General features: G+C 67.6%; 42 protein-coding genes and 1 pseudogene. 11 read left to right on the top strand and 32 right to left on the bottom strand.

What is annotated here, in order from left to right; all coding sequences use genetic code 11:
• Window positions 1-87: 87 nt before the first annotated feature.
• From ACVOME_RS07140 to ACVOME_RS07150, 3 genes and pseudogenes are all read right to left on the bottom strand, one after another.
• Window positions 88-1,026: pseudogene (locus tag ACVOME_RS07140) on the bottom strand (efflux RND transporter permease subunit); the annotation flags it as partial.
• Window positions 1,023-2,129, bottom strand: a complete 1,107-nt coding sequence (locus tag ACVOME_RS07145; RefSeq protein ID WP_053517087.1) for an efflux RND transporter periplasmic adaptor subunit — start codon at window positions 2,127-2,129, stop codon at window positions 1,023-1,025. The pseudogene ACVOME_RS07140 and the gene ACVOME_RS07145, both read right to left, overlap by 4 nt.
• Before the next feature lie 351 nt (window positions 2,130-2,480).
• Window positions 2,481-3,464: a LysR family transcriptional regulator gene (locus ACVOME_RS07150; protein WP_053517088.1), complete on the bottom strand. Its 984-nt coding sequence runs from the start codon at window positions 3,462-3,464 to the stop codon at window positions 2,481-2,483.
• Between the two features lie 206 nt (window positions 3,465-3,670).
• On the opposite strand from ACVOME_RS07150, the gene cysK reads away from it, so the two are divergent.
• Entirely contained in the window at window positions 3,671-4,630 is a 960-nt protein-coding gene (gene cysK / locus ACVOME_RS07155; RefSeq protein WP_065175759.1) for a cysteine synthase A, read from the top strand.
• 273 nt (window positions 4,631-4,903) lie between these two features.
• The gene (locus ACVOME_RS07160; RefSeq protein WP_053517092.1) at window positions 4,904-5,503 is read left to right on the top strand and encodes an O-acetyl-ADP-ribose deacetylase; all 600 of its coding nucleotides are present in this window, start codon (window positions 4,904-4,906) and stop codon (window positions 5,501-5,503) included.
• A 74-nt stretch (window positions 5,504-5,577) separates the two neighbouring features.
• Here the strand turns inward: ACVOME_RS07160 and ACVOME_RS07165 are convergent, their stop codons facing one another.
• From ACVOME_RS07165 to gap, 8 genes are all read right to left on the bottom strand, one after another.
• Window positions 5,578-6,717: an ABC transporter substrate-binding protein gene (locus ACVOME_RS07165; protein ID WP_065175758.1), complete on the bottom strand. Its 1,140-nt coding sequence runs from the start codon at window positions 6,715-6,717 to the stop codon at window positions 5,578-5,580.
• A gap of 130 nt (window positions 6,718-6,847) precedes the next feature.
• Complete coding sequence (locus tag ACVOME_RS07170) at window positions 6,848-7,852, bottom strand: class I fructose-bisphosphate aldolase (protein WP_053518502.1); 1,005 nt, start codon at window positions 7,850-7,852, stop codon at window positions 6,848-6,850.
• 166 nt (window positions 7,853-8,018) lie between these two features.
• Entirely contained in the window at window positions 8,019-9,485 is a 1,467-nt protein-coding gene (gene pyk / locus ACVOME_RS07175; RefSeq protein WP_065175757.1) for a pyruvate kinase, read from the bottom strand.
• A 143-nt stretch (window positions 9,486-9,628) separates the two neighbouring features.
• Window positions 9,629-10,315: an HAD hydrolase-like protein gene (locus tag ACVOME_RS07180; protein WP_053518497.1), complete on the bottom strand. Its 687-nt coding sequence runs from the start codon at window positions 10,313-10,315 to the stop codon at window positions 9,629-9,631.
• The gene (locus tag ACVOME_RS07185) at window positions 10,312-11,487 is read right to left on the bottom strand and encodes a phosphoglycerate kinase (protein ID WP_053518495.1); all 1,176 of its coding nucleotides are present in this window, start codon (window positions 11,485-11,487) and stop codon (window positions 10,312-10,314) included. Before ACVOME_RS07185 ends, ACVOME_RS07180 begins: the two co-directional genes overlap by 4 nt.
• Window positions 11,488-11,610: 123 nt before the next feature.
• The gene (locus tag ACVOME_RS07190) at window positions 11,611-12,984 is read right to left on the bottom strand and encodes a DUF3999 domain-containing protein (RefSeq protein ID WP_481504896.1); all 1,374 of its coding nucleotides are present in this window, start codon (window positions 12,982-12,984) and stop codon (window positions 11,611-11,613) included.
• A complete protein-coding gene (locus ACVOME_RS07195; RefSeq protein WP_481504897.1) occupies window positions 12,981-15,638 on the bottom strand; it encodes a DUF2339 domain-containing protein in 2,658 nt (885 codons plus the stop codon). Before ACVOME_RS07195 ends, ACVOME_RS07190 begins: the two co-directional genes overlap by 4 nt.
• Before the next feature lie 127 nt (window positions 15,639-15,765).
• A complete protein-coding gene (gene gap / locus ACVOME_RS07200; RefSeq protein ID WP_053518489.1) occupies window positions 15,766-16,770 on the bottom strand; it encodes a type I glyceraldehyde-3-phosphate dehydrogenase in 1,005 nt (334 codons plus the stop codon).
• Window positions 16,771-16,962: 192 nt separating this feature from the next.
• Between gap and ACVOME_RS07205 the strand changes: the two genes are divergently transcribed.
• From ACVOME_RS07205 to ACVOME_RS07225, 5 genes are all read left to right on the top strand, one after another.
• Window positions 16,963-17,592 carry an OmpW/AlkL family protein gene (locus ACVOME_RS07205; RefSeq protein ID WP_053518487.1) on the top strand — a complete coding sequence of 210 codons (630 nt, stop codon included), beginning with the start codon at window positions 16,963-16,965 and terminating at the stop codon, window positions 17,590-17,592.
• Between the two features lie 193 nt (window positions 17,593-17,785).
• Window positions 17,786-19,195 carry a hypothetical protein gene (locus ACVOME_RS07210; RefSeq protein ID WP_197600551.1) on the top strand — a complete coding sequence of 470 codons (1,410 nt, stop codon included), beginning with the start codon at window positions 17,786-17,788 and terminating at the stop codon, window positions 19,193-19,195.
• Between the two features lie 197 nt (window positions 19,196-19,392).
• Window positions 19,393-20,517, top strand: a complete 1,125-nt coding sequence (locus tag ACVOME_RS07215) for a GGDEF domain-containing protein (protein ID WP_481504898.1) — start codon at window positions 19,393-19,395, stop codon at window positions 20,515-20,517.
• 45 nt (window positions 20,518-20,562) lie between these two features.
• Window positions 20,563-21,381 (top strand): S1/P1 nuclease, encoded by an 819-nt coding sequence (locus ACVOME_RS07220; protein ID WP_065175752.1) that lies wholly within the window; start codon window positions 20,563-20,565, stop codon window positions 21,379-21,381.
• A gap of 11 nt (window positions 21,382-21,392) precedes the next feature.
• Window positions 21,393-22,193: an MBL fold metallo-hydrolase gene (locus tag ACVOME_RS07225; protein ID WP_481504899.1), complete on the top strand. Its 801-nt coding sequence runs from the start codon at window positions 21,393-21,395 to the stop codon at window positions 22,191-22,193.
• Window positions 22,194-22,248: 55 nt separating this feature from the next.
• On the opposite strand, the gene ACVOME_RS07230 is transcribed toward ACVOME_RS07225, so the two are convergent.
• From ACVOME_RS07230 to ACVOME_RS07240, 3 genes are read right to left on the bottom strand one after another with little or no spacing between them, the layout of a single operon-like run.
• Entirely contained in the window at window positions 22,249-22,809 is a 561-nt protein-coding gene (locus ACVOME_RS07230) for a hypothetical protein (RefSeq protein ID WP_481504900.1), read from the bottom strand.
• Window positions 22,806-24,059, bottom strand: a complete 1,254-nt coding sequence (locus tag ACVOME_RS07235) for a M56 family metallopeptidase (protein WP_197600555.1) — start codon at window positions 24,057-24,059, stop codon at window positions 22,806-22,808. Before ACVOME_RS07235 ends, ACVOME_RS07230 begins: the two co-directional genes overlap by 4 nt.
• Window positions 24,052-24,417, bottom strand: coding sequence for a BlaI/MecI/CopY family transcriptional regulator (locus tag ACVOME_RS07240; protein ID WP_065181668.1), 366 nt, complete (start codon window positions 24,415-24,417; stop codon window positions 24,052-24,054). The genes ACVOME_RS07235 and ACVOME_RS07240 overlap by 8 nt, the downstream gene beginning before the upstream one ends.
• Window positions 24,418-24,538: 121 nt before the next feature.
• Between ACVOME_RS07240 and ACVOME_RS07245 the strand changes: the two genes are divergently transcribed.
• Together ACVOME_RS07245 and ACVOME_RS07250 are read left to right on the top strand one after the other, a co-directional pair.
• Window positions 24,539-25,096, top strand: coding sequence for a flavin reductase family protein (locus ACVOME_RS07245; protein ID WP_481504901.1), 558 nt, complete (start codon window positions 24,539-24,541; stop codon window positions 25,094-25,096).
• A gap of 32 nt (window positions 25,097-25,128) precedes the next feature.
• Entirely contained in the window at window positions 25,129-27,081 is a 1,953-nt protein-coding gene (locus tag ACVOME_RS07250; protein ID WP_193396521.1) for an acetyl-CoA hydrolase/transferase C-terminal domain-containing protein, read from the top strand.
• Window positions 27,082-27,199: 118 nt separating this feature from the next.
• Here ACVOME_RS07250 and tkt read toward each other — a convergent pair whose 3' ends face one another.
• The 13 genes from tkt to ACVOME_RS07315 all read right to left on the bottom strand — a co-directional run bounded on the left by tkt (window position 27,200) and on the right by ACVOME_RS07315 (window position 42,937).
• Window positions 27,200-29,197 (bottom strand): transketolase, encoded by a 1,998-nt coding sequence (gene tkt / locus ACVOME_RS07255; RefSeq protein WP_053518470.1) that lies wholly within the window; start codon window positions 29,195-29,197, stop codon window positions 27,200-27,202.
• Window positions 29,198-29,399: 202 nt separating this feature from the next.
• Window positions 29,400-30,719 carry a dicarboxylate/amino acid:cation symporter gene (locus ACVOME_RS07260; protein WP_053518469.1) on the bottom strand — a complete coding sequence of 440 codons (1,320 nt, stop codon included), beginning with the start codon at window positions 30,717-30,719 and terminating at the stop codon, window positions 29,400-29,402.
• A gap of 57 nt (window positions 30,720-30,776) precedes the next feature.
• Window positions 30,777-32,471 (bottom strand): BatD family protein, encoded by a 1,695-nt coding sequence (locus ACVOME_RS07265; RefSeq protein ID WP_481504902.1) that lies wholly within the window; start codon window positions 32,469-32,471, stop codon window positions 30,777-30,779.
• A complete protein-coding gene (locus ACVOME_RS07270) occupies window positions 32,468-34,267 on the bottom strand; it encodes a tetratricopeptide repeat protein (protein WP_481504903.1) in 1,800 nt (599 codons plus the stop codon). Before ACVOME_RS07270 ends, ACVOME_RS07265 begins: the two co-directional genes overlap by 4 nt.
• A complete protein-coding gene (locus ACVOME_RS07275) occupies window positions 34,264-35,268 on the bottom strand; it encodes a vWA domain-containing protein (protein WP_253118327.1) in 1,005 nt (334 codons plus the stop codon). The genes ACVOME_RS07270 and ACVOME_RS07275 overlap by 4 nt, the downstream gene beginning before the upstream one ends.
• The gene (locus ACVOME_RS07280; protein WP_481504904.1) at window positions 35,265-35,714 is read right to left on the bottom strand and encodes a DUF4381 family protein; all 450 of its coding nucleotides are present in this window, start codon (window positions 35,712-35,714) and stop codon (window positions 35,265-35,267) included. The genes ACVOME_RS07275 and ACVOME_RS07280 overlap by 4 nt, the downstream gene beginning before the upstream one ends.
• On the bottom strand, window positions 35,711-36,640 hold the full coding sequence (locus ACVOME_RS07285; RefSeq protein ID WP_322523371.1) for a DUF58 domain-containing protein: 930 nt from the start codon (window positions 36,638-36,640) through the stop codon (window positions 35,711-35,713). Before ACVOME_RS07285 ends, ACVOME_RS07280 begins: the two co-directional genes overlap by 4 nt.
• A gap of 8 nt (window positions 36,641-36,648) precedes the next feature.
• Complete coding sequence (locus ACVOME_RS07290) at window positions 36,649-37,674, bottom strand: AAA family ATPase (protein WP_180875905.1); 1,026 nt, start codon at window positions 37,672-37,674, stop codon at window positions 36,649-36,651.
• Between the two features lie 172 nt (window positions 37,675-37,846).
• A complete protein-coding gene (locus tag ACVOME_RS07295) occupies window positions 37,847-39,817 on the bottom strand; it encodes a type IV pilus secretin PilQ (RefSeq protein ID WP_053518459.1) in 1,971 nt (656 codons plus the stop codon).
• A 21-nt stretch (window positions 39,818-39,838) separates the two neighbouring features.
• Window positions 39,839-40,372, bottom strand: a complete 534-nt coding sequence (locus tag ACVOME_RS07300; RefSeq protein ID WP_053518457.1) for a pilus assembly protein PilP — start codon at window positions 40,370-40,372, stop codon at window positions 39,839-39,841.
• Window positions 40,372-41,028 carry a type IV pilus inner membrane component PilO gene (locus tag ACVOME_RS07305; protein WP_053518455.1) on the bottom strand — a complete coding sequence of 219 codons (657 nt, stop codon included), beginning with the start codon at window positions 41,026-41,028 and terminating at the stop codon, window positions 40,372-40,374. Before ACVOME_RS07305 ends, ACVOME_RS07300 begins: the two co-directional genes overlap by 1 nt.
• Window positions 41,025-41,879: a PilN domain-containing protein gene (locus tag ACVOME_RS07310; RefSeq protein WP_481504905.1), complete on the bottom strand. Its 855-nt coding sequence runs from the start codon at window positions 41,877-41,879 to the stop codon at window positions 41,025-41,027. Before ACVOME_RS07310 ends, ACVOME_RS07305 begins: the two co-directional genes overlap by 4 nt.
• The gene (locus ACVOME_RS07315) at window positions 41,879-42,937 is read right to left on the bottom strand and encodes a pilus assembly protein PilM (protein ID WP_053518451.1); all 1,059 of its coding nucleotides are present in this window, start codon (window positions 42,935-42,937) and stop codon (window positions 41,879-41,881) included. Before ACVOME_RS07315 ends, ACVOME_RS07310 begins: the two co-directional genes overlap by 1 nt.
• Before the next feature lie 219 nt (window positions 42,938-43,156).
• Here ACVOME_RS07315 and ACVOME_RS07320 point away from each other — a divergent pair, with 219 nt between their 5' ends.
• Together ACVOME_RS07320 and ACVOME_RS07325 are read left to right on the top strand one after the other, a co-directional pair.
• Window positions 43,157-45,577 carry a penicillin-binding protein 1A gene (locus ACVOME_RS07320; RefSeq protein ID WP_481504906.1) on the top strand — a complete coding sequence of 807 codons (2,421 nt, stop codon included), beginning with the start codon at window positions 43,157-43,159 and terminating at the stop codon, window positions 45,575-45,577.
• Between the two features lie 154 nt (window positions 45,578-45,731).
• A complete protein-coding gene (locus ACVOME_RS07325; protein ID WP_065175739.1) occupies window positions 45,732-46,379 on the top strand; it encodes a hypothetical protein in 648 nt (215 codons plus the stop codon).
• Window positions 46,380-46,463: 84 nt separating this feature from the next.
• Here the strand turns inward: ACVOME_RS07325 and ACVOME_RS07330 are convergent, their stop codons facing one another.
• The 5 genes from ACVOME_RS07330 to ACVOME_RS07350 are packed head-to-tail and all read right to left on the bottom strand — an operon-like array spanning window position 46,464 to window position 57,399.
• Window positions 46,464-52,163 carry an ESPR-type extended signal peptide-containing protein gene (locus tag ACVOME_RS07330; protein WP_481504907.1) on the bottom strand — a complete coding sequence of 1,900 codons (5,700 nt, stop codon included), beginning with the start codon at window positions 52,161-52,163 and terminating at the stop codon, window positions 46,464-46,466.
• A 51-nt stretch (window positions 52,164-52,214) separates the two neighbouring features.
• Entirely contained in the window at window positions 52,215-52,922 is a 708-nt protein-coding gene (locus ACVOME_RS07335) for a pilus assembly protein (RefSeq protein WP_197600564.1), read from the bottom strand.
• Between the two features lie 22 nt (window positions 52,923-52,944).
• Window positions 52,945-54,072: a CfaE/CblD family pilus tip adhesin gene (locus ACVOME_RS07340; RefSeq protein ID WP_283220008.1), complete on the bottom strand. Its 1,128-nt coding sequence runs from the start codon at window positions 54,070-54,072 to the stop codon at window positions 52,945-52,947.
• A complete protein-coding gene (locus tag ACVOME_RS07345; RefSeq protein ID WP_481504908.1) occupies window positions 54,069-56,828 on the bottom strand; it encodes a TcfC E-set like domain-containing protein in 2,760 nt (919 codons plus the stop codon). The genes ACVOME_RS07340 and ACVOME_RS07345 overlap by 4 nt, the downstream gene beginning before the upstream one ends.
• A 52-nt stretch (window positions 56,829-56,880) precedes the next feature.
• Window positions 56,881-57,399 carry a CS1 type fimbrial major subunit gene (locus ACVOME_RS07350; protein WP_053520042.1) on the bottom strand — a complete coding sequence of 173 codons (519 nt, stop codon included), beginning with the start codon at window positions 57,397-57,399 and terminating at the stop codon, window positions 56,881-56,883.
• Between the last annotated feature and the right edge of the window lie 272 nt (window positions 57,400-57,671).

Raw genomic sequence — 57,671 nt, forward strand, 5'->3', positions numbered from 1 at the left:
CACCCCCCCAAATTTTGTTCATTCTCGCCTTCGCCGGCCTTTTTATTTTTTGGGGGTTTTTCCTAACTAATTTTTTTGGTGTGGCCGTTGGGGCTGGTTCCCCGGGCCCGGGGGGGCTGGGGGGGGGGGGGGGCGCGCCACGTCCAGCGAGTTCGCGGTGGAGGTCTTGACGATGCCCAGGCCGATGCCCGGCTCGCCATTGCTGCGGTAATAGGCGCGGCGCTCGGCCGACGCCAGCTCGATCTTCGCCACGTCGCCCATGCGCACGACGTAACCGTCGCTGCCCTTGCCCAGCGGGATGGTCGCGAAGTCTTCGGGCTTGATGTAATTGCGTTCCACGCGCAGGGTGAAATCGCGGTCGGTGGATTCGATGCGCCCGGCGGGCAGTTCCACGTTCTCGTTGCGCAGCGCGGTTTCCACATCACCGGTGGTCAGTCCACGCGCGGCCAGCTGATCGCGGTCCAGCCAGATGCGCATCGCATAGCGCTGGCGACCACCGATGCGGACCTGGGCGACGCCATCGAGGCTGGAAAAGCGGTCGACCACATAGCGGTCGGCGTAGTCGCTCAGCTCCAGCGTATCCATGGTCGAGGAGACCATGTTGAACCAGATGATCGGATCGGCATCGCTCTCGACCTTGGCGATCTCCGGCGGGCGCGCCTCTTCCGGCATGCGGTCGGCAACCCGGCTGACGGCATCGCGCACGTCATTGGCCGCGGCCTCAATATCACGGTTGGAGGTGAACTCGATGCTGACCTGCGAGCGGCCGTTGGTGCTGCGCGCGTTGATGGTATCGATGCCTTCGATGCCGGCGAGCGCATCTTCCAGCACCTGGGTGATCCGGCTTTCGATGACCGCTGCCGAGGCACCGGTGTAGTCGACCGACACCGACACGATGGGCGGATCGATGGCCGGCAGTTCGCGCAGCGTGAGGCGGGTGAAGGACATGATGCCCAGCACCACCAGCAGCAGGCTCATCACCACGGCGAACACCGGCCGCTGGATGGAAACGTCGGACAGCTTCATCCGCCCTGTTCCTCGGTCGCGACCGGCGCAGGCGCATCGGCAGGCTTGGCACCGCTGGCCGGCGCCGCATCACGGGCGGCCACCTTCAGACCCGGGCGCAGCTTGCCGGTGCCGTCGACCACGATGCGCTGACCGGCGGCCAGCCCCTGCTTGATCTCGACCACGCCGGCACGGCGCGCGCCGGTGACCACGTCCACGCGCTCGACGCTGTCGTCCGCGCCGATGCGGTACACGAAACTGTCACGGCCCACCTGCACCACCGCGATCTCCGGGATCACCAGCGCCGGGCGCTCGGGGCGGAACAGGCGCACATCGAGCAGCATGCCCGGGCGCAGCGCATGGTCGGCGTTGGCGAAGTCGGCCCGCACGGTCACCGCGCGGGTGGCCGGGTCGATACGTGCATCGATGGTGGTGACCTCTCCTTCGAACGTGCGCCCGGGCCACGCGACGCTGGTCGCGCTGACCTTGTCGCCCGCCGAAAGCGCGGCCAGTTCCACTTCCGGCACCTGGAAATCGACGTGCATGCGCTCGATGTCATCCAGGGTGGCAATCACCGTGGTCGGCGTCAGCAGCGTGCCAGGGCTGACCTGGCGGATACCCAGCACGCCTGCGAACGGCGCACGCACACGACGGTCGCCGATGTCGGCCTGCATCTGCGCGACACGGGCCTCGGCGGCATCGCGGATCGACTTCTGCGTATCCAGCGTGGCGCTGGACACCAGCCGCTGCGTGGCCAGTTCGCGCTGCCGGCGGTACAGCTGGTCGGCCTCGTGGAAGGTGGCCTGCGCCTGCACCAGCGCCGCTTCCTGGGCCTGGCCACGCAGAGTCACGATCGGCGCACCCGCAGCGATCTGCTGGCCGCTTTCGAAGTGCACCTTCTCCACGATCTCACTGACCTTGGCGGTGACGCTGATCGACTCCCGCGCCTTGGCCGTACCCAGCGCCTGCAGGGTGTCGTTCCATTGCGTGGGCTGCACGATCTGCGCGGTGACCGGCACCGCTTCCCCCTGCCGTCGCGCGGCGGCCTCCTGTTTGCCTGCGCACCCGGCCAGGACGGCCAGGCTGAGGCCAAGGGCCAGGGTCGAAGCGATACGAGCCAACATGAACGGTCCTGATTGATCCACGGCCGCCGAGTGTAGGCATCCCCCCGCGAAGGCGGTATATGCCAAGCGTTTACCGGCGTGGAACCGGCGTCGCGATAGCGGCCTGAACCCGTTCCATGCAAGGGTCTGTGCGGCGGTGTCGGCGTATGTCGGGATGTATCCGGGCGACCGCTGGGCGTGCTGCTGCCGTAGAGTCGGACAGGTCCGGCGGAGGGCGTCGGACCGGGTCGGATCCTGGCGGGGATCCGATCCGGTTGTTCCTCTCCGCGGCCGATCCATCGGGGCCTGGCCGCGTTGTTGCTGTTGCGCCAGTTCTTCGCAGGTGCAGGGCGCAGCCCTGCCCGAGCACCCTCACACCGTGATGGTCTGGGTCAGCGATTCCCAGGTCGGCGGCAGCGGCCACGCGGCCACCTGGTTGCCGTCCAGCACCCGGCGCAGGTCCCGCGGATCGATCTGTGGCGCCAACACATGCACCAGCTCCAGCGCGTAATCGCGCAGCACGCGGTCACGCGGCAGCACCGCCCAGGCGATGCACTCGGCGATCGGAGCGGGTGCCGGCCATGCCTTGAGGTCTTCGTCGAGGGAACTGACCGCCATTTCGGCCAGCAGGCCCACACCCAGGCCGGTACGGACATAGGTCTTGATCAGATCGGCGTCCAGCGCAGTCAGCGCCAGATCCGGAACCAGCCCGTTGGCAGCAAAGGCACGCTGCAGCGACGAGTTCGGGCGCGTGGACGATTCATAGCTGATCAGCGGCTGGCGGGCGAGCGCCGCCAGGTCCGGTGCGCGGCCCGCGCGATCCAGCGGATGGCCCTTGGGCACCACCACCAGCCGCCGCCAGCGGAACAACGGTACGGCGATGCCATCGCCAGGCTCCCCACCGGCCGTACTGATGATGGCGATGTCCGCATCACCCTGGTTCAACCGATCCAGCGCATCGGCTTCGGCGGCCTGCTGCAGGTGCACGCTGACCTGCGGATACGCCTGCTTGATCGCCGCCACCGCCGGCGGCAGCACGAAGCGCGCCTGGGTATGAGTGGTGGTCAGAATCAGCTGACCCTGGCTTTCGCGGCGCTGGTTGGCCGCGTAGGTGCGGATGTTGTTGGCCTCGGCCAGCACGGCGCGCGCGCGGGAGATCACCTCGGTACCGGCCGGGGTAACGGACTCCAGGCTGCGACCCTTGCGTACGAACAACAGGAAGCCCAGCTCGTCCTCCAGCTGCTTGAGCTGCTTGGACAGGCCGGGTTGGGTGGCGTGCACGCGCGAGGCAGCCAGCGTGATGTTCAGCTCGGCGTCGGCGATGGCGACCAGATAGCGCAGCTGGGTCAGCGTCATGGGCGGGCAGGCAGCAGGGGCGGAGGTCCACTCTAGGGTCAGTTACCGTCACCAGCTTATAACCAAAGGTTGTTTAAGAAAGGCATCTGGTCATTTCCGGGCGTCATATGCCGGCGCTACGGTCAGCCGGCAGCCGCTGGCGTGAACAGCCAGCCCTCCCTCTTCCGCCCGCCGTCCTGGCGCGGCCCCGCCTCCGGAGCGCTTCCATGGCCCTGTACGACTCCATCCTCGACACCGTCGGCAACACCCCCATCGTCAAGCTGCAGCGCCTGGCGCCGCCGCAGGTCAGCCTCTACGCCAAGGTCGAGTCGTTCAATCCCGGCGGCTCGGTCAAGGACCGCCTGGCGCTGGCGATCATCCTCGACGCCGAGGCCCGTGGCCTGCTCAAGCCGGGTGACACCATCGTCGAAGCCACCTCGGGCAACACCGGCGTGGCGCTGGCGATGGTGGCCGCCGCCCGTGGCTACAAGTTCGTGGCGACCATGGTCGAGACGTTCTCGGTGGAACGCCGCAAGCTGATGCGTGCCTACGGCGCCAAGGTGATCCTGACCCCGGCGGCGGAACGTGGCAGCGGCATGGTGCGCAAGGCGCGCGAACTGGCCGAACAGCATGGCTGGTTCCTCGCCAGCCAGTTCGCCAATCCGGCCAACCCGGCCTACCACCGCAACACGACGGCGGCGGAGATCCTGCGCGACTTCGCCGGCAGGCGCCTGGACTATTTCGTCAGCGGCTGGGGAACCGGCGGAACCCTCACCGGTGTCGGCGAGGTGCTGAAGGTCGCACGGCCGCAGACCCGCATCATTGCCACCGAGCCAGCCGGCGCCGCGCTGCTCAAGGGCGATGACTGGAAGCCGCACAAGATCCAGGGCTGGACGCCGGACTTCGTGCCGGACGTGCTCAACCGCGACGTGGTGGACGAGCTGCTGAGCGTGGACGACGAACGCGCCATCGCCACCGCGCGCCGGCTGGCCGCCGAGGAAGGCATCTTCGTCGGCATCTCCGCCGGCGCCACGGTCGCCAGCGCGCTGGATGTGGCCAGCCGCGCCGAGCCGGGTTCGGTGATCCTGGCGATGCTTCCGGATACCGGCGAGCGCTACTTCTCCACGCCCCTGTTCGCCGACGTGAACGAAGGTTCCGACGACGACTGGCTGGCCGGCCTGCCGTGATGCACAGGGTCGGATCCCTTTCCCGTCCGGGAGAGGGCTCTGACCCTGCCGGCGCACCTCGGAAACATGGGGTCAGAGCCTTTTCCATACGGAAAAGGATCTGACCCCTTTCTGCTTCAGCCTGCGTGAAGGTGGCGACCGCCATCGTGCGTGAAGACCGTCGGATCGCAGCGCGTGAGACGGTCATGACGCAGCATCGATGGCCTGTCCCCTACGCTGGGTACAGCCGCCGCAGGTACTGCGCGGAACATCCGACAGGCAGGAGACGGACGCATGAAGATCGAAGTGTGGCAGGGCGACATCACGACCCTGGCGGTGGATGCGATCGTCAACGCGGCCAATGAATCGCTGCTGGGCGGCGGCGGAGTGGACGGTGCGATCCACCGTGCCGCCGGCCCCGGCCTGCTGGCCGAATGCCGGCAACTGCCGGAACTGCGCCCAGGCGTGCGCTGCCCGACCGGTGAAGTGCGCGCCACCGGCGCCCATGCATTGCCGGCGCGGCACGTGCTGCACACGGTGGGCCCGGTCTGGCACGACGGCCTGCGCGATGAACCCGCGCTGCTGGCCAACTGCTACTGGAAGTCGCTGCAGCTGGCCGAATCGCTCGGGGTGCAGTCGATCGCGTTCCCGGCCATCAGTTGTGGCGTGTACGGCTATCCGCTGTACCAGGCCGCGCAGATCGCCGTGACGGAAACCCTGGCGTGGCAACGCAGCCATGCACAGCCGATGCGGATCGTGCTGGTTGCTTTCAATACCGCCACGGCCAAGGCGTATCAGCAGGCCCTGGCCAGTGCCGGGCAGAACGCGGACAACGAAGTGCGCGGCACGCTGCTGCCGCCACTGGGCGATACCGGCTTCGCTGCCGCGCATTGAACACGGGGCGGCAGCACTGAAGAAAAGGCCGGGCAATGCCCGGCCTTTTCATTGCGGCAGTGCCCCTGGACGCGTCAGCGGCTGGCCGCGTCGACTGCGGCGTCATCCGGCACGGCCGCCGCATCCGCCGCTGCGCGGGCCGCCGACGCCGCGGCGCCGGCAGCGCTGGCGCCATCGATCTGCACGCGCACCTCGACCAGGCCCTGCTCGTCGCTGAGGCTGGAAACATCGACGGTGTAATGACCGGCCGGCAACGATTCCTGCAGACGCGCGTTGGTGCCGTTGCCGCCGTCGTCGTCGACCAGCTCGACGTCACCGCCGACCACACGCAGCACGGTGTCCACCTGACCGGAGATCGCATCCAGGCGAACGTCGCCCGGACGCTCCAGTGTCAGCAGGAAGCGACGGCGACCTTCGCTGTCGAGCATGGTGAACACGCTGCCCGACTGCGGCAGTTGGGTACCATCGCGCTCGACGATGTTGCCCGGCAGCTCGGTGCGGGCAACGGTCAGCTTGAAGGTGCCGGACGCATCGTCGTCCAGCCCGCGCACGCCCAGCGTGTACTTGCCGGGCTGCAACGGCAGCGACAGGCGCGAATTGGTGCTGTCACCGCCATCGTCGTTCTCCGCGTCGATCTCGCCGCCCTTCAGCTTCAGCACGGTATCGAACGCATCGGACGACAGGTTGACCTCATAGAGGCCGGCCTTGTCCACCTGCAGGGTGTAGTCCTGCGATCCGGAAACCAGCATGTCCACGACTTCGCCGCTGCCTGCGATGGGCTTGCCGTCGTAGGGCACCAGCTTCTCTACCCGCAGGCGGTAAGGGCCGTAGGCGGTCGGGCTGTCGGCGTTGACCGCCACCTGGTAGGTGCCGGCACCGTTGGCGCGGAACGCCAGCGATACATCCCCGCTGCGCTCATAGCCGGTGCGGCTGCTGGCGACCAGGCTGCCATTGTTGAACACGGCAATCGAGCCACTGAGGGCACCGGTCAGCTTCATGCCCACCAGCTGCTTGTCCTCCAGCGTGATCTGGTACAGCTGGTGGTGGCTGCCGTCATTGAAATTGATGCCGCTGCGCGAGGTGATCTCGCCGGAAACGGGCTTGTCGAACTCGAGCGACGGGGCCTTGCCCACATCCGCATTGCTGCCGGAGCGGTTGCAACCGCCTGCGGCGAGGACCGTAGCAACGGCCAGCGTGATTGCTGCCAAACGCATGTTTTTTCTCCTTGGCCTTCCATGTGTGTCCCCCGGGCCGGCCGGGCCCGCGGGAGGCGGAAAAGATACCCGCAAAAGCAAACGCCGGCGTGAGGCCGGCGTTGCCCTGTTCACCCTGCGATGGAACCGATCAACCGTTCCACTTGCCCAGTGCAGCCAGGCCGTTTTCCTTGGCGCGCTCGAACACGGTCTTCTGCGCGGCGGCGTAGTTGCCCTTCATGTCCTTGGCCCACAGCTTCAGTGCCGCCTGCTGCATGGCACGGCCGTAGGAGAAGCTCAGCGGCCACGGCAGGTTGCCCAGCTGGTTCATCGCATTGAGGTGGGCGGTGGACTGTTCATCGCTCTGGCCGCCGGACAGGAACACCACGCCCGGCAGGATCGCCGGCACGGTGCTCTTCAGGCACATCACGGTGGACTCGGCCACTTCCTCGACGTCGGCCTGCTCTTCGCAGTCCTTGCCCGAGATGACCATCGAAGCCTTCAGGATGGTGCCTTCCAGCAGCACGTTCTGCTGGTACAGGGCGTCGAACAGCGAACGCAGGGTGGCTTCGGTGACTTCGTAGCAGGTCTCGATGTCGTGGTCGCCGTCCATGATCACTTCCGGCTCGACCATCGGCACCAGGCCGCATTCCTGGCACAGCGCGGCGTAGCGGGCCAGCGCATGGGCGTTGGATTCGATGCAGGTGCCCGACGGAATGCTCTCGCCGATGTTGATGACCGCACGCCACTTGGCAAAGCGCGCACCCAGCTTGTAATACTCCTGCAGGCGCTCACGCAGGCCGTCCAGGCCTTCGGTGACCAGTTCGCCCGGGCAGCCGGCCAGCGGATGCGCACCCTTGTCCACCTTGATGCCCGGAATCATGCCGTGGTCGGCCATGTACTTGGCGAACGGCACGCCGTCCTTGGTCGACTGGCGGATGGTTTCGTCGTACAGGATGGCGCCGGAAATGTGCTCGTTGAGCTTCGGCGTGGTCAGCAGCAGTTCGCGATAGGCGCGACGGTTCTCCTCGGTGTTCTCGATGCCCACGCCGGCGAAGCGCTTGGCGATGGTACCGGTGGATTCGTCGATCGCGATGATGCCCTTGCCCGGGGCAACCATGGCCTGGGCGGTTTCAGCCAGCTGTTCGATGCTCATGTACTTCCTGTGGCGGGTGCGGGAAAAACGTAAGTATAGCCCCGCAGCCCGTGGCCTCGACGTGGAGGCCAGACTGGAAACGATTCCAATGTCCGTTCAGGACAGGCGCTGTCCTGCAGCGTTCCGGTCAGAGCCCCGGTGGGGCTCCGACCCGGTTCCGCAGCGGTTACAGATCGCCCAGACCGCTGGCGCGACCGTCTTCGCCCACCTCGAGCAGGCGCAGGGTGTTGGTCGCACCGTGGGTTTCCATGTGCTCACCGCTGGTGAACACCACCCGATCGCCGGCCTGCAGCAGATCCGATTCGACCAGCAGGCGGATGCTGCCACGTGCGGCTTCGCGCGGGGTCAGGCCACGGCTGTCGAAATTGATCGGAAACACATCGCGCATCAGCGCCATCTGCCGGCGTGCGCCGTCATGGCGGGTCACCGCGAACACCGGTGCCTTGGCACGGAAGCGCGACAGGTAGCGCGCGGTACCGCCGGACTCGGTCATGGCCACGATGGCCCGCACGCCCACGTGCTGGGACAGGAACATGGTCGCCATCGCGATGGCCTGGTCGGCGCGCTCCAGGTTGCGCGGCGACGCATTGAAGTCGGTCTCGGTCTGGAACTGGCGCTCGGCGCCCAGGCAGATGCGCGCCATCGCCTCCACGGCCTTGACCGGATACGCACCGGCAGCGGTTTCGGCCGACAGCATCACCGCATCGGTGCCGTCGATCACCGAGTTGGCCACGTCCAGCACTTCCGCGCGGGTCGGGATCGGGCTTTCCACCATCGACTGCAGCATCTGGGTGGCAGTGATCACCACCTTGTTCTGCGCCAGCGAAGCCTTGATGATCTTCTTCTGCAGGCCCGGCAGTTCGGCATCGCCGATTTCCACGCCGAGGTCGCCGCGCGCCACCATCACCACGTCACTGGCCTCGACGATCTCCTCCAGGTTCTCGATCGCTTCGGTGCGCTCGATCTTGGACACCAGCGCGGCGTAGCAGCCGTGCGATTCGGCGATCGCGCGGGCATCGTTCATGTCCTGCGCATTTCGGCAGAAGGAAACGGCGATGAAGTCGACACCGATCTTGGCGACGATCCCGATCAGTTCCTTGTCGCGCTCGGTCAACGCGCCCAGCGACAGGCCACCGCCCTGCTTGTTCAGGCCCTTGCGATCAGACAGCACCCCGTCGTTGAGCACGGTGCTGATGATCCGCTCACCCTGCACCTCGACGACCTGCAGCTGCATCAGGCCGTCATCGAGGAGCAGGACATCACCGGGGCCGACGTCCTGCGGCAGGCCGAGGTAGCTCACACCCACCTGCGTGGCATCGCCGGCCGGTGCGTTGGGCGAGGCGACCAGATCGAAACGGTCGCCCGCCTTGAGATGGATCTTGCCTTCGGCAAAGCGCTCGATGCGGATCTTCGGGCCCGGCAGGTCGGCCAGGATGCCCACTTCCACGCCCACCCGCTGTGCGGCGGCGCGCACGTCGGCGGCACGCTTGGCCTGGCCGGACGGGTCACCGTGGCTGAAGTTCAGGCGCACCACGTTGACGCCGGCGCGGAACAGATCCTCCAGCACGCCCGGCGGATCGGTGGCCGGACCGAGGGTGGCTAGGATCTTGGTGCGACGCTGACGCTCGAACATGGTGAATGGGCCTCTCCCGTTAAAGCACGGAAATTAGCACATCCTTCACGCCCCATGTATGCGGTTACAACCTTGTGCTGCCTGACTCTGCGGGACATGCAACGGACATCGCCCGGACATACGCCGGCGCAGGGTGCCCGGTATCAGGCCAACAGTGTCGTCAGCTGGACCGGCTCGCGTGCCAGCTGGCCCGCACCGGCTTCAGTGAGCTCCGCTTCGCCACCAAACCCCCACAGCACACCGATGCTGCGCAGGCCGTGGTGACGCGCGCCCTCGATATCCATGCGACGGTCGCCGATCATCCAGCACTGCGTGGGCGACACCTGCAGCCGGCGCAGCGCTTCGCCGACCAGCTCGGGCTTGTGGCTGCGCGAACCATCCAGGGTCGAGCCGATGATGTCCTCGAACAATCCGCCGAACGGCAGATGGGCCAGGATCCGGCGCGCGTGCGGCTCGTTCTTGGCGGTGACCACCGCCAGGCGGTGGCCACGCGCATGCAAGGTGCGCAGGGCGTCCTCCACCTGGGGGTACACCGTGTGCTCGCGCCAGCCCTCGGCATCGAAGCGCTCGCGGTAGTACCCGACGGCCTGCTCCACCCGCGCCGGTTCGATGAACAGCGGCGCGAACGTGGTGCGCAGCGAAGGCCCGATCCAGCCCAGCAGGGTTTCCCGCGCCGGCACCGGATGCTCCATCTTCTGCAGCGCATAAGCGATGCAGGTGGTGATGCCCACCTGCGAATCGATCAACGTACCGTCCAGGTCGAAGAAGAGCGTCGCGCGTTCTTCCGGTGCCGGGTGGGCAGAACCGGCCTGGGTGCCGTCCGGGTTCATGCGCCGCGCGCGGCGAGCGCGGCCACGGCCGGCAGGGTCTTGCCTTCCAGGAATTCCAGGAACGCGCCGCCACCGGTGGAGATGTAGCTCACGTCCTTGGCGATGTCGAACTTGTCGACCGCTGCCAGGGTGTCGCCACCGCCGGCGATGGAGAACGCCGGGGACGTGGCGATGGCACGCGCCAGCGCTTCGGTTCCCTTGCTGAAAGCTTCAAACTCGAACACGCCGACAGGGCCGTTCCAGACCACGGTGCCGGCATTCGCAATCAGCTGCGCGTACTGGGCAGCGGTCTGCGGACCGATGTCCAGGATCAGATCATCTTCGGCGACCGCATCCACGGCCTTCACTTCGGCAATGGCGTCGGGCAGGAACTGCTTGGCCGTGACCACGTCCACCGGAAGCGGAATCTCGGCCCCGCGCGCCTTGGCGTCGGCAACGATCTTCCGGGCGGTGTCCAGCAGGTCCGGCTCGTACAGCGACTTGCCGACCTTGTAGCCGGCAGCCGCGATGAAGGTGTTGGCGATGCCGCCCCCCACGATCAGCTGGTCGACCTTGCCCACCAGATTGGCCAGCAGTTCCAGCTTGGTGCTGACCTTGCTGCCGGCCACGATGGCCAGCAGCGGCTTGGCCGGTGCGTCCAGCGCCTGCGCCAGGGCATCCAGCTCGGCCATCAGCAGCGGGCCACCCGCGGCGACCGGGGCGAAACGGATCACGCCATGGGTGGACGCCTGCGCGCGGTGCGCGGTACCGAAGGCATCCATCACGAACACATCGCACAGCGCGGCGTACTTCTTCGACAGGGCTTCGTCATCCTTGCCCTCGCCGACGTTCATCCGGCAGTTTTCCAGCAGCACCAGCTGCCCCGGCTGCACCTCGACGCCGTCGATCCAGTCGCGTACCAGCGGCACCTCGCGACCCAGCAGTTCGGACAGGCGTGCGGCAACCGGTGCCAGCGAATCGGCTTCGCTCCACACGCCTTCCTTCGGCCGGCCCAGGTGCGAGGTGACCATCACCGCCGCGCCCTGCTCCAGTGCGCGCTTGAGCGTCGGCAGCGAAGCGGTGATGCGCTGTTCGGAAGTGATGCGGCCATTCTCGATCGGCACGTTCAGATCCTGGCGGATCAGCACGCGCTTGCCGGAGAGGTCGAGGTCGGTCATGCGGACGATGGACATGGGCAACTCTTGGGCTCAGGGACGGGGTGCCGGCGTTCGGCAGACCGTCATTGTATCGGCTGCGGCAGAACGGATGGCGCCGGCCGCAGCGCCGCTCCATGCGCGGCCGGGATTCGTCGGGATCTACGCCGAAGGCGAAGGCTTCTGCCTGAGCAGGCTGACCGCCAGACCGCCCACGACCAGGACCCCCACGCCCAGCAGCGCCCACAGCAGCCAGGCCTTCCAGTCCCGCTGCGGTTCCAGCGCTGCGTCTCCGGCCAGCGGCTCGGGGCGGCCCTCCAGGCGTGCCAGCGTCGGCTGCCAGGCCGGATCGTTGCGCTGGCGAAGTTCCTCGATGAGCACCCCGATCGGCGCCTCCGCGCGGCGCGCCGTCGCGCTGCCCACCGCCAGTGCATAGGGCGCAGCGCCCTGGCTCAGGAACACCATCACTTCCGGCTGGTAGCCCAGGCGCAGGGTGGGGGCGCCGGCGATCTCCGCCGGGCTTGCCACCAGCTTCCAGTAGCGGTCGCGGTGCACATCGCCCAGCACCTGCGCCGCCGACTGCTGACGCGGGCCCTGCGTTCCCTGCTGCAGCTGATAGGCGATCCACGGTGCACTGCGTCGTTGCCACTGCGCGCCTTCATCGTCGCGGCTGAACAGCGTCCACTGCACCAGGCTGTTGTCGGTACTGGCGACATCGGCGCGCGCGATCGGGAAACGGCCGTCCAGTTCGAATGTGTATTCGCCCTTGCCCTGCGCTATCGGCGTCAGTGACAGCCATTCCCAAGGCAACGTCGCCGGTGCCGGCGGAAGCTCGGCGAGCACGCCATGCAGGGCAGGCAGTCGCGCGTCGCCCTGCGGCAGCACGCGCAGATAGCGCGCATTGCCGTCAACCTGCAGGCGTCGCTGCAGCAACCGTTTGCCGGCGCGCTGCAGGTCCACCAGCGGAATGTCCCGACCGATGGAGCGCCAATGCTGCAGGTCATCGCTGGCATCAAGCTGAACCTGCGCCTGCAGCGGCTGGCCACTGTCGGCCCAATCCAGCACCAGCGCCGCCAGCGGCTGCTGGCCGAGCACGCTGGCATCGATCAGCCAGCCGCCCTGCCCGTTCACCGTTCCGGCGCCGACACGCGCTTCGACCCGGCGCACACGGCCGTCGGTATCGCGCTCGGTCAGCAACTGCAGGTCGTTGCGTTGTGAATCTGCCAGCGGCGGCAGTGCGAACCAGGGCAGCTCGCGCTGCACCGGCGGCTGTGCCAGCGGCGCGTCGGGTGCCAGCAATGCCGACGGCAGGGCCTGTCCGGCCGCGTTGAACACCTGCAGGTCACCCAGGTCTGCTGCGCCTGCACGGCGGTAGATCGCCGGTTCCAGCACCACCCGATAGGCGCCGGACTGCGCACTGGACAGCGTCAGCGGCCACTGCTCGGCGTACTGCGTGCGGTAGTCGGACGCGTGTACGGCCATGGTGGCGAACAGGCCCAGCATCGCCGGCACCACCATCCTGCTCCACATTCTCATTGGTTTTCCTCCACGGATGGCACCGCGCCCGGTGGCGCCGGTGCCAGATAGCCGACGACCGTACACAGCAGGCCATAGGCGATGAACGATGCGATCCCGAGCAGGTTGCCCAGGTGCTGGCGATCGATGAGGACCAGCTTGGCCAGGACCACGCCCATCAGCACCGCACCGACCATCCACAACACACGTTGGCCACGACGCGAGCCCCATACCCAGGCGATCACGCCGAGCACGCTCCACAGCACGGTCAGGCTGGTCTGGGCCAAGCTGTAGCGCGCCATCGACGTACTCCAGGCCAGTCCCCCCCAGTGGTGCACGCCATGCAGGACCAGGCTGGTCAGGGCGATGAAGCCCGCCAGTGCCAGCACCGGCAGGCGCAGCCTGCGCAGCGCGGGCGGTGCCACATCGCTGTACAGCCAGCGCGCCAGCAGCAACAGGCTCAGCCACTGCCCCATCTCGGCCGGGTTCAGCACCGGCAGCCACGGCAGCGGTGCCGCAGTGCCCGGCAGCAGCTGGCCCAGCAGCCATCCGGTCGCCAGCAGCGCGAACAGCACGCACTGCAGCGGCACGCGTGCGGCATCGAATGCCGGGCCCAGCGGCCAGCGCAGCCAACCCCAGCGCCACAGTGACAGGGCGGCCAGCAGCAACCAGGGCAGCGTCACCAGCAACAACGTCCAGCCCTGTGCCAGGCCAGCCTCGCCGCCTCCCCACAGGGCCAGCAGCGAAAGCAGCGATGGCCACAGCAGCCACCACAGGAACTGGGCGATGCGCGCCACCGTGTCGCCGCCCTGGCGCAGGCACAGCAACGTGCGCACCCCCAGCACGGCGAACAGCGCCCATGCCAGGGCGCCGTGGCCCGCGAACGGTTGCTGGTGTGCATGGCTTTGCGCCAATGCCAATGGGAACGCCATCGCCAGCATCGCCAGTGCGGTCATCCCCAGCGCACGTGCCGGTTGCCGGCGCTGCACCTCGGCTGCCAGCCAGGCGGTCGCCGCCGCCAGCACCAGCAGTGCATCGGCCTGCGAGGCATGCGCGAGGAAACGACCGATCTCGTGCACCCAGCCGCCGAGCCACCACAGCAGGCCCCACAGGTAGTAGACCAGGGCGATCTCATGACGTGCCCGGCGCTGGTAGCTCCACGCCGACGCCAACCCCGCCACGGCCAGCAGCAGCGCACCGATCGCGGTGGGATTGAGCAGCAGGCGCCCGTCCTCGTGCCAGTGGTTGCCACCTGCCACGAAGGCGAATGCCGCCGCCATCTGCAGCAGCGCAGCGGACACCTGTGGCAGCCAGCGCCTCTGGCGCAGACCGAGCCAGGCCAGCCCGGCACCTTCCAGCGCGAACACCGCACCGGTGGCACGCGCCGACAAGGCCAGCGGCACGGCCAGCGTGGCGAAACCCACCGCCAGCACTGCGTGCGACTGCGCCAGCACCGTATACGAGGCCCGGGCGATCAAGGCACGCGCCAGCACCGCGTAGATCGCCCCCAGGCCCAGCGCGCACAGTGCCAGTGTCATCGGCTGTTCGTGCAGCATCGCCGCCTGCAGCGAGAAGGCGATCAACGGCGTGCCGAACACCAGGCTGCCATCGACCAGATCGCGGCGACCGGCAGGCTGCCTGCGCGCGTACAGCAGGGGAATCAGCAGATAGAAGGCGAAGAACAGCAGCAGGAACGGTTCGGTGCTGGAGAACTTCTCGGCCCTGTACTGAAGCACGCCCCAGAGCGTGCCGATACCGAAGGTGAACGCGAAGCCCAGCAGGTTCAGCGCGCGCCACGGACGGAACCAGGCGATGGCGAAGATGCCGGCGTTGAGCACTGCGTAGTAGCTGAAGAGGCCGACATGGTTGCCACTGCCGGTCGACAGCCACAGCGGGGCCATGAAGCCCGCCAGGATGCCCAGCACCGCCAGGGTGCGCGAGTTCTGCAGCACTGCCAGCACGCACAGGCCGGCGACCAGCGCGATCGAACTGGCGAACGCAAATCCCGGCGCAAGCAGTTCAAAACGCTTGAATGCCGCGAAGATGGTCAGCAGCAGCACACCGATGGCGCCGCCCTGCAGGGCCAGCGCGAACAGGCGCCGGCGTTCGCGCTGATGCCAGCCGAAGGCCAGCAGGCCCAGCGCACCAGCGGTGACGGCCGCCAGCCGGAGTTCGACCGGGAGCACCAGCCAGCCCTGGTCACTGACGTACTTCAGCAGCGCGGCAACACCGGCCAGCAGCACCAGCATGCCGATCTTGACCGGCACGTTGCCCTCGGTGAACCAGCGTTTGACGGCGCCGATGCCACGCTCGAAGAAGCCCGGCCCGGCCGGCTCGACCGGCGGCGCGGGCGGGGGCGGCGTGGCCGGCAGCGGTGGTGGTGGCGGCGCTGCCTGCCGCGGCGGCGCCGGCACGGACGATTCCGGCGCATGGGCCGCCACGGGAGAAGGTGCTGCCGCAGCCCGCGGTCGCTCCATGGCTGGCGCGTCCGTTGCCGGAACGGGGGCGGGCCCGGGCGGTGGCGCGGCAGCGCGCGGCGATTGCGACACATCGGCCAGTGCGCTCTCAAGCGCAGCGACCCGGCGCCGCAGGCCGGCGATCATCACCAGCGCGACCACCAGCAGCAGCGGAATCGCCAGCAGTATCAATACGACCAGGGCTATCAGTGCTTCCATTGCGTGCCTTCCCATGCGATCCCGCGCCCCTGCGGCGGCGGTCGGACCGCCCCATGCTACGACAGGGCCGGTCCCTCAAACGACGAACCCCGGCCAGGCCGGGGTTCGTGCGCGATCTTCGCCGGCCTTACTTGGCGGCGACGACCCTGGCCATTTCCAGGCACTTGTTGGAGTAGCCCCACTCGTTGTCGTACCACGACACGAGCTTGACGAAGGTACCGTCCAGGGCAATGCCGGCTTCGGCATCGAACACCGACGTGTGAGTCTCACCGCGGAAGTCGGTGGCCACGACCTTGTCTTCGGTGTAGCCGAGGATGCCCTTCAGCGCGCCTTCGCTCTGTGCCTTCACTTCGGCGCAGATCTCGGCGTAGGTGGCTTCCTTTTCCAGTTCGACGGTCAGGTCGACCACCGACACGTCCGAGGTCGGCACGCGGAAGCTCATGCCGGTGAGCTTCTTGTTCAGTTCCGGAATGACCACGCCGACCGCCTTGGCCGCACCGGTGGAGGACGGAATGATGTTCTCCAGGATGCCGCGGCCGCCGCGCCAGTCCTTGTTGGACGGGCCGTCAACGGTCTTCTGGGTGGCCGTGGCGGCGTGCACGGTGGTCATCAGGCCACGCTTGATGCCCCACTTGTCGTTGATGACCTTGGCCAGCGGGGCCAGGCAGTTGGTGGTGCACGAGGCGTTGGAGATGATCGCCTGGCCGGCGTAGGTCTTGTCATTCACGCCGAACACGAACATCGGCGTATCGTCCTTGGACGGGGCGGACAGGATGACCTTCTTGGCGCCGGCATCGATGTGCTTCTGCGCGGTTTCCTTGGTCAGGAACAGACCGGTGGACTCGATGACCACGTCCACGCCCACTTCGTCCCACTTCAGGTTGGCCGGATCGCGTTCCTGGGTCAGGCGGATCTTCTTGCCGTTGACCAGCAGGTCGTTGCCCTGCACCGACACGTCAGCCTTGAAGCGACCGTGCACGGAGTCGTACTTGAGCATGTAGGCCAGGTAATCCGGCTCCAGCAGATCGTTGATGGCCACGATTTCGATGTCGTCGCCGAAGTTCAGCACCGCCGAGCGCAGGACGTTACGCCCGATGCGACCGAAACCGTTGATACCAACCTTGATTGCCATTTCTCAAGCTCCTGCAGCCGCGACGGGTGCGGCGGGGTGGATAGGGCCCACAAGTCTAGCAGGCCCGGCCTGGCCACCGCCGGCCAGACCGGGCCGGTGGCGGGCGGGCTGGCCGGATTTGATCCGGATCAAAGCGTTAGCGCGGCGTGAGGCCGAGACTGGCCCCATCCACCCCGCAACGAGAACACCCCCATGCGCAAGACCTCTCCCCTGATCGTGGCCAGCCTGGCCGCCGCCCTGTCCCTCGCCGCCGCCCCGGCGATGGCCCAGTCCAAGGGCGACTGGACCCTTTCGGCCGGCGTGCACCAGGTGGCACCGAAGTCGAACAACGGCTGGCTGGCCGGTGGCACGCTGAAGGTCGACGTCGACAACGACGTCAAGCCGACCATCACCGGTGAGTATTTCATCGCTGACAACCTGGGCATCGAAGTGCTGGCGGCACTGCCGTTCAAGCACGACATCAACATCAACGGCCTCGGCCGTGTCGGCAGCACCAAGCAGCTGCCGCCGGTGGTGACCGTGCAGTACCACTTCAACAGCAAGGGCAAGGTGTCGCCGTTCATCGGTGCGGGCGTGAACTACACGACCTTCTTCAGCGAAGACACCACGGGCGCGCTCAAGGACAGCCGGCTGAAGCTGCAGGACTCCTGGGGACTGGCCGCGCACGCCGGCGTGGACTTCGCGATCGGCGAGAAGGGCGCGCTGCGCGTGGACATGCGCTGGATCGACATCGACAGCAAGGTGAAGCTGGACGGCCAGAAGATCGGTACGGTCAACATCGATCCGCTGGTCTACGGCGCCTCCTACGTCTTCAAGTTCTGAGCGCGGCCTCCGGCGTGGCGGGCCTGCCCCGCCCTCCGGCCAACCGCTGAACCCTCCGCAGCATGTTGCCCCGGTGATCGCCGGGGCTTTTTTTCTCTGCATCCCCGTACTTTAACCATCCCGTGCTAAGAAGGAACTATCGCGGGCTGTCCATTGATATCTTCAGCCCCACCGGCAGAGAAGGAACTCAGTAATGAAGATGGCTTGTCTCACACTCACCCTTCTTCTAGGAACATCTGCGGCGCATGCCGCAATCGTCGCAGATGGGACGTTCGCAATGATGTCGGGAGGATCCTGCGATGATCTCGCTCAGGACTGCTATCTAGACGATCCAGCCATCGCGGAAAGAGTTGTTGATCGACTTGCGGCAATCGGCGTTACGCGTTTTCTAGTGCCGTCGGCAACATTGAGTCAGCTGCGCATCATTGCGACTCCAATCAGTACACGAGGACTCGAGTTCTACACCTACGAGCGCTGGACGTTTGAATCAGCGACTCAAGTTGGGAAATTCAATTGCCAGAAGTACATTCAAGAGCGGATTGATCCAGTCCTAGTCAAACTCCGCGCGGAATTTGGCGAGAGCTTTGCGGGCCTGCATTTCAAGGATGAGCCACCTGAGAAGGACATTTTGCCACTTGCCGAGATGAGTCAATGCGTCAGGGAGGATCCCCGCCTCAAAGGCGTGAAGCTATTCGTCAATCTGTTCCCATTGCATGCCAACGCGGGTAGCTATTCAGGCTCTGAACATGCAGGTGCGATGTCACCCTCAGACTATGGCGTGGATTGCGCGGAAGCGAACATTCTGCAGCCTGAACGAGCCGCGCAAATGGTGGCGCGCTACTCCGCTTTTGCACGCCGCGTATCTGATGAAGTGCGTCCTGACTATCTTGCCTTTGATATTTACCCCTTCACTCCTTCGTTCGGCAACTGCCCTACAGCGAGAGACCTTCTTATGTCCGAGAATATGTCGATCATCTCGAATCTCGCCAGATCCAGAGGGCAAACGCCTATTGCTTACCTCCAGAATGTGCAATCCGCACATCCGTCGCTGGCCCAAGATCCTTTCGAGCATGCAAGCTTCCATGATCTGCGTTGGTTCGCCGGATGGTCTTTCGCATTTGGCATCAACGGCTTCGCAAACTTCGTCACCCATGACGTCAGCAATGCCGTGAGCGCTCCTGACGGAAATGACATGCTCGGACTGCTCGACAAGCACAACAATCCGCGCAATCTTGCTTCGGAACAGCAAAGCACCTTTGGCGTGACGAGGCAGGTTCAATCTGCACTGAAAAATCTCAATTACCTGGGTTTCGCCGACAACAACCTCGGCGTCCCATCTGCCCAGGTCTCAGGCTGGCTCTCGAACTCATCATTTCTTGTCGGCGAGTACGGGAGCGACAATCTCTCCCCGGCCTATCTCGTCGTTGCTGCTCGTACCCCCCGGCGAGTGGCATCTGGGATCATTGGCCTCAACAGGTGGTGGCGGGAAGTGGAGAAACTGGATTTTGAAACCGGCACATGGCAACGCGTTGGCAGCGCGACCAATAGGATCGACGTCGAGATGTCCACGATTCCTCTCGAGCTCTATCGGCTAAGACCCTGAACCCACAAGGTTGCCCTGCGCGCCCAACCCAGCCATCCGAGGCTCTCCCGGCTGTCGGGATGATTGCAGTGCCCGGGCCCAAGCCGGCGCGGCCTGACTGTCCGTCCATGGGTGCGCCAGCCCAGTCCTCGCTGATCGCCACGCGCCCTTGATGCGCGGACCGTTACGGTGGCGCGGCCACGGGCGGGGACATCGCGATGAGCATCACGGACCGGCGCATCACGGCAATACATGCGGACGACGGCTTTGCCCGCGCGTTCGATGAACAGGTGGTCTGGCGGATGCGCTGGGCCTGTGCCGTTGCCGGCATCTTTTCAATCGGCTTTGCCGTGCTGGACCATTTCTGGCTTCCGCCGGATGTGCATGCACAGGTGCTGCGCTGGCGGCTCGGGCTGCTGCTGCCGGTATTGCTGGTGGCGGTAGCACTCACCTTCGTCGCGGCGTTCCGCCGCCATCTGCAGTGGCTGGGGGGCGGTGCTGTGCTGATCAGCGGGCTGGCGCTGGTGACGATGATCTGGACGGCGCATCGCGCCGGGGTGGATTATCCCTATGAAGGCGTCAGCCTGTTCCTGCTGCTGAACTACTTCCTGTGTGGCCTGCGCTTCGGCGTCGCCACGCTGACCGGAACCCTGATCGCATCGGCGTTCGTGCTGGCGGAGCTGCAGGTCGGCCGGCACTGGGCGCAGATGCTGCAGAGCGTGACGTTCGTGCTGGCCAGCAACCTGGCTGGCATCTTCGGTAGTTACATCCTGGAAAGGCAGGCGCGTGCAACCTGGCGCGCCGAGCAGCGGCTGGATGCACTGGCCAACCACGACGGATTGACCGGATTGCTCAACCGGCGCGCATTCGATCGTCGTGCCAACCAGATCTTCCAGCGTTATCTCCGCGGGCCGCACGCGCGTGGCGCCTTGCGCATCGCGATGATCGACATCGACTACTTCAAGCGCTACAACGACCATCATGGTCACCCGGCGGGCGATGCGGTCCTGCATGCGGTGGCGGTGACGCTGGCCGCGCAGCTTCGCGGCGCTGACTCGGTGGTGGCGCGGTACGGCGGTGAGGAGTTCGTGGCGCTGGGGCAGTGGTCGCCAGGCGAGCCGGAAACCGCGCCGTTCGAGCGGATGCGTCAGCAGGTCCAGGCGCTGGCGATCGCCCATGCCGATTCGGACGCCGCGCCGGTGGTGAGCGTCAGTATTGGTGTGGCGCGGTGGCATGACGATGGCGCCGATTCGCTGGAGCAGGCCCTGGCGCGTGCGGATGCCGCGCTGTATCGGGCCAAGGCGTCCGGGCGCAACCGGGTGGAGGTGGCCACGGATGGGTAGGCAGAAAAAAACCCCGGCAATTTTCCGCCCCGCTAGAATGCCGGCATGAAAGCCCTGCATTCCCTGTTCCTCGCCGCCGCGATCGCGCCGGCTCTGCTGTCCGCCTCCGCCCCTGCCCATGCCTGGGGCGCGCAAGGTCATCGCCTTGTCGCTGAGGTAGCGGATTCCCGCCTCTCGCCCGCTGCACGCGCCGAAGTCGACCGCCTGCTGGCCACCGAACCCGGTGCCACCCTCGCCAGCGTGGCGCCCTGGGCCGACCAGCTGCGTGCCAAGGACCCGGGCCTCGGCCGCCGTTCCGCCGGCTGGCATTACGTCAACATCGCCGAAGACGGCTGCCACTACGAAGCGCCCAGGCACTGCACCAACGGCAACTGCATCGTCGAAGCGCTGAAGGCGCAGAGCGCGATCCTCGGCGATCGCAGCCTGACCGACGGCGAGCGGCTGCAGGCCCTGAAGTTCGTGGTGCATCTGGTCGGCGACATCCACCAGCCAATGCATGCCGGCTACGGTCACGACAAGGGCGGCAACGACTTCCAGCTGCAGTACGGCAACCGCGGCACCAACCTCCATTCGCTGTGGGACAGCGGCATGCTCAACACCCGCAAGCTGGACGACAACGGCTATCTGCCGGTGCTGCGGTCGCTGCCGGCGCCGAAACTGGCGCGCCAGTCCAATCCGCAGCGCGATCCGCAGGCGTGGGCTGAAGCCAGCTGCCGCATTTCGATGCAAGCCGGCGTTTATCCAGCCTCGCGTAAGATCGGCGATGAATACACCGCGCGCTACCGCCCGGTGGCGGAAGCGCAGCTGCGGCTGGCCGGCGAGAATCTGGCGCAGCTGCTGAACCGCGTGCTCGCCGCACGCTGAGGAGGTTGCCGATGCCGGTCCAGGTCCAGTCGTTCTTCCATCGTGACAGCAATACCTTCAGCTACCTGGTCAGCGACCCGGCCAGCGGTGAGGCTGCGCTGATCGATCCGGTCCTGGACTACGACCCGGACACCGATGCCAGCAGCGAGTCGCCGGTCCAGCCGGCACTGCACGCGATCGAGCAGCAGGGGCTGCGGCTGAGGTGGCTGCTGGAGACCCACGCCCACGCCGACCATGTGTCGGCCGGGCGGCGGCTCAAGCAGCGTTTCCCTCACGCCACGCTGGCCATCGGTGAAGGCATCCGCGCCGTGCAGGCGACCTTTGCGCCGCGGTTCGGCCTGCAGCTTCCTGCCGCAGACGACATCTTCGACCACCTGTTCGCCGACGGCGAGACCTTCACGCTGGGCGAAGTGCGCGGCCAGGTCATCGCCGTGCCCGGCCACACCAGCGACAGCATCGCCTACCTGATCGGCGACGCACTGTTTACGGGCGATTCGCTGTTCATGCCCGACGGCGGTACCGCCCGCTGCGATTTCCCCGGCGGCGATGCGGCGCAGCTGTACCGCTCGATCCAGCGCCTGCTGGCGCTGCCCGAGTCCACCCGCGTGTTCGTCTGCCACGACTATGGCCCGGGCGGCCGCGACATCGCCAACGAGACCACCATCGGCGAGCAGCGCGCGCGCAACATCCACGTGCATGACGGCGTGGCCGAAGCCGACTTCGTCAGCGTGCGCCAGGCCCGCGACGCCACGCTGACCGAACCGGCGCTGATGCAACCGGCGGTGAAGGCCAACATCCAGGGCGGCGCCTGATCGACGCCGCTGTACTGGCCGGACATGGCCCGGCGCTACCCGGCATCACGCGCGATCATTTCCCCTGCGTACGGACCGTCTGCCGGCCCTTCACGATCTCGAAGGTGAAGGCGTACAGCAGGCTGACCGGCACCGGCTCGATGCGCTCGGCGCTCCCGCAGTCGCCGCGGTCGGATGGGACCTTGCCGACCGGGTAGTGGCAGACCGCGGCAGCGCTGTACTTCCACATCGCCACCGCCTCCTGCGCCGCCTGCAGCAGCGGCGCGTTCTCCGCTGCAGCGCCGGCGGCGCACTCGGGGCGGTCGGTCAGCGGCAGGCTGCGCTCGACCATGCCTTCCGCATCGACCACCACCTGCAGGCAGATGGTGGTGGGCGCCAGTTCGGTACGCGGATCGCGGTCGCCCACCTTCGGATCAGGCGCCGCATACAGCTGCGGCATCCGATAGCCTTCGCCCGCTGCCAGCGCATAGGCCTGCACCTGACCGCTGCCGCCCGCCGCTGCGGGCTGCAACCGCTGATGGCCGACACTCTCGCTGCGGGTGTCAACCGTGCCCAGTCGCTCCTGGGTGGCACAGCCGGCCAGCAGCGTGGCCAACAGCAGCGCGGCCTGCCTCACCGCGCGCGCTCCGCTTCCCTCTCGTCCTCACTCATGGAGAACGTCAGTGGAATCCGCACGGCGGAAGCCACCGGACGCCCATCCTTCAGGGCCGGCCGGAAGGTCCAGCCCTTGGCGGCCGTGATCGACACCGCATCGAACACACCGGGATTGGTGGCACTGAGCACCTGTACGTCGGTCGGCCTGCCCTCTGCGTCGATCTCGACCTTCAAGGTGACGACGCCGGTCAGGCCCTGCTGGAACGCAGACTCCGGATACTTCGGCGGTGCCATCCTCTCGACCTGCGCAGAACGCTGCAGGCCGGCCGCAGCGGCATCGGCCTGCGCGTACTCGGCTGGCTCGACGCCGATCGACGACACGCCGGCCATCCCGAGCTGGCTTGCCCACGCCACCGTGGCCAGGCCCGCGCACACCCCGACCACCAGCACCTGCCCGGACACCCACGGCAATGCCTTCCGCTTGGACTGCTTCAACATGGCGATTCGCTCCTTCAACACGGGTTGGCTGCGCCAGTGACACACTGCCGGCGCAACCGGGTGAACCAGCTGCGCCTTCAGCAGCGTGCTGGCGTAAAGTCCGCGCAGCGCAGGCTGCGTGGCAATGGTGCGGGCATCGCAGGCCAGTTCCTGGTCGCGCAGGAACCTGCGTGTTGCCCACGGCATCAGCGGATGGAACCAGAACGCTGCGCGTACCAGCAGCAACGCGCCGTTCGCCCAGTGATCGCCATTGCGGCGATGGCTGCGTTCATGTGCCAGGATCAACCCCTGCTCGCGTGCATCGAACTGCTGGTCGAAATCGGGGCCGACCACGATGCGCGGCCGCCACAGGCCGACCAGGGCCGGCAGACCGGGATCGGCACTGGCCTGCCAGCTGCCGTCGGCACGCGCCTGCAGACGGCCCAGGATACGTTCGAAGCGCTGCTGCGCACGCAGGCTGCGCAGCAGACTGATCGCCACGCCAAGCATCCAGGCCAGCAGCAACCATTTCGGCCAGCGCATGACCTGGGTGGGCTCGCCCTCCGGCGCGACAGGCATCACGTTCAGGGGCAGGGTCGGCACATGCTGCAGCAGGGGCAGCGCAGGCAACGGCAGCAACAGGCCTGCCAGCAGCAGGGGCAACAACCACCAGCTGCGATAGGCCAGCGAGGGCCCTCCCAGCCGCAGCAGCAGCGGCCGCATCGCCGCCAGGAGTATCACCGCCAGCGCCAGCCACACGCTGGCCCGCCACACGCTGTCGAGCACCTCACTCATGGTCCAGCTCCTGGATCAGCTTCTTCAGTTCGGCGATGTCCTGCGCGCTGAGCTGGCCGCGTTCACTGAAATGGGCAACCAATGGCGCCACCCGTCCTTCGAACACTCTGCCCAGAAAGTCCTGGCTCTGAGCCGCGACCCAAGCTTCGCGCTGCAGCAGTGGCCGATACAGATAGCGGCGGCCTTCGCGTTCGGCAGCGATCGCGCCCTTGGTCAGCAGGCGGTTGAGCAGCGTCTTGATGGTCGGTTCGGCCCAGTCCCGGTGGGCCAGTGCGGCAACCACCTCATCGGCACCGCGGGGCGCCTGCTGCCACAGCACTTCCATCACGACCGCCTCGGCTTCACTGATCGGATTCATTGTTTACGCCCGTAATCGACAATTCGATTACGCACGTAATCAAAACCGCTGTCAAGCCCTGCATCGACCTGCACTTCATGCGCCCTGGCCCAGCATCGGCCGTCCCGGCCCCGGAGTGCGCATGAAACCGCTACCCAAGAAGGATTTCCCCGTCGAACAGGCCCGCCGCTTCCTCGAACCCGGCCCGATCGTGCTGGTCAGCACCGCGTGGCGTGGCCAGCGCAACCTGATGACGATGGGCTGGCACATGGTGATGGGCTTCTCGCCATCACTGGTGGCGACCTATCTGTGGAACGAGAACCACAGCTTCGCGCTGGCGCGGGGCAGCGGCGAATGCGTGATCAATGTGCCGGGCGTGGAGCTGCTCGATACCGTAGTGGACATCGGCAACTGCAGCGGGCGGGAGGTCGACAAGTTCGCGCACTTCGGCCTGGATGCCCTCCCCGCCCGCGAGGTCGGCGCGCCGCTGGTCGGCCAGTGCCATTCGTGCTTCGAGTGCCGCCTGTACGACGACAGCCAGGTCGAGACCAGCAACCTTTTCATCTGGGAGATCGTGCGTGCCCACGTCGCGCCACGGCCGAAACTACCGCGCACCGTGCACTACCGCGGCGACGGCCGCTTCATGGTGGCCGGTGCGGAAGTCTCGCGTCGACGGCGGTTCAAGCCCGCCATGCTGTAATGCCGGAACCCCCTTACGCAGGACTGCCCCGGATGACCGAACACCTCACCGACCTGGACGCCGCCGTCGATTGGCTGTTCGCGCGCGTGAAAGGGCCGCTGCGGATCGGAGCACCGCTGGCGCTGGGCAAGCCACACCGGTTGCTCAATGCACTGTATGCACGGGTCGAGAACGATCCCTCGCACCCCCTCCAGCTCTACACTGCGCTGTCGTTGAATCCGCCGAAGGTGCGGGGCAGCGGCCTGGAGGCCCGCTTCCTGGGCCCCTTCGCGCAGCGCCATTTCGGCGAGGATTTCCCCCGCCTGGCCTACGCCGACGCGATCGCCCGTGACGCACTGCCCGCCCATGTGCAGGTGGAGGAGTTCTACATGCAGTCCGGCGCCCTGCTCGGTTCCCGGCAGGCGCAGTCCAGCTACACCAGCCTCAACTACACCCATGCCGCAGATGCGGTGGCCCAGCGCGCGCCGCAGGTGATCGTGCAGAAGGTGGCGATGCGCCCGGACGATCGCCGCCTCTCGTTGTCCTGCAACAACGACATCACCCAGGACACACTCGATGCAATCGCCGCACGCGGCCTGCCGCGTCCGCTGATGGTGGCCGAGATCGATCCGCAGCTGCCTTATCTGGGCGGCACCGCCACGGTCGATGTGTCCTTCTTCGACCTGGTCATCACCCCGCCGCCGCCGTATCCGGCGCTGTTCGGCCTGCCGCGGCAGCCGGTCGCCGACGCCGACTATGCGATCGGCCTGTATGCCAGCACCCTGGTGCGCGATGGCGGCACGCTGCAGATCGGCATCGGCACGCTGGCCGATGCACTCAGCCATGCACTGGTGCTGCGGCATACCGACAACGCGCGCTACCGGCGCGTGCTGCACGCGCTGGATCCGCAGCTTGCGCGGCATCCGCTGGTACAGGAAATCGGCGGCCTGGAGCCGTTCGAGATCGGCCTGTACGGCTGCAGCGAGATGCTCAACGAGGGCTTCCGGCGGCTGGTTCAGACCGGCGTGATCAAGCGCAAGGTGCATGACGACCTCGCGCTGATGCAGCGCATCGAGAACGGCAGCACGCTGTCCATCGACCATGCCACGCTGGCCGCCGAAGGCGAATACCTGCATGGCGCGTTCTACCTGGGCTCGCCGGAGTTCTACCAGTGGCTGCGCGAGCTGCCGGCGGATGAACGTCGCGCCATCGGCATGCGCCGCATCAGTGAGATCAACCAGCTTTACGGCGGCAACGAGACGCTGGAGCGCCTGCAGCGCCGCCATGCACGCTTCTTCAATTCCTGCATGATGGCCACTGCGCTGGGCGCGGCGGTCTCCGATGCCCTGGACGATGGCCGCGTGGTGTCCGGCGTCGGCGGCCAGTACAACTTCGTGGCGATGGCCCATGCCCTGCCGGAAGCACGCAGCGTGCTGATGTTCCGCGCCGCGCGCGATGACAAGGGCCATCGCGAATCGAACGTGCGCTGGAATTATGGCCACACCACCATTCCCCGCCATCTGCGTGATATCTACCTGGACGAGTACGGCATCGCCGACCTGCGCGGGTTGACCGACGAGGACTGCGTGCAGGCGATGGCGGCGATCACCGAGGCGCCGTTCCAGCAGGGCCTGCTGCAGCAGGCACAGGCCGCGCGCAAGCTGCTGGCCACGACGCAGCCCGATCCGCAGCGGCTGCAGCGCAATACACCGCAGGCCCTGGCCGCAGCGCTGGCCCCCTTCCGCTCCGACGGCACTCTGCCCGACTACCCGCTGGGCAGCGACTTCAATGAGATCGAGCAGGTGCTGGTGAAGGCGCTGGGCTGGTTGAAGGCCAACACGCAGACCCGCGGCGACAAGCTGCGTACCGTCTGGGCAGCGCTGCGGCAACCGGCCGGCGATGGCGATGCGGTGTACCTGCAGCGCATGGGCCTGCAGTCACCGAAGGACTTCCACGAGCGGCTGGACGCGCGCCTGCTGCGGCTGGCGCTGGCACGCACGGCCTGAAGCCGGTAGCGCCGGGCCAGGCCCGGCGAGCAGCCGATCCGCCGGGCATGGCCCGGCGCCAGCCCAAAAGGAAAGGCCGGCTTGCGCCGGCCTTCCCTGCATCACATCGCGATGCTGCTTACAGCGCCTTGGCGGCGTCCACCACGTGCGCGGCGGTGATGCCGAAGTGCTTGTACAGCTGGTCGGCCGGGGCCGAGGCACCGAAGGTGTCGATACCGATCACCGCACCGTCCAGGCCGACGAACTGGCGCCAGAAACCAGTGACGCCGGCTTCCACCGCCACGCGCTTGCGCACGGCGTTCGGCAGCACCGATTCACGATATGCCGCATCCTGGCGCAGGAACACATCGGTGGACGGCATCGAGACCACGCGGGTCTTGAGGCCGGCCGCGTCCAGCTGGGCTTTCGCTTCCGTGGCCAGCGAGACTTCCGAACCGGTGGCGATCAGGATCACGTCCGGGGTACCGGCGGCGTCGGCCAGCACGTAGCCGCCACGCTCGATCTGCGCGATCTGCTCAGCGCTCCGTGGCTGGTGCGGCAGGTTCTGACGGCTGAACACCAGGCAGCTCGGGCCGTCCTGGCGGGTGATCGCCGCCTTCCAGCTCACCGCCGACTCGACGGCATCGCACGGGCGCCACACGTCGTTGTTCGGGATGTAGCGCAGCGAGGCCAGATGCTCCACCGGCTGGTGGGTCGGACCGTCTTCGCCCAGGCCGATCGAATCGTGGGTGTAGACGTGGATGGCATGGGCCGGGATCAGCGCGCTCATGCGAACGCCGTTGCGAGCGTAATCGCTGAACACCAGGAAGGTGGCATCGAACGGAATGAAGCCGCCATGCAGCGCCAGGCCGTTGGCGATCGCGGTCATGCCGAACTCGCGCACGCCGTAGTACACGTAGTTGGCGTTGGCGTCGTCGCTGGCGACCGAGGTGCTGCCCTTCCACAGGGTCAGGTTGGAGTGCGCCAGGTCGGCCGAGCCGCCGACGATTTCCGGCAGCAGCGGCGCGAAGGCCTCGATGGCCAGCTGCGAGGCCTTGCGCGAGGCGATCGTCGGGCCTTCAGCCGCGACCTTGGCGATGTACGCGTCGGCCTGGGCAACGAAGTCGGCCGGCAGTTCCCCGTGCGAACGACGGGTCAGTTCAGCGGCTTCGGCCGGATACTGGGCCGCATACTTGTCGAACAGCTGTTCCCATTCGGCCTGGCGCAGGGTGCCGGCACCGTTGGCGCGCCAGCCGTCGTAGATCGCCTGCGGGATTTCAAACGGGCCGTACTCCCAGCCCAGCTGCTTGCGGGTGGCTTCCAGCTCGTCCTTGCCCAGCGGGGCACCGTGGCTGGATTCCTTGCCGGCCTTGTTCGGCGAACCAAAGCCGATCGTGGTGCGGCAGCAGATCAGGGTCGGCTTGTCGCTCTGCGACAGCGCGGCCTCGATGCCGGCCTTGATGCTCTCCGGGTCGTGACCATCGACATCGCGGACCACGTTCCAGCCATAGGCCTCGAAACGCTCCGGCGTGTTGTCGGTGAACCAGCCTTCGACGTTGCCATCGATGGAGATGTGGTTGTTGTCCCAGAAGCAGACCAGCTTGTGCAGGCCCCAGGTGCCGGCCAGCGAAGCGGCTTCATGCGAGACGCCTTCCATCAGGCAGCCATCGCCCATGAACACCCAGGTGCGATGGTCGACCACTTCCAGTTCCGGACGGTTGAAGCGCTGCGCCAGCAGCTTCTCGGCCAGGGCGAAGCCCACGGCATTGGCGAAACCCTGGCCCAGCGGGCCGGTGGTGGTTTCCACGCCGGGGGTTTCATGGCGCTCCGGGTGACCGGCGGTGTGGCTGCCAAGCTGGCGGAACAGCTTGAGCTGCTCGATCGGCAGGTCGTAACCGCTCAGGTGCAGCAGCGCGTACTGCAGCATCGAGCCGTGGCCGTTGGACAGCACGAAACGGTCGCGGTTGAACCAGTGCGGATTGCTCGGGTTGTGGCGAAGGTAGTCGTTCCAGAGCACTTCGGCGATGTCGGCCATGCCCATGGGCATGCCGGGGTGGCCGGACTTTGCGGTTTCAACCGCATCGGCGGCAAGGAAGCGGATGGCGTTGGCCAACTGGCGACGGGTAGGCTGCGTCATGGTTCTGTCGGAATCGGGAGGCGGCCGCGGACGTGCGGGCGGCCTATTGTCCCATAGTCACCGGGTGGGGGTCAGTTCCACTTGCCAGGTCGTGCGGGCGCTGGCCGGCAACGTCGTGGTCTCCGCCGGATTCCGCATGTGAAAAGGGGTCGGAGCCCTTTCCGTGCGGAAAGGAATCCGACCCCGATCAGATCGCCAGGACTCAGTCGCGGTCGGGAACCAGCGCCGGGCCGTCGTGGCCCTCGCCCTTGGCCACCAGGGTGGTCAGCGCCAGATCGCCGGTCACGTTCAGCGCCGTGCGGCACATGTCCAGGAAATGGTTCACGCCCAGGATCAGGCCGATCCCCAGCGGGTTGACCCCCACCATGGCGCAGATCATCGCCACCACCGGCAGCGAACCCGACGGCACGCCCGCGGTACCGATGCCCCCCAGGATGCACACCGCCATCACCATGATCTGCTGGCCGATGCTCAGGTCCACGCCGAAGAACTGGGCCAGGAAGATCACCGTCACGCCCTCGAACAGCGCCGTGCCGTTCTGGTTGGCGGTGGCGCCCACGGTCAGCACGAAGCGGGACACGCGCTGCGGCAGGCCCATCTGGTCGGCCACGCGCAGCGCGGTCGGCAGGGTAGCGTTGCTGGAGGCGGTGGAGAAGGCCATCACCGTCGCTTCCTGGGTATCGCGGAAGAACGACAGCGGCGAACGGCCCGACAGCCACACGGCGGCGCCGTAGGTCACCACCATGTGCAGGCCCAGTGCCAGCACCACCACGCCCACGTAGGCGCCCAGGCGGATGATCAGCTCGAAACCGAACAGCGCGGCCAGGTTGAACATGAAGCAGGCCACCGCATACGGTGCCAGGCGGATGACCAGATTGATCAGGGTCATCGAGATTTCGAACACGCCTTCGATGGCGCGGCGCAGCGGGGCGACCTTCTCGTCATCGGTCAGCACCATGCCGATGCCGAACATCAGCGCGAAGAACATCAGCGAGAGGATCGCGCCGTTGTCGGAGGCCGCCTGCAGCACGTTGCTCGGCACGATCGAGAGCAGCATGTCCATGCCCTTCGGCGTGCCATGGATGCCGGCGACGATCTCCTTGCTGCGTTCGGCGTTCTCCGAGAGCATCAGCGCGGCGGTCTGCGGATCGACGCCGACGCCGGGCTTGAGCAGGTTGACCAGCACCAGGCCGATGGCCACGGCGATGCCGGACAGCAGCACGGTATAGGCCAGCGTCTTCCAGCCGATGCGGCCGAGGGCGCGGATGTCGCCCATCTCCGACACGCCCATGATCAGCGCCGAGAAGATCAACGGCACGATCAGCATGAAGATCAGGTTGAGGAACAGCCCCGATGCAGGCGTGGTGATGTAGTCCATGACCCACTTGGCACCGGTCTGCAGACCATCGACGCTGCCACCCAGGGCGTGCACGGTCAGTCCCAGGATCAGGCCGATCGCGAAGCCGATGCCCATCTTCCAGTGCAGGGGCAACGTCTTCTTGCCGGCGGCAGCTGCTGTCATACGCACGTTTCCTCGAAAAATGAATGCACTCTAACAAAGCGCGCAAGCGGCGCCGGTTCAGGTTCGGCGCTGCGGATACAGCGGCGCCAGCCCAGTGTCGGTGCCGCGGGCGGTCCCCGACCAGTGTGGTCCGTCACGGAAGGCCTCGCGCAACCGCACACGCAGTGGTGCCGGCTCTCCCTGCCCGCCCCATCGCACCTGCTGGAGCTCCTGCAGCACCTGGCGCTGGTTCGGATCACCCAGCCTGGCGATGACCTGCTCCAACCGCGGTACACCTGCCATCGCGCACAGCTGCGCTTCGACCTGGTCAAAGCCCTCGCCGTCCAGCACCCGGCGCAGTTCGGCGACGCTGCCGCGTCCTTCGCTGGCTTCCGGCCCGGACGGCGGCCCCGGCGGGCGAGTGGCACCGCGCATGGACGGCCCGCCGCGTCCGCGCTGCCAGCCCCACAGCAGGGTCAGCAGCCACAGCAGCGCCAGGCCGATCACCGCGGCAATCCAGGGCCAGGGCTGGCTCGGCGTCCCCGAGGCGATCGGATCGGTGGCCGCAATGCGCGTGTCGTCGTCGGGCAGCGCTGCATCGGTGTCGATCGGCGGCGGCGGGGCGGGCGCGGCAGTGCCCGTACCGGCGCTGACCGTCAGTGCCAGGTCCGGCAGTCGTGCCTGCTGCGCGCTGCCGTCGCGCACGTTCCACCATGACACCCTCGGCCCCGGCACCTGCAGCGGACCCGGCTGGCGGGGCACGACGGAGTAACGACGGGTGATCTTCAACCGCGGGGTGCTGCCATTGAAGGTCTCTTCGTACTGCGCCGGTTCGGCGAACACCTGCGCCGCCGTGCCGAGGTCCGGAACCGGAAGGTCGGTGAACTGGGCACGGGTGGCACCTTCGGCGATCGCTTCGACCACGATGGTGGCCGCCTCGCCGGTACGTGCAGTACTCGGCGCGCTGGTATAGCGCAACTGCAGGCCCTGCAACGGCAGCCACGGCTGCGGCGCCTGCGCCGGCTGTGCCTGCACCTGCAGCGTGCGGTCGGCGCCGGTGGCGTTCATGCGGCCATCGCCCCCTCCGAAAAAGTCATCGAAGAAGCCGCCTGCGCTGCGGCCGTTGAAGCGCGCGCCGGCCAGGCGCAGTGTCCCGCTGCGCTCGGGAATCAGCAGGAAGCGGCGCTCGACCACGTTGTAGCGGCGTCCATTGACCTGCCTCACGTCGGTGCGGTCGTCGCCCACCCGCTGCAGCGAGGCACCGGCGGGCGTATCCACGATGAGCTCGCCGGAGGCCAGCTGCGAGGCGAAGAACAGGCGCACGACCACGCCAACGCTCTGCTGCACGTAGGGCGTGTCATCGTCGACATCGGTCTGTATGAACGCCATGGCCGCACCGTTGGCAGCGGTGACCGGGGCGGCGGCGTCCACCTGCAACGTCAGCGGTGCGGTCTGCGCAGTACCCACCTGCAGGGCCGGGATCGTCAGCGCGCCACTGCGTCGCGGTGTCAGTGCCACGCCATACAGACTGCGTTGCTGCATGCTGCCGTTGCTCCACTCCACCTGGCGGCTGCTGGTCTGCCCACTGAGATCGAAGTCACCGCGCAGCGGCGCGAAGTCGGGCGCACCGGCATCACTCTGCACGTTGAGGGTGACCGTATCGCCCATCGCGATGCGATCGCGGTCCAGCCATGCCCGCGGCTGTGCCCAGGCCATCAATGGCAGCCACAGCAGCAGCATTGCCGCACACCGGCGTAGGCCGTGCATGTTCATCGCCCTTCCCTCTTCCTGCGTTCGTTTTCCAGCTGGAACTTGGCACGCAGCAACGCGCCCGGATCATCCGGCACGCGCCGCATCCAGGCGTCCACCGCCTGTTGTTCCTCACGCTGGCGCGGCGTGCGGCCGTCATCGCCCGCCACGGTCGGATCATTCTTCTCCCGGCCCTCGCGCCCCTGTTCGATGGCCTGCTGCATGCGCTGTCGCTGCTGCGCGTCGGCCTCGGCCTGCGCATGGGCGTCCTCGGCCTGGGGCGGTGACGGCGGCCCCTGATCACCACGCTCACCGAGCCGCGGTTGCGGCTGGGCGCCGGCGTCTGAGGGCGGGGGGCGCTGCGAGGGCGCCTGCGGCTGTCCCTGCCCCGACGGCTGGCCCTGCTGTGGCTGGCCCTGCTGATCCTGCGGCGTCGAGGACGGCTTCCGGGGCGGATTCTGCTGTCCCGGGTTCTGCCGCTGGCCACCCGGCGGCTTGCGCTTGCGTGCAGCATCCACAACAGCCCGGTTGGCCACCGCGTCGGCCATCCCCGGCTGCAGGGCCAGTGCGCGATCGTAGGCGGCTATGGCATCGTCGTACTGGCCCTGGCGGGCCAGCACATTGCCGAGGTTGTACCAGCCGGCCGCGGTGTCGAGCCCTTCGAACTGCTGCCGGGCACGTGCGAAGTCACCCTGGCGGTAGGCCTGTACGCCTTCGGCCAGACGCTGATGCTGCACCTGGTCCGCCCGCTTCCACAGCGTGCCCTGCACCGGCCGCGTCTGTGCCTGCGCCTGCGCGCCGTCCGTCCACGGCAACAGGCCGACCGCCAGCACGGCAGCCAGCAGCGCACGCCGTCGGAACGCCAGCAGCGCAAGCAGCATCAACGGCGGCAGCAACCAGAAGCCTTCGTCGCGCCATTGGTGACCGGTACCCGGCCGCTGCAGCGCTGTGCCTTCACGGGCATCGAGCACACCCAGCGCGCGCAGGTCGCGATCATCGGCGGCGATCCGCACATAGCGGCCGCCGCCGGCCGTCGCCACGGCGCGCAGGCGGCCTTCGTCCAGCGCGGCCTGGCGGATCTGGCCGCTGCTGTCGCGGTACGCGGCACCGCCCGGAGTTCCCAGACCCAGCACCGACACCTGCAGCCCCAGGCTGCGGGCCTGCGAAGCAGCGAGTTCGGCCTCATCGTCAGCCTGGTCGGTGACCACCAGGATCTGCCCCTGGGGCGCGCCGGTCTGCCGCATCAGCCGTGTCGCCCAATCGATGCCACGATCGGCACGCTGGCCATCGCGCGGCATGACATCCGGCGACAGCGCGTCCAGATAGAGCGCGACATTGCTGGCATCCTCGGTCAACGGAGCGACGGTATAGGCATCGTCCGCATAGACGATCAGCCCAACCTGGCCGCCCTCGCGGGCGCGCAGCAACGTGCCGATCTTGGCCCGCGCCTGCAGCAGGCGCGACGGCGGCAGGTCGGTGGCGGTGATCCGGCTGGACAGGTCCAGCACCACCAGCAACGGTGCGCTGGCCTGGAACATCGGCTGCGCCTGCTGTCGCCAGCTGGGCCCGGCCAGGGCCAGGCACGCCAGCGTCCAGCCCAGCAGCTGCGCCCACGGCAGGCGCATGCGACGGCGCGGCCCCGACGCCAGCAGATGGGGCAGCAGATGGGCATCGACCGCCTGCCGCCATGCATCGCTGCGGCGCTGTCGATACACCGCTACGGCCACGATCAACGGCAGCGCGGCCAACGCCCACAGCCAGTCAGGCCGCAGGAAATGCAGCGCGTTCCAGTCCGGCAGATGGGATGCCAGGGCGATCATCGACGACGCTCCGGCCATGCCCACGCAAGCGCACCGAGCAGCAGCGCCACGCCCAGCGGCCAGGGATAACGCTCATCGCGCGGGCGCAGGACCGGCCCCTTCTCCGCGATGGGCTCCAGCCGGTCCAGCTCGGCATAGATGCCTGCAAGCTCGGCCGTGTCGCGGGCGCGGAAGAACTGGCCGCCGGTCATCCGGGCGATCTGCCTGAGCGTCGCCTCGTCCACCGGGTCCTGGTCGGCGGAAATCGGAATGCCGAGAAAGCGCATGCTGCCATCGCCGCCAAAGGCGACGGTGTGGATGCGCACGCCCTCGGCACGCGCTACCTCCGCCGCACGCAGCGGTTCCAGCACGCCTGCATTGCTGACGCCATCGGTGAGCAGGATCAGCACACGCTGGCCCTCGGGCTGGCTGCGCAGGCGCTTGACCGCAAGGCCGATGGCATCGCCGATGGCGGTCTCGCGCCCGGCCAGGCCGACCACGCTGTCGCGCAGCTGGTCGCGGACGCTGGCCAGGTCGGCAGTGAGCGGGGTCAGCGTATAGGCCCGATCACCAAAGATCAGCAGGCCGATGCGATCGCCTGCACGACGGTCAAGAAAGTCGGCCAGCACGGCCTTGGCGGCGGTCAGCCGATCGACGGCCTGGCCGCCGAGCACCATGTCGGCCTCGCCCATGCTGCCGGACACGTCCATCGCCAGCATCATCTGGCGCCCCTGCTGCGGCGGTGTGGTCGCCTCGCCCAACTGCTGCGGCCGCGCCAGCGCCACGCACAGCGCGATCCAGCCCAGCCACAGCAGCAGCGCACGCCACCTGCGCGCATCGATACGGCCTGCTCCGGCCAGGGCCTCCAGTTCGGTCGCGGCATAGGGCACGCGCAGCGCAGCGCCGGGGGCGGCACGGCGCTTCCAGGCCAGCATCAGCAACGGCAACGGCACCGCCAACAGCGCCAATGGCCAGGCCAGCTGCAGGTCCGGCCAGGGCCAGTAACTCGCCAGCGCACTCATCGGCGCCGCTCCTGCAGCATCGCCAGGTAACGTCCGCGTGCCCAGCGGCGCAGCACTGCGACATCGGCCGCATCCACCTGCGGCCGGTACGCGCCCTCGGCAAGCAGATCGCGCTGCGCCGCCGACAACGTCGCCTGCGGATCCACCCGCTGCCACCAGGCGTGGTCATGCAACGCTTCGCTGCCCGGCCGTGCCTGACGCGCGGCACGGCGCAGCAGGCCCGCAATGGCCGCCACCTCAGCGGCGGCATCGGTCGCGCCCGCCAGCTCGCGATCAAACGCCTGCAACCAGCGCTGCTGACGCCGACGGCGACGCCACCACAGCAGGGCGAGGATCAGCAGCGCCAGCAGCAGAACCGCCCCGATCATCAGATAGCCGGGGGCCGGTGGCCACCACGACGGTGCCGGTGGCAGCTGCACATCGCGCAGGGGCAGCGCTGTGCTCATGCGGGTACCTCGGTAGGCGCCGGCGCCAGCCAGGCATCGCTGGCCGCATCACTGCTCAGCACCTGCACATCGATGCGGCGTGCCCCCAGCTGGCGCTGCAGTTCCTGCAGCGGTTCAACGAAATGCGCATGCCACTGCGCCTGCACGTCGCCGCGGCGCAGATCCAGTCCGATGCGCTGCTGGGCGGCAAGGAACTGCAGGGGCGCCGACGGCGGCTGCAGCTCCAGCGGATCGACCAGCAGCACCAGGCTGAGGTCGTGATGCTGGGCCAGCGCTCCCCATCGCGCCGGCGCAATGCGGATGGCCTGCTGCGGGTCGGCCAGCACCAGCAGCCGTGCACCCGGACGCAGAACGCGCGCCGCGTGGTCCAGCGCGCGCTCCAGACCCAGATCATCGGCCGGAGGTTGCGCATACCAGCGCGTCAGCGCGTCGAGCACGCGCAGCACGCCACGTGGTCCGCCGGCTGGCGCTACCGGCGCTTCGCGGTCACTGCCGCGCAGCGCACCGATGCGGTCGCCGCGGCGCTGCGCCGACCAGGCGGCGACTGCACCGGCACGCGCAGCCTGCACCGACTTGAAACGCACGCGGGTGCCGAAGTACAGCGCGGGTGAGGTATCGGCCACGATCAGACTGACCCGTTCGCGTTCGGCCTGGAACAGCTTGGTATGGGCACGACCGGTGCGCGCGGTCACGCGCCAGTCGATATGACGGGCATCGTCACCGGCGACGTACTCGCGCGATTCCGCGTACTCCATGCCGCGCCCGCGCAGCGGCGACGGTGCCTGCCCCGCATTGCCGGCGCGGCCGCGACGGGGCGGCGGCGGACGCTGGGCCAGACGGCGCAGCGCCACCAGCTCGGCCAGCCGCGGGCGCAGTCCATCGCCTTCGCTGGCGGACACTCCATGCTCCTGGGATGTATCGGTCATGCGCAGGCTCAGGGTGCCGGCACCCGGGCCAGCAGTTCCTGCACCAGCCGTTCGCCATCCCAGCCTTCGGCGGTCGCCTCGTAGCTCGGCAGCACGCGGTGGCGCAGCACGTCCGCAGCCACCGCACGCACGTCATCAGGGGTGACGAAGTCACGGCCGGCCAACCATGCGCGCGCACGCGCGCAACGCTCCAGCGCGATCGAACCGCGCGGGCTTGCGCCCCACGCGATGCGACGGCCCAGCGCGGGGTCGTAGCGGGCCGGATCGCGGGAGGCCAGCACCAGCTCCACCAGGTAGCGTTCCAGGGCCGGTGCCATGTGCAGGTCCAGTACCTGGCGACGCGCCTGGAAGACATCCTGCATCGGCATTTTCTCCGGGGCCGCCGGGGCTTCACCCAGCGCGCCGCGCGCACGTTCGCGCGCCAGCCGCAGGATTTCCGCCTCGGCCGTCTGGTCCGGATAACCGATGCGCACATGCATCAGGAAGCGGTCCAGCTGCGCTTCGGGCAACGGGAACGTGCCCTCCTGCTCGATCGGGTTCTGCGTGGCCATCACCAGGAACAACGAGGGCAACGCATAGGTGTGGCGACCCACGGTGACCTGGCGCTCGCCCATCGCTTCCAGCAGCGCCGACTGCACCTTGGCCGGTGCACGATTGATTTCATCGGCCAGCAGGATCGGATGGAAGATCGGGCCCGGCACGAATTCGAAACGGCCTTCCTGCGGGCGCCAGATCTCGGTACCGGTCAGATCGGCAGGCAACAGGTCCGGGGTGAACTGCACGCGCGCGAAATCGGCCTCCAGGCGCGCTGCCAGGGCGCGGATGGCGGTGGTCTTGGCCAACCCGGGCGCGCCCTCCACGAGCAGATGGCCATCGGCCAGCAGCGCGATCAGCAGGCGCTCGACCAGGGCGGCCTGGCCGACGATCTCGGCCGACAGCGCCTCGCGCAACGTGTTGAACGCCGCGTGCAGGCGGGACGTGGCCGGCGTGGCAGCCGGCATTGCAGATTCGGGCATCGGCGGGGGCAGGTTCATGAGGGCCTTTGACCGGCACAGGACGGCACGGGTTCCCGACATCATCGCAGGGTGCCCCGGCGATGGCATCAAGAGACGCTGAACAGCGTCCACGCCCTGCGTGGATGCATGGCCGCAACGCAGACGGGGCCGCACGTGGCGGCCCCGTTTCGCACCTGCTGCAGGCGGTGGCTCAGTTCTGCTTGGCCACGCGCAGCACCTTCGGCGTCACGAACACCAGCAGCTCGGCCTTGTCCTTGTTGCGACCGCGCTTCTTGAACAGATTGCCCAGGAACGGCACATCGCCCAGGAACGGCACCTTGCTGATGCTGTTGCGATCGGTGAACTCGTACACACCGCCGATCACCACGGTCTGGCCGTCCTCGACCAGCACCGCGGTATTGACTTCGCGGCGGTTGATCGACGGCACCGTACCGTAGCCCTGCAGTTCGATCAGGCGATCGACTTCATCCTTCTTGACCTGCATGTTCAGGAACACGCGGTTGTCATTGGTGATCGTCGGGGTCACCCGCAGCTCCAGCACGACTTCCTTGAACTGCACGTTCGGCGTCGAACCCGCGCCCCCGGCGGCACCGGTACCGCTGATGGTGACGTAGCCGATCTCCTTGCCCTGCTTGATCATCGCCTCGCGCTGGTTGGTGGTGACCACGCGCGGATTGGAGATCACTTCGCCACGCGATTCCTCCTGCATGGCCGACAACTCGACATCCAGCAGGTAGCCCGCGTTGAGGATCGACAGCGCCAGCGAACCCGGGTTGTTGGCCAGGGCCACCGGCAGGTTCCAGTTCAGGCCACGCTCGATGGTCGAGCCGGTCGGCACCGGTGCCGGACCGACACTGCCACCGGCCTGCCACTCACGCACGGCCTTGGCATTTTCCAGCGCGGTATCGACCTGCGATTTGCGGGTCTTGGCGTTGGCGTCGAGGCTGCCGCTGAAGTAGACATTGTCGCGGCTGCCGCTGATGCCGAACTTCGCACCCAGTTCGCGGGCGAAGGTGTCGGTGGCGATCACGATGCGGCTTTCGATCAGCACCTGGTCCACTGGACGATCGATCACCCCGATCAGTTCGCGCATGCGTGCGATCTTCTTGGGGATGTCGCTGATCATCAGCGTGTTGGTGCGCTCGTCGGCAACGATGCGGCCGCGCGTGGACAGGAACCCGCTTTCCTCCTGCGACGAGGAACCGCCACTTCCACCACCGCCACCGCCGCCGATGCCCTTGGCCTCGGTCAGCGCTTTGAAGATCTGCGTGGCGCTGTGGTAGTTGATCTGCACGTAATCGGTCACCAGGTCTTCGCGGTTCTCGATGGCGATGCGGGCGTCTTCCTTCTCCTGCTCGAACTTGGCCAGCTCGGCCTGCGGCGCGACCCAGATCACGCTGCCATCGCGACGCTTGTCCAGGCCCTTCGCGCGCAGCACGATGTCCAGCGCCTGGTCCCACGGAACGTTGACCAGGCGCAGGGTCACGTTGCCCTGCACCGAATCGGACGCCACGACATTGAGGTTGGATTCTTCGGCGATCAACTGCAGCACCGTGCGCACCGGCACGTCCTGGAAGTTGAAGGTGACCGGCTTGCCCGAGTAGCCACGCTGGCCGACGGCCTTCGCCGCCTGGGTGACCGTACCGGCGTTGACCGCACCGACGGCGGCGGGCGCCTGTCGCGGACTGATCTCGACCACGTATTCGTTGCCGCTCTGGTAGGCCAGCGACTCCACCGTACCCGCCGTGCTCAGCACCAGCTGGGTCCCGGCGCCCGATGGCTTGGCATCGATGCGCTGCACGGGCGTGGCAAAGTCGACCACGTTCATCGGCTTCTGCAGGTTGGCCGGCAGGCGCGCGTTGCCCACGTCGACCACGACGTTGCTGCCCTGCGTGCGCAGGTCGGGAATCGCGCCCTGGCCGTCGAACTGCAGGATCAGGCGGCCGACGCCGTCATCGCCGCGCTTGAAATCGATCTTGGACACCGACAGGCCAGTTGTCGCCGGGGCCGAAGGGGCCACCGCGGTGCTGGCCGGTTTCTCCGCCGGTGCGGCGGCCAGCGCCGGAGCGCAGGCCAGCATCAGCGCGACTCCCAGCGCGCTGACACGGTTCAAGGTAGAGCGCCGGATGGGACGCAGCCCCTTGGCTTGGTGAAAGGTCATCGTGCTATCCCCAGTAAACGATCATTGATCTTCCAGCGCGAGCGTCGCTGGCCGTTCCAGCCAACCACCCGCGCCATCCGGCACCAGTTCGATCAGTTCAACGCGGTCCTCGAAGACCGCGGTGACCCGCCCGTCGCTCTGCCCCAGGTAGCCGCCCGGGCGGACCCGGTAGGTGACCTTGTCCGGCCCCATCACCAGCGCGACGGTGCTGCCGCCGGTGCCGATGGTGCCGACCATGTCCAGTGCGTCCAGCGGGAAGCCCTCCAGGGGCTCCTTGCGCCGGTTCGGGTCCGGTCGCAATCCGCCGTTCCCCTGCTGCGGATTGGTCCAGGCATCGGTGAACGGATCGCGCATGCCCTGCGCGGAGTATTCGAAGGTCTCGAACTGCTGCATCACCGGCAGCGGCTCCAGCGGCTGCGCCGGTCGCGCACGCTCGCCCTCCACCCACTTCTCCAGGTTCGGTGCATCGCCCGGCGTGCTGGTCACGCCGCGGCCACAGCCGGCCAGCAGCAGGACCGCCAGCACCATCGACCCGCGTACGATCTGTGCGCGCATCACTTCCCGCCCTCCTTGCCGGCGTCAGCGCTCTGCTGCGCCTGCACTTCGGCTTCGTCCAGATACCGGTAGGTCTTGACCGTGCCGGACAGCTCCAGCGCACCTGCGCGGACGTTGCCGCTGGTCTTGTCCTTGGGCTTGAGGTTGATGTCGTGCATGGTCAGGATGACCACCCGCGGCAACGAAGCCACGCCGCTGACGAACGCACCGAACTGGTGGTAGCTGCCCACCATCCGCAGCTTGATCGGCTTCTCGGCGTAGAACTCCTTGATCTGCTCGGACTCGGGTTCGAACAGCTCGTTGGACAGGCCGCTGGACAACGCGGTCTGCGAGATGTCGATGATCAGGTCCGGCATTTCGGTCTTGCTCGGCAGCTGCCGCAGCATCTGCTGCAGCACCTGCTCCATCTGTGCCAGCTGCTGCTTCAGCGGCGCCAGGTTCACCGCACGTTCCTGCTGCTTGGTGAACTCGGTGCGCAGCTCGGTCTCCTGCCGCTCCAGGCCCTCCAGTTCCTCGCGCTTGCCACTGATCAGCAGCATCCACGCCACGAACATGATGACCAGCGCCAGCAGCGCGCAGAAGACGATCTTGGCCTTCTGCGGCCAGTTGCCGATGTCGTTGAAATCCAGGTTCTTGAGATCGATCTTCTGGCTCATGCGCGATCCCCCTGCAACGGGGCGTGGAAGGCCTGCGGCGGCTGTGCCAGGCGGCTGCCCTCCGGCTTGGCCGGCGCAGCGGCCGGCGGGGCCGTTGCCGGGGGCGGCGTGGTGGCGGGTGCGGGTGCGGGTGCGGTGGCGGGTGCGGTGGCCGGTGCGGCGGGCGCGGCGGCTTCGGGCGCGGCCGACAGCGGTGCGACCGGTTCGGCGGCTGCGGCCGGTGCCACGGTGCCATCGGCATTCAGGCCCGGCGGCGCGGTGGCCTCCTCGCTCTGCGCCGGCAGCTTCACCTTGACCACGAACACATACGGCAGCGCCTTGATGTCCGATACCGGGCCCGGGCGACCGTCCTTGTCCTTGTCCGGCTCACGCGCCTCGATGATCGACAGCTCCGGACTGGCCATCCAGCCGGACGTCTCCAGGTTGCGCATGTACGCCGAAACGCGGGCGTTGGACTGGGTGCGGCCTTCCAGGGTAAGGGTGTCCCCTTCCTGCTTCAGGGCGGTCAGCACGACGCCATCGGGAATGGTGCGCACCAGCGCGTCGAACAGGTGGACCATCTGCGAGCGCTTGGCCTGCAGTTCCTCGATCACCTTCTTGCGCGCCAGCAGCCGCTCCTTCTGCGCGTCGAGGCGGTCGATCTCCTTGTTCTGCTCCTTGACCTTGTCGATCTCGGCCTGCAGGTAGGCATTGCGGTCCATCTGGCCGCTGACCTGGCGGTCGTAGTAGAACCAGATCATCAGCGACAGCAGCAGGCCACCCACGGCGGCCATGCCCAGCATTGCGTAGAACTCGCGCTGGCGTTGCTTGCGCCGTTCGGCGCGCCAGGGCAACAGGTTGATGCGTGCCATCAGTCGAAGCTCCTCAGCGCCAGACCGGTCGCGATCATCAGCGCGGGAGCATCCTGGGCCAGCGCATGCGCGTTCACCTTCGGTCCCAGCGTCATCTGCGCCAGCGGATTGGCGACCACGGTCGGCACACCCAGCTGCTCCTCGACCATTTCCGGCAGGCCCCCAAGAACCGCGCAGCCTCCGGCCAGCACGATATGATCGACACGATTGAATTCGCTGCCGGCGTAGAAGAACTGCAACAGGCGGCTGATCTGCTGGACCGTGGCTTCCTTGAACGGCTCCAGCACTTCCATCTCGTAGCTTTCCGGCAGCCCGCCCTGGCGCTTGGCCAGGCCGGCTTCCTCGTAGCTCAGGCCGTAGCGGCGCATGATCTCGTCGGTCAGCTGCTTGCCGCCGAACACCTGTTCGCGGCTGTACAGGCTGCGCCCGCCGCGCAGGACGTTCAGGGTGGTCATCGTGGCGCCGATGTCGACCAGCGCGACCACGCCGTCGGTGGACACCGGCAGCTCACTGGCAACCAGGGCGAAGGCGTTCTCGACCGCGAAGGCCTCCACGTCCATCACCTTGGCCTGCAGGCCGCCGAGTTCCAGCGCCGACTGGCGCAGTTCCACATTCTCGGACCGCGACGCGGCCAGCAGCACCTGGACCATCTCCGGGTTGTTCGGGATCACCCCGATCACCTCGAAGTCCAGGTTCACTTCCTCGATCGGATAGGGAATGTAGTTGACCGCTTCCAGCTCGATCTGCGCTTCCATGTCGTTCTCGTCGAGCTCGGCCGGCATCGGGATCACCTTGGTGATCACGGCCGAGCCGGCCACGGCGGCGGCGGCCTGCTTCGCCTTGCTGCCGGAACGGTTCAACGCCCGGCGGATGGCCTCACCCACGGCCTCCACCTCGACGATGTTCTTCTCCACGACCGCATTCGGCGGCAGTGGTTCCACGGCGTAATGTTCCACACGGAAACGATTGCCACTGCGGGAAAGCTGCAACAGCTTTACCGCAGTCGAACTGATGTCGACGCCAATAAGCGGCGACTGACTTTTTGGGATGAGCCCCACGGTTTCTCCCCTGCCGACGGGCACTTGGACGCAAGAACTGCGACCGCGCATTAATAACGTATTCTTAGCAAATGGCAACCGCCCTGCTGTGAATTCCCTCACAGGTTCACGATGCAGCCCCTGGCGTTTCCCCTTGCGCTCCCCGGTGCCGACCCCAGCCGCCACCTTGCGTAATCTATACTCTGCGACCACGAAATTCGCAATCGGAATCTGAACCCGATGACTCGACTCCGCCGCTGGCTGCGCTGGATCTTCCTGATTGTCCTGGTCCTGGCGCTGATCGGTGCGGCCGCTGTGGGCGGTCTCTACTACGCTGTGTCCTCCAAGCTCCCCGACGTGCAGACCCTGCGCGACGTGGAGATGCAGGAGCCGATGTACGTCTATGCCGCCGACGGCAAGCTGATGGCGGTGTTCGGCGAGACCCGGCGCACCCCGGTCACCATGAAGGACGTGCCGGAGAAGCTCAAGCAGGCTTTCCTGGCCACCGAGGACGCCCGCTTCTATGAACATGGCGGCGTGGACTACAAGGGCATCGCCCGCGCGGTGTGGCTGCTGGCCACCACCAACGACAAGCGCGTGCCCGGCGGGTCCACCATCACCCAGCAGGTGGCCCGCCAGTTCTTCCTCAGTTCCGAGTACAGCTACACCCGCAAGCTGGCCGAGATCCTGCTGGCCCGCAAGATCGAGTCCGAGCTGAGCAAGGACGAGATCTTCGAGCTGTACCTGAACAAGAGCTTCTTCGGCAACCGTGCCTACGGTGTGGCCGCGGCAGCGGAGTTCTACTACGGCAAGAAGCTGGCCGAGCTGGACCTGGATGAGATGGCCTCGCTGGCCGGCATCCCGAAGTTCCCCTCCTCCGGCAACCCGATCTCCAACCCGGAACGCGCCCGCCAGCGCCGCGACAACTATGTGCTGCAGCGCATGGCCGATCTGAAGTTCGTCAGCCAAGCCGAGGCCGATGCGGCCAAGGCCGTGCCGATGCATGCCACCGCGCATGAGCCGCCGGTGCAGGTCGAGGCGCCCTACGTGGCCGAACTGGTGCGCCAGGAGATGATCGCGCGCTTCGGCGGCGATGTGGTCAACAAGGGATACCACGTCACCACCACCATCGATTCGACCCTGCAGACCGCGGCCAACCTGTCGGTGCGTGACGGCCTGCTGCTGTATGACCACCGCCACGGCTGGCACGGCGTGGAGAGGCAGGTGCAGCTGGGGGCCGGCGACGATGCCGCAGCTCTGGCCGAACATCTGCGCGGCATCCCGGCGCAGGCAGGCCTGCTGCCGGCGATCGTTGCCAGCGCCGGTGCCGATGGCAGCGCCACGGTGGTGCTGGCCAACCGCAGCGAGATCGTGCTGCCGGCCGGTGCCGCCCGGTGGACCAACAAGACCCCCGGCAAGCTGGTGCAGCGCGGCGACATCGTGCGTGTGCGCGCCGGCGACAAGGAGGGCGAGTGGCTGCTGGACCAGATCCCGCGCGGTCAGTCCGCGCTGGTCTCGCTGGATGCCCACAGCGGTGCGCTGAAGGCGCTGGTCGGCGGTTTCAGCTTCTCCGGCAACAAGTTCAACCGCGCCACCCAGGCCCGTCGCCAGCCCGGTTCGAGCTTCAAGCCGTTCGTCTATGCCGCAGCGTTCGACAAGGGTTACAACCCGGCTTCGATCGTGCTTGATGCCCCGGTCGTGTTCCGCGACCGCCGCGGCAAGACCTGGGCACCGCAGAACGATGGCGGTGGCTTCCGCGGCCCGATGCGCCTGCGCGAAGCCCTGGTGCAGTCGCGCAACCTGGTCTCGGTACGCCTGCTCGACGGCATGGGCGTGGACTACGCCCGCAAGTACATCAGCGAGTTCGGCTTCGCCGAATCGGAGCTGCCGCCGAACCTGTCGATGTCGCTCGGCACCGCCTCGCTGACCCCGCTGTCGGTGGCCCGTGGCTATGCCGTGTTCGCCAACGGCGGCTCGCGCGTGGACACCTGGCTGATCGATCAGGTGAACGACCGCGACGGCAACCTGGTGTTCAAGGAAAACCCGGCACTGGCCTGCCGCGACTGTGCCGGCAGCAGCGACCAGCCGGTCAGCCAGGTCGTGGACGGCTTCAACTTCGGTGCCCCGGCCCCCACGCCGGACCCGGCCGCCGCCAAGGCGCAGGCCACCACCGAAACCGCTGCCGCACCGGTCAACCCGGATGCGCGCACCGCGCCGCGCGCGATCGATGCACGCACCGCCTACCAACTGGTGTCGATGATGCGCGATGTGGTCCAGCGCGGTACCGGTACCCAGGCCAAGGTGCTCGGCCGCGAGGACGTGGGCGGCAAGACCGGCTCCACCAACGACCACCGCGATGCCTGGTTCTCCGGCTTCGGCGGCCCGTATGTGACCACCGTGTGGGTGGGCCGCGATGACTTCCGTTCGCTGGGTTACCGCGAATACGGTGGCAAGGCAGCGCTGCCGATCTGGATCGAGTACATGCGCACCGCGCTGAAGGACACGCCGATCGCGCAGAACGACCCGCCCAGCGGCATGGTGCAGACCACGCTCAACGGCGCGACCGAGTGGGTCAAGGTGGAGGACATGGATCGCCTGACGGACTACGACCTCAACCTCAATACCCCGCAAGCCGACGCGGCTGCGTTCGATATCTTCTGACGCGCGCCGCGGGCGTCACCGTCGAGCCGGCGCATGCCCGGCTCAACGGCCCGGCCAGCCGAGCGTGGGCCGGCCCCGTATCCCTGTTCCATTCCCCACGCAGATGTCACACCGTTGCGCTAGTCTGTAGCCAGGTCGCAACAGGAGTTCCCGCATGCATCGCGCCCGCCAGCATGCCACCACCCAGACCCGTGAGCGTCGTCACCGCCTCGCCCACGAAGCCGCCCGCCTGATGGCCGAAGGCGGCATCCGCGACTTCCACCAGGCCAAACTGAAGGCGGCCAGCCGGCTCGGCATCCATGACGATGCCTCGTTGCCCCGCAATGTCGAGATCGAGGATGCGCTGCGCGAGTACCAGCGCCTGTTCGCTGGCCCCCAGCACGGCAACGAGCTGCAGCGCCGTCGCGAAGCTGCGCTGCGCGCACTGGAATTCCTGCATGCCTTCGCCCCGCGCCTGGTCGGCCCGGTGCTGGACGGCACCGCCGATGCCAACAGCCCCGTGCAGGTCCATCTGCACAGCGACGACCCCGAAGCCGTGCATCGCTTCCTGGACGAACAGGGCATTCCGGCCGAGTCGCGCGTGCGCCGGCTGCGCCTGGACCGCGAGCGCAGCCTGGACGTGCCGGTCTGGGTGTTCAGTGCGGAGGAACTGACGTTCGACCTGGCCGTGCTGCCGTATGACGCCCTGCGCCAGGCACCGCTGTCACCGGTCGACGAGAAGCCGATGCGGCGCGCCTCGCAGGCCCAGCTGCGCGAACTGCTCAGCCAGGAGCAGATCGAAAGCTATCTCGGCAGCATCTGAGCCCCACAACGCAGACGCCCCCCGCGGGGTACGGGGTGGGGCGTCGTCATGCATCAGGGCGACCGGACCGCGTCGCCCTGCCGGTTACCAGCCCACGCCGAAGCCCACGCCCACGGTGCGCTCACCGCTGTTGGTGAAGGCACCATTGAGGCTGAAGGTGGCCGAGCCGCGCTCGTTGAGCACGCGCTGGTAACCCACCGCCAGCGCCGACTCGCCTTCGGCATGGCCCACACCCGCGCCGAGGCGGTTGTAGGTCTGCAGGCCGGCGGTGTTCATCGCCATCGCCGCCTGCGCACTGCCCATTGCCGCCATCCGGTTCAGGCGCTTGTCCATCCGGTCCAGCCGGCGGTCCACGCTGGCCATCGCCTGGTCGGTGTAGGCCTGCGCCTGGTTCACCGCCTGATCCACGGCACGCGAGTCCACCTGCGGCAACGGATCGTCGGCTTCCGGCTTCGGCTTCGGCGTGTCGGTGGAGGCCACCGACGGCGCGTCCTTGACCGGCGGTGCCGGGGTCTGGCTGTCCGCCGGCGACTCGCCAGCGACGTCGTCCACCGCTGCCTGGCGGCTGGCCGTCGCCGACCCGTCGATCTGCGACTGCAGTCCGTCGATGCGGCCGTTGAGCTGCTGCTGCACGGCGTGCAGCTGACCACCATTGACCGCATCGCGGCTGCCCGGCGCGATCATGCCGTTGGCCACGTTGCCCAGCACCCTGCCGTGTTCCCCGGCCAGCCGCAGCTGGCCGGTACCGTCATTGCGGACGCCGCCATCGTCGAACAGGCGTTCGAAGCGCGCATCGATGCTGGCCAGATCCCGGCGCGTGTCGACCACCGCGCCGTCGAGCGACTTCAGCGCATCACCGACCGTGGCCTGCCGCTGGCCCTGCACGTGGAACTCCGGCGCGACGATGTTGCCGTCGGCATCCATGCGCATGTCGCCGCCGAAGGCCGCGAAGGCGCTGCGGAGCTGGGAGACGGTGGTGAGGTCGCTGGCATCGCGGCCGTTGGCAGCGTTGGTTACGCGGCGCTTGAGCTCCGTATTCCCGAGCGATACCTCATTAGGACCGTACGCATATGAGTCGTATCCCAGAGCGATACTGTACGCGGCTCCATGCCGAACCTGACTACCACCACCCAAAGCGACGCCATAACTGGCTTGGACTTGGGAGCGAGCGCCCAAAGCGAAGCCATCCTCGGCACCCTCATGCACGTACGCGGCACGGCCCAACGACACGGAGTTCTTGCCACGAGCGAGCGCATAGCTCCCGATGGCCGTTGCGCCTTCCGCAAGCGCTCTGGCATCGCTGCCCATTGCAGTACCCAGGAGCGCCGCTTCCGCTGGCTTGCTCAGCTCGTCATAGCCCACGACCGCGTACAGGTGCTTCTCCTCCAGGCCAGCGATCCGCTGATTGCTGGCATGAAGCTGCCCGCCCGTGACCACCTCCCGGCTGCCGGCGTGGCTGATATCACCCTCGCCGACGTTGATGAGGCGCGCGCCACCGAAATCGACGGCGGAACGGTCGGCGCCGAAGCGCACGGCACTGGCATCCGCCATCGCCCGCGCCTGATCCAGCGTATCCAGGCGCGCGCCCATCGCATCCAGTCCGCCACGATTGCTGTCCACGCCTGCATCCAGCGCGGCCAGTGCATCGCCTACCGTGCCGTGTACAGCGCCCTGCACGCCGTAGGAAGGAGCAATCACGCTGCCGTCCGCGGCAAACCCCGCGCCGCCGCCGAGAGCGTTCACCACGCCGGAAAGCTGGTCGACAGTGGTTACGTCATGCCCCTGAATGCCCTTCGCGGCGTTGGTGATTCGGCGCTTCAATGTTGCATGCCCCAAAGAGACCTCATTGGGACCGTGGGCAACCGACCAGGCACCGAGCGCAACGCTCTGAGTAGCATCGGCGCGGACCTCTGCCGATGAACCAAGCGCAACGCCATTGGTCACATGGACCTGAGATCGAGCCCCCAGTGCGAAGCCATTTTCAGTGCCCTCGTGCACCAGTGCCGCACGGCCAAGTGACACGGAGTTCTTCCCCCGCGCCTGGGCAAAACTTCCAATCGCGGTAGCACCCTCGGCCAACGCCTTGGTATCACTACCCATGGCCGTGGCCAGAAGGCCTGCCTCCGCCGGCATGCTCAGATCGTCATATCCGACAACCGCGTACTTCTGCGCCTCCTCCAGCACCGACACCCGCTCATTGGTCACGAACAGCTGCCCGCCCGTGACCGCCTCGCGGCTGCCTGCACCGATCTCGCCCTCAGCCAGGGCGACCAGACGCGCATCCTTCAGGTCCACCGTGCCATCCTCGCCGAACTGCACGACGCTGCCCAGGTCAGGCGTGTAGTTGTCGAAGTCCACGCGCAACGCATCCAGGTCGTCCCGCGCGGATGCGATCTGTGCGCCCTGCTCGGTCACCTTCGTATTGGTGGCGAACAGCTGCGCGCCATTGACCGCCTCGCGGCTGTCGGCACTGAGTTGTCCGTCGCCCACGGCGAGCAGGCGGCCTCCCTCGAGGTCGACATTGCCGCCTGCGTCGAAGCGCACCACATCGGACAGGTCCGGATCGAAGCCCTCGAAGTCCTCGCGCAGGCGGTCGATATCCGTACGGTTGCGTGCGATCTGCGTGTTGCTGTCGAACAGCTGACGGCCGCTGACCGCATCGTCGCTGGTGGCCGACAGCTGCCCGGCAGCAACGCCCTGCACGCGACGTGCCTGGTTGCCCTGGTTGCGGACATCCAGCACGTCACCGCTGTTGGCGGCACCCAGGCGTACGTCGCCAGTGGACGAGGTCTGGCTGAGCAGGCCACCGAGCACGTTGGCCTTGCCCTGTGCATCGTTGGCGGTGGACTGGGCGGCATTGGCCACGGTGTGCGCCGTATTGGCCAGGGTGGTGGCCGTGGTCACGTTCTGGTTGGTGGTGTTGAGCTGGCGACCACTCACCGCGTCGGTACTGGCCGCACTCAGCACACCATCGGCGACGCCCGTGATGCGACGGTTGGCATTGCCCTGGTTGCGGACGTCGAGGAGGGTGCCGCTGTTCTGCGCGCCCAGCCGCAGATCGCCGCCGGCTGCCGCCTGGCCGACCAGGCCACTGAGCGTGGCGGCGGTGGCGGTGACCTGCGTGACGTTCTGGTTGGTGGCATGCAGCTGCCGGCCACTGACCGCATCGGCACTGGTGCTGCTGAGTGCCGCGTCGGCCACGCCGGTGACGCGACGGTTGGCGCTGGACTGGTTGCGCATGTCCACCGCGCCACCGGTATTGCTGGCACCGACGCGGACGTCGCTGTTGCCGGCACTCTGGCTGAGCAGCCCCCCCAGCGCGTTGGCCTTGGTCTGCGCATCGTTGGCGATGCTGTGTGCGGTGTTGGCCAGCGCATTCACCGTGGCGAGGTTCTGGTTGGTGGCATGCAGCTGCCTGCCGGTCACCGCCTCGGCGCTGGTGGTGCTCAGCGTTCCGTCAGCCACATTGACGATGTTCCGCTTCACCGTGGCACTGCCCACCGAGACCTGGTTGGCGCCGGTCGCCACCGAGCCCGCGCCCAGGGCGACGCTGTTGCCCGCCTGCGCATTGACCTTGGCGTTGGTGCCCAGTGCGATGGCGCCGCTGGAGGTGGCATCCACGGCGGCACGATTGCCCAGCGCCACCGAGGAGTCAGCCGCGGCGCCCGCCAGCGTGCCCGCGCCCACCGCGTTGGCGCCAGCCGCGCTGGCCTGGTAACCGAAGGCGTTGCTGTGGGAGCCCTCCGCTTTTGCCGAATGGCCGACCGCCACGGCATTGCCACCCGCCGACGCCCCCTGGCCGACGGCGGTGGTGGTGCTGGCCAGGGCCGTCAGCGCGCGTGTGGCATCGGCCTGGGCCGCAGTAGCCGCCTGGCTGACTGCGGTGACATTCTGGTTGGTCGCATGCAGCTGCTTGCCGGTGACCGCCTCGGTGCTGGTGCTGCTCAGCGTGCCATCGGCCACATTGACGATGCGGCGCTTGAGCGTGGCATTACCGACTGAGACCTGGTTGCTGCCGGAGGTGGTGGAGGAACTGCCCAACGCCACCGAACCGGTGTGGTTGGCCAGCGCGCGGTCGCCAAAGGCGGCACTGCTCTCGGCCGTCGCTTCGGACAGATTGCCGACGGATGTAGCGAAGCGGGCGCTTGCCACACTGCCGCGGCCCAGCGCCGTGGCCTGGTTGGCGGTGGCCGCCGCCTGATAGCCCAGTGCGGTGGCATGGATCACGTCGGCCTTGGCGTCGTTGCCGATGGCCACGGCACGGTCGCCGGTGGCCGAGGCACGCAGGCCCGATGCCACGCCGCCATTGCCGCTGCGCGAGCCGGTGCCGAGCGCCACGCCGCCGTTGGACGCGGCAACGCGCTCACCGGCCGCATTGACGCCGCTGCGGGCATTGTTGCCCAGTGCAAGACCGTCATTGTTGTAGGCCAATGCCGCATTGCCGATGGCCACGCCGTTGTCGCCCCCCTCGGTCCGCGCGCGGTTACCCAATGCCACTGCACTGCTCCCGTCCGCAGATGCCAGGGTGCCCATCGCCACGGCGTTGCTGCCGGCGCTGGACGCCTGGAAACCCAGGGCGTTGCTGTAGCCACCGGACGCATCGGCGGCATTGCCGATGGCGGTGCTGCTGGTGCCCGTTGCAGTGGCACCGGTCCCAATCGCGATGCGGCTGCCATCCAGCCTGGCCAAGGCCTGCCCGGCTTTCGTCGCAGCCTGGTCTGCGGCCGTCTTCGCCGCGTTCGCCGTGCCCGTCGCGCTGGCGATGCTCTGGTTGGTGGCGTGCAGCTGCTTGCCGGTCACTGCTTCGCTGCTGGTGGTGCTCAGGGTGCCATCGGCCACATTGACGATGCGGCGCTTCAGGGTGTCATTGCCCACCGAGACCTGGTTGCTGGCACTGGTGACCGAGCCGGCGCCCAGGGCCACTGCATTGCTCTGCCCGGCATTGGCGTTGGCACCCAGCGCCACGGCCTTGCCGTGGCCGTCGGTCACGGCGTTCTGGCCGATGGCGATGCCCGCATCGTAGCCGCCGGAGCGCGCACCGCTGCCGATCACGATGGCGTGGTGTGCGTTGCCGTTGGCAAGTCTGCTGCCGTCACCGATGACGACGGATCCCTGCGCCTGTGCCTGCGCATTGTTGCCAAGCGCTACCGATCTGGATCCCGACGCCTGTGCCCTCGGCCCCATCGCCGTGGCATCGCTACCCTCGGCCCGGGCATTGCGCCCGACCGCGACCGCACTGTTACCGGACGCGCCAACGTAGCTGTTGAGGCCGATCGCGACGGCCCCGACTCCCAGCGCCGTGGCGCTTTTGCCGATCGCAGTGCCCCCTTCGCCGCTTCCCGTGCCCGCATTGATGCCGATGGCCACGCCACCGGCAAGTCCCTGGGCATTGTTGCCGATACCGATGCCGTCGAACGCCGTGACCGAACCCACGCCGATGGCCACGCCCTTGGTGCTGTTGACCGTGGAACCCCCACCGATCAGCACGTTCTGGTAGCTGGTAGTGCCGACACTGCGCAACGTGGCAGGCGAGCCGATGAACGCGCTCATCAACGCGTCCCACTCTGCCGGTGCTGCGTCAGCCTCCGCCGCAATGGCGTCGGGCACGATCAACGGATCCGATGCAACCTCGGTCGCGAACGCGGGAGCGGCCAGCATCACGCACAGGGCGGCGGCAAGCGGGCGTGCCGCCGAAGCCGGCTTGCCGCGCGAACGGGTGTGCTCGCTGGCCACGGCCCAGCAGCGCAGGCGGGTATTCCAGATCAAACGGTAGATGCGATTCATCGATGTCTCGGTGGTTGGGAAACGGGAACCTGGGGGCGCAAGGCCAGGCAGTCAGGGCTGCAGCGTCTGCCGGTGCTCACGGAAGCCGGCGTGGCTGAGCCGGTAGTCGATCTCCACACGCCCACCGGCGCGGGGCACGAACGGCAGCGTCATCGCCGCGCCGGGGTAAAGGCTGCGTTTGATTTCGTGCGTGGTGCAGCGGCCGTCTGCGGCGCAGTCCTGCACCTGGTTGACGCCGAGCCGCAGCGTGCCGCGGTTCAACAGGCGATCACCGTCCAGGGCCATCTCGACGCGCCCCTCGGCGGGCAGCACATTGACCAGCACGCCCCAGACCAGGCTGACGCCCAGCGTGGCGCTGGCGCCCTGCACCGGCACCTCCGGCGTGCTGTCATCAGGACCGCGTACGCCTTCGAAGTAGATGCGGAACGCGGTTTCCTGCTCGACCGGCTGCAGCGGAATGATCCGTATCAGGCGCGTGCCGCCTCCTGCCAGACCGAAGCGTCCTGGCGTGACCGCCATGACCGCTGCGGTGCCGACGGCCTCATCGACTTCTTCCTCGTGGTCACTGGCCGGGTGCAGGATGCGTTTCACCGTGGCCTGCACGTACTGCGGCTGCGGTGATTGCGAGTGCACGCGCACGGTCGTGGTCTTGCCGGCTTCGGCGTGCACGCGCATGGGGTGGACGTTGAGATTGGCCAGCACCGGTGCCGCTGGCAGAAGGGCCAGCAGCAGCGCGCCGGCCAGGGGAATCTTGCTCATGGGATCGGGTTCCAGGGGAAGGTCAGAGGCGGTCGGTCGGCAGGCGCATTTCGAGCTTGAGGCGGCCGTCGTAGTAGCCCTCGCGTTTCTCGGACGCCGGCACACGGGGGGTTTCCAGGGTCAGCGGCGTGGGCACGCAGTACACCCACTGGTTCATGTCGGGCAGCATCACCAGCCGCAGCTCGGCGGTATCGATGCCGCGCAGCAGCACTTCCTCGTTGTTGCGCAGGGCGATCTTCTGGCCGCTGTGGTCCAGGCTGAGCTGGTAGTCCAGGCGGTCCTGCGCCTCGCGCCCACCGTCGCGGTGCCAGACCGAGTACTGCGATGGCGGACGGCCCGGCGCGGCGGGGCCCATGTCACGTGCGGTGATGGCCAGATACTCGCTCTGCGAGCCCATGCCGTCGTACAGACACATGTCCAGCACGGCGGTGCCACCGATCGTGCCGGGTGAGGGAATCGGCCGGTAGTCCAGCTGCAGGCCCACCAGCGGCTCGGCCATGCCGAACTCGGGCAGGTAGATCATGGTGCGGTCGCGATCGGTGATGGTCAGATCGAACCGGAACACATGGGTGGCGATGATCGGGCCGTCAGGATCGACGCGCAGGTTGAGGCGGAGTTCTGCAGTCCAGCGGCCGGCGACCAACTGCTGAACATCCTCGGACTGCAGCTGCAGAGCAACACCGGTGCCCCCGGGAGGAACCATGCACTGATTCTGGAATGACGACCAAAGAGGAAACTCGGCGTTGTTCCAGTAGTCGACGGTGCAATTTCTTTCCCACTCGACACGTTCCAGCCAACCTGTAACGGCTACATCGATCTTCTGCCCGCTACGCGCCTCGCTGAAACCGACGGGAAATCGGCTCCTTCCAGACGAATCTCCGGTATCGCGCATCGGACACTGTCCGTACTCAGGCTCGTCACCACACGTCAAATGGATCTTCCCGTACCCCAGCTCCACCTCCCCGTACCCGAGCACTGTCCTGGGCGCCCACAGCTCCAGCGCTTCGGGCGCGGAGCGGTCGAAGGTGCGGACGATGTCGGTGGTGATCACGCCGGTGGCCGGCGTCGTTGCCGGTGGGCGCTGTGCCAGCGCCTGTGCACTGCCAAGCAGGCAGGCCGCGGCCAGCAGCAGCCTCCATGCGGTCCTCATCGCGCACCTCCACTCATCACGTTGCGTTCGTTGCGCCCCGCCACCGGGGCCAGTTCATTCAACAGGCGCTGTACCCGCGCCTGGTGGCGGATCGGTGCCGGCAACTGCTCCAGCGCCAGCGGTTCGCACTGCACCTGGCCGACCAGCAGCACCACGCTGCGGCGCTCACGCACGGTGAGCGGGCACTGCAGAAGGTCGCCTGCACGCAGCAGGTAGAGCACCGGCTCGCGCTGCGGGAACTCGGCGATGAAGCCGCCGTCGCGGCCCAGCGAGGGCACCGGCGCATTGAGGATGCGGGCGCCTTCCAGCGGGGTACCGGCGATGTCGCGTGCGTTGCCGATGAAGGTGTAGGTCACGTCCAGCGTGACCGGCAGCGCGATCACCTTTCCCGGTAGCAGGAAGGCGTGCTGCGCCGCGCCCAGGCGGGCGACACGCACTGCGGCGTCGCTGTCGTGCGCACTGGCGTCCTGCACGTCCACGCGGTGACGCTGGTAGCCGCCCAGCGGCAGCAGCTGGCGCTCGCCGAAGCCGAGGATGCGGCGCCGGTTGCTGCCGGCGCGGATGTCGGCAGCCGCGCCACTCAGCTCCAGATCGCGCGCATCGTCCACGCTGACCACTACCCCGGCATCGGGGCCTGGGGCGCCGCCCCAGTGCAGCCCGCGTGCGGACAGCGACAGCCCCGACGTGTGGTTGCCGCTGTAGGCCAGTTCACCCCCACCGTGGTGCTGGTAGTACGACACCGATGCACCGCTCTGCCCGAAGCGGTTGTCGATACGGGCGCTGGCCAGCGCGCTGTAGCGGTCGTCGTTGTACGCGCTCAGCTCGGCGCCCAGATCGCGCGCGTCGCCGTCGCGCTCCTGCCGCAGCGAATGCGACAGGCCCAGGCGGGCATCCGGGCGGCTGTGCTGAGGCTGGCGCATGTCCAGCGCCACGCGCTGCTGCACGCTGCCGTCGTCGATCCGCTGCAGCCGCGAGACTGCAATGTTCAGGTAGAGGCCGCGATCACGGGCAGGCCCGCGCCCGCTGCCGGTGTCGGTGTCCTGCTGCCACACGCCCAGCCGGCTGCCGATGCTCAGTCCACGCCACTGCCGGGTACGGCTGTAACTGGCCTGCAGGCTGCGCGAGGTCTGCGCAGGACGCAGCGCCGGCACATGAGGCGGCAACAGGCCCGGCGGCAGGCCCGTCCAGGCATCGTCGTCTTCGCCGGGCAGGCTCCACTCCGGGGTGAAGCTGCGTCGGCGCGTGTATCCCAGGTACAGGCTGCCGCCGAACAGGGGCGCCGATACCGAGGCACTGAGCGCATCGACACAACCGAAACGGTCATGCAGCACCGGCGTGCTGCTCTGGCACGCACCGCCACGCAGGCGTTGCCGATAGACATTCCAGGAGGCGTAGTGGCGATAGCTCAGCTGCTGCTGCAGGCCGTGGCTGCCGTCGCCTCCGTTCAGCACGCCGACCATCGCCTGCAGGTCATGCCGCCCGAACTGCTGGCGTCCCTCCAGGCGCAGTTCGCCGTAACCGGTATCGGCGACGCGGGCGATACCCGCTGTCATGCCGTAGTTGCGCGCAAGGGGGATGCGCAACCCCGCCTGTACCGCCGTGTCGGACGCATCGCCGATGTCACTTGCACGTGTCGCATGCGCACGACGGCGCCCGCCCTGCACGAACCACTGCAGGCTGCGCTCGGACCAGTCGCCGCCCCGGCTGAAGGGCGCCTCCTCGCTGCGCACGAAGCGGCCATCCTCATAGATGCGCAGGATGACGGTGTAGCTGCCGAGCGGAAACCGGCGCGTATCGAGATCGTTGACACCGGCCTGCAGGTAGAAGGTCTGCAGCAGGCGATCACCGTCGAAGGCATCCACGCGTGCATCACGGCCGAGCAGCACGGTCAACGGGGTGGAGGTGACGTTCGCGTCGGTATCGACGTAGGCCTGCGTGGTACCCACGCGCAGCCCCTCGAAGCGATCCAGCGGCAGCATGCCGAACCCGAAGGTGCCGCCCTGCTGGCTGGACAGATTGCGCCGGTCCATGCGGCCCAGCTGCACGTAGTGGCGCTGGGCAAGATCGTGGCGATAGTAGAGATCGTCCAGCTGGAAGCGGTCATGCGCGCGATAACCCTGCCGCGCCTGGCGGCTGTAGTTCCAGCTGCTGGCGACATGGCCATCGCGCAGCACGCCGAGCACCGTGCTGCCCTGCACGCTCAACGCCTGATAGCCATCGCCCCCGCTGAAATTCACGGTCTGCTGCTGCAGCAGCGCGTTCTGTGCCTGCTCGGACACCTGGTGGAACGGCGAGCGCTGCGCGCTCTGCTGTGGCAGCCACCGGCGTGCCGGAAACAACATCAATACGCCGTCGCTTTCATCGAAGATGGCGTGCACCTGCGCGGGATCGTCCGGACTGTCGATCCAGCCGCAGCCGGGATCCGGTTGGCCGTAGGGACAGGCCAGATGACTGTTGCGCGGCAGCGGTGCAGCCAGTGCCGCCTGCAGCGCGTCGCGCGCATCGGCGCTGAGACCCAGGGCTTCCAGTACCTGCGCGGGCTGGTCCAGCTGCACCGTATCCAGCGTGACCCAGGCGGACCACAGGCCGGCCGACTGCCCGAACAGGCGTACCTCGACACGCTCGGTCTGGCCGCTGGCGAGGTCTTCGAAACCGGCCGGTACCGGCCGTGCGTGGACAGCCGGCAGGGCCGGAATGGCCAACGTCAGGGCGAGCGCGACCGCCAGCCGGCTGTGGGCAGGTGCAGGTATCAACATGGGGAGACAACCGATGGCCGGCCGGCCCGCGCACGGGCCGGCGCGGTGGGGATTACGGCGCGGCGGTGTTCTGCGACACGACCAGCGCAACGGTGCCGCTGTACAGGCCCGCGAAGTTGATCTCGCCGGACACGGTCTGCTGCACGCGCAGCGGCATGGCGATCGACGCACCCGGAATCGCGCTGTCGAACAGATCGTCTGCAGCGAAGTCGATCGGGGTGGTCTCCAGGGCGCGGCCGTTGAGGCTGACCGTCAGCGGCACGTTGATGGCACCCGGTGCGGCGAGGTCGGGACGCAGCACGGCGTCGGCCGCCAGGCGCACGCTGACGTCCTTCTCGGTGTCGTTGGTGAAGATGCGCACATCTTCGGTCCACGACGACAGGCCGGCACCGCCGGCGCGGTAGACCAGCTGCACTGCGTCCGGCAGCGCGGTGCCGTCGGCCTTGAGCAGGGACAGGGTCGGATCGACGTTCGCCCACACGGTGATGTTGGTTTCCACGGCGGCCTGCGCGGTCAGCGAAGCGCCGGCGAGCGCCACGGCCAGGGCGGCCTTCTTGAACATGTGCGACATGGTTTCTCTCTCTGATGGATTGGGTTGCCTCCTGGATGGAAGCACTGCCGGCACGGACCTGCCCTGCCAGCAGCGCGGTCAAGGTATTGATCGGCTCCTGCGGTGTACATGCAACGTTTCTTGATTGCCGATTACGCGTACTTCTGCGACATCACACACGCATCGCGCGTGCCGTGACCAGCAGAATGCGACGCTTTCGGCATTGCTCCGGCCAGGGCACGACCACGGCATGGGCAAAAAAAAACGCCCCCTTGCGGGGGCGTTCTTCCACG

The sequence above is a fragment of the Stenotrophomonas sp. STEN008 genome (genome assembly GCF_056760435.1).

Coding starts and splice junctions, on each gene's coding strand:
- ACVOME_RS07145 (WP_053517087.1), bottom strand. CDS start 2,129: ATGTTGGCTCGTATCGCTTCGACCCTGGCCCTTGGCCTCAGCCTGGCC.
- ACVOME_RS07150 (WP_053517088.1), bottom strand. CDS start 3,464: ATGACGCTGACCCAGCTGCGCTATCTGGTCGCCATCGCCGACGCCGAG.
- cysK (WP_065175759.1), top strand. CDS start 3,671: ATGGCCCTGTACGACTCCATCCTCGACACCGTCGGCAACACCCCCATC.
- ACVOME_RS07160 (WP_053517092.1), top strand. CDS start 4,904: ATGAAGATCGAAGTGTGGCAGGGCGACATCACGACCCTGGCGGTGGAT.
- ACVOME_RS07165 (WP_065175758.1), bottom strand. CDS start 6,717: ATGCGTTTGGCAGCAATCACGCTGGCCGTTGCTACGGTCCTCGCCGCA.
- ACVOME_RS07170 (WP_053518502.1), bottom strand. CDS start 7,852: ATGAGCATCGAACAGCTGGCTGAAACCGCCCAGGCCATGGTTGCCCCG.
- pyk (WP_065175757.1), bottom strand. CDS start 9,485: ATGTTCGAGCGTCAGCGTCGCACCAAGATCCTAGCCACCCTCGGTCCG.
- ACVOME_RS07180 (WP_053518497.1), bottom strand. CDS start 10,315: ATGAACCCGGACGGCACCCAGGCCGGTTCTGCCCACCCGGCACCGGAA.
- ACVOME_RS07185 (WP_053518495.1), bottom strand. CDS start 11,487: ATGTCCATCGTCCGCATGACCGACCTCGACCTCTCCGGCAAGCGCGTG.
- ACVOME_RS07190 (WP_481504896.1), bottom strand. CDS start 12,984: ATGAGAATGTGGAGCAGGATGGTGGTGCCGGCGATGCTGGGCCTGTTC.
- ACVOME_RS07195 (WP_481504897.1), bottom strand. CDS start 15,638: ATGGAAGCACTGATAGCCCTGGTCGTATTGATACTGCTGGCGATTCCG.
- gap (WP_053518489.1), bottom strand. CDS start 16,770: ATGGCAATCAAGGTTGGTATCAACGGTTTCGGTCGCATCGGGCGTAAC.
- ACVOME_RS07205 (WP_053518487.1), top strand. CDS start 16,963: ATGCGCAAGACCTCTCCCCTGATCGTGGCCAGCCTGGCCGCCGCCCTG.
- ACVOME_RS07210 (WP_197600551.1), top strand. CDS start 17,786: ATGAAGATGGCTTGTCTCACACTCACCCTTCTTCTAGGAACATCTGCG.
- ACVOME_RS07215 (WP_481504898.1), top strand. CDS start 19,393: ATGAGCATCACGGACCGGCGCATCACGGCAATACATGCGGACGACGGC.
- ACVOME_RS07220 (WP_065175752.1), top strand. CDS start 20,563: ATGAAAGCCCTGCATTCCCTGTTCCTCGCCGCCGCGATCGCGCCGGCT.
- ACVOME_RS07225 (WP_481504899.1), top strand. CDS start 21,393: ATGCCGGTCCAGGTCCAGTCGTTCTTCCATCGTGACAGCAATACCTTC.
- ACVOME_RS07235 (WP_197600555.1), bottom strand. CDS start 24,059: ATGAGTGAGGTGCTCGACAGCGTGTGGCGGGCCAGCGTGTGGCTGGCG.
- ACVOME_RS07240 (WP_065181668.1), bottom strand. CDS start 24,417: ATGAATCCGATCAGTGAAGCCGAGGCGGTCGTGATGGAAGTGCTGTGG.
- ACVOME_RS07245 (WP_481504901.1), top strand. CDS start 24,539: ATGAAACCGCTACCCAAGAAGGATTTCCCCGTCGAACAGGCCCGCCGC.
- ACVOME_RS07250 (WP_193396521.1), top strand. CDS start 25,129: ATGACCGAACACCTCACCGACCTGGACGCCGCCGTCGATTGGCTGTTC.
- tkt (WP_053518470.1), bottom strand. CDS start 29,197: ATGACGCAGCCTACCCGTCGCCAGTTGGCCAACGCCATCCGCTTCCTT.
- ACVOME_RS07260 (WP_053518469.1), bottom strand. CDS start 30,719: ATGACAGCAGCTGCCGCCGGCAAGAAGACGTTGCCCCTGCACTGGAAG.
- ACVOME_RS07265 (WP_481504902.1), bottom strand. CDS start 32,471: ATGAACATGCACGGCCTACGCCGGTGTGCGGCAATGCTGCTGCTGTGG.
- ACVOME_RS07270 (WP_481504903.1), bottom strand. CDS start 34,267: ATGATCGCCCTGGCATCCCATCTGCCGGACTGGAACGCGCTGCATTTC.
- ACVOME_RS07275 (WP_253118327.1), bottom strand. CDS start 35,268: ATGAGTGCGCTGGCGAGTTACTGGCCCTGGCCGGACCTGCAGCTGGCC.
- ACVOME_RS07280 (WP_481504904.1), bottom strand. CDS start 35,714: ATGAGCACAGCGCTGCCCCTGCGCGATGTGCAGCTGCCACCGGCACCG.
- ACVOME_RS07285 (WP_322523371.1), bottom strand. CDS start 36,640: ATGACCGATACATCCCAGGAGCATGGAGTGTCCGCCAGCGAAGGCGAT.
- ACVOME_RS07290 (WP_180875905.1), bottom strand. CDS start 37,674: ATGAACCTGCCCCCGCCGATGCCCGAATCTGCAATGCCGGCTGCCACG.
- ACVOME_RS07295 (WP_053518459.1), bottom strand. CDS start 39,817: ATGACCTTTCACCAAGCCAAGGGGCTGCGTCCCATCCGGCGCTCTACC.
- ACVOME_RS07300 (WP_053518457.1), bottom strand. CDS start 40,372: ATGCGCGCACAGATCGTACGCGGGTCGATGGTGCTGGCGGTCCTGCTG.
- ACVOME_RS07305 (WP_053518455.1), bottom strand. CDS start 41,028: ATGAGCCAGAAGATCGATCTCAAGAACCTGGATTTCAACGACATCGGC.
- ACVOME_RS07310 (WP_481504905.1), bottom strand. CDS start 41,879: ATGGCACGCATCAACCTGTTGCCCTGGCGCGCCGAACGGCGCAAGCAA.
- ACVOME_RS07320 (WP_481504906.1), top strand. CDS start 43,157: ATGACTCGACTCCGCCGCTGGCTGCGCTGGATCTTCCTGATTGTCCTG.
- ACVOME_RS07325 (WP_065175739.1), top strand. CDS start 45,732: ATGCATCGCGCCCGCCAGCATGCCACCACCCAGACCCGTGAGCGTCGT.
- ACVOME_RS07330 (WP_481504907.1), bottom strand. CDS start 52,163: ATGAATCGCATCTACCGTTTGATCTGGAATACCCGCCTGCGCTGCTGG.
- ACVOME_RS07335 (WP_197600564.1), bottom strand. CDS start 52,922: ATGAGCAAGATTCCCCTGGCCGGCGCGCTGCTGCTGGCCCTTCTGCCA.
- ACVOME_RS07340 (WP_283220008.1), bottom strand. CDS start 54,072: ATGAGGACCGCATGGAGGCTGCTGCTGGCCGCGGCCTGCCTGCTTGGC.
- ACVOME_RS07345 (WP_481504908.1), bottom strand. CDS start 56,828: ATGTTGATACCTGCACCTGCCCACAGCCGGCTGGCGGTCGCGCTCGCC.
- ACVOME_RS07350 (WP_053520042.1), bottom strand. CDS start 57,399: ATGTCGCACATGTTCAAGAAGGCCGCCCTGGCCGTGGCGCTCGCCGGC.